This is a genomic window from Mesorhizobium sp. WSM3860 (assembly GCF_002294995.1).
In the GTDB taxonomy this organism is placed as follows: domain Bacteria; phylum Pseudomonadota; class Alphaproteobacteria; order Rhizobiales; family Rhizobiaceae; genus Mesorhizobium.
In genome coordinates, this window is record NZ_NSGF01000030.1 from 1 (window position 1) to 52,184 (window position 52,184).

The window sequence follows — 52,184 nt, forward strand, 5'->3', positions numbered from 1 at the left end:
GGCATTCAATTGAATTGACCAATTTATTTTGAAAAAACAGTGGCTTACGCGAGAAGGCAATGGTACCGTTGGCTGGGCTCGAACCAGCGACCCCCAGATCCACAATCTGGTGCTCTAACCAACTGAGCTACAACGGCACATCCGCCTGAGCAAGCCGAGGAGAAATCGTTCTCCGCGTCCGCTCCGTCATCGGCGATGCGTCCAATACGGATTATCGGAGTCTAATTCAAGGCCTTTGATTAGGCAAAAATCCGATGAACGAATCCGCCCAGTAAACGAACCCGCCCAGTCTTGATTGGGCAAAAGAAAAGGCCGGCGGGAGGAGGTGCCGGCCTTTTCCTGTTACGAGCCAGCGGGAGGAGGAGCTGGCTGGTCACCCCGGAGAGCAAAGGGAGGAGGTTGCACACTCCGGGTATTCGTCTCATCAATTCATCGCACATCTATTTGTCTGATGAAATGCGACGTTTTGATGCATCGTTGAGTTGCGCCTGAATGTCAGGCTGCCTTGATGTCCTTGAACGCCTTCTCGAAAGCGGTCTTCACCGGCTTCGAGACGTCCTCGACAGCCTTGGAAGCGACGGCCTGAAAGTCCTTGGCCTGCTCGACGGCCATCTCGGCGCGCTTGCGCAGGAAGGCGGTCTGCAGCTCGACGACTTCCGACAGCGTCTTGGCGCCAACCAGGGCTTCAAGATGGGAGAAGCTGGCCTCGGCATTGGCGCGAAGGATGGCGATGGTCTTCAGCGAGACATCGCCGGAAACGGTCTTGGCGGTCTCGTAGGTCGACTCCAGAACCTTCTGGGTCTCCTCGGCGCCATTCTTCAGTTTGGTATAGGCCTCTTTCGACTGCTCGACGCCCTTCTCGGCGAAGGCGCGGATCTGGTCGGTGGCCTTGGAAGCGTCAAAGCTCGGGAATTCAACGTTCCCGATGGTGTCAGCGGTCTTGCCAGTCTTGGACATTTTCCAACCTTTCAAGGGTAGCGGCTTTGACAGAAAGCCGTCTCGTTCATGTATGATGGCAATATAAAGGCAAATTTTGTGCATTGCAATATCTTTGTTGCACTGCACCATAAAAAATCGCGCTGCCATTAACCACGAGCCCAGAGATTTCGGCCGATACACGGCATGGCTTGTGGACCTTGGTCCCGTACGCTTTTATTAACAAAGCGTTAACTCAAAAAGCCCGCTCGGGGGTCCGCCAGCGCATGCCGCCTGAAAACTACTCCTTCCTCGACGTCGCCGTGCTCGACGCGGTGCGCCAGCGCTTCGCCGCCGGCGACGCGCTCGCCATATTGTCGGCCGATCTCGAGCAGGTGATCTGGGCCAACGGGCCAGGGGCTGCGGTATTCGGCTATCCGGATATCGAGGCAATCATCGGCGCTTCCACGCGGCTGCCGCTGATCGCCAGGCGGCAGATCATGGCGACCAGCGGCTTTCCGGATATCGGCAGCGGCCGCGCCGCCACCGTCCGGCTGGCGACCGGCATGGTCAGCCGCGCCGTCGGCTTGCTCGCCAGCGCGGTGACGATGCCGGACGGTGAAAAGGCGATCATGCTGGCGATGCCCGCGGCGCAGACCGGCTCGCGCGGCGCCGCCGAAATCGCCAGCCGCGCCATTGGCGGCTTCACCGAGGCCGGACATTTCATCGCCTTCGTCGATGCCAAAGGCCATGTCGAGGCGGCTTCGGAGGGATTTGCCGCGCTCGGCATCAGGCCCGAGACGCTCGCTGCCCTGGTCACGGACGTGGCAAGCGCTGAAGATCGCATCGTCAAGCGGCTTGTTCCCGGCGCAAGCACCTCCTACCCGGCCGGCTTTGCGCGGTTGACGGATGCGCGCCATCTCCTGGTGGTGATCGACGAAGACCAGCTCGACGGCGGGCGGAACGACCAGCTCGACGGCGGGCGGAACGATAAGTCGGCAGCGCTGGAAAGCGCGCCCGCCGTCTCCGAAGACAAAAACACCGCAGTCAGAGCCGAGCCGGCCCGAGAGCACAATACCCAGTCTCCGGCTGCGGCAACGGGCGAAAAGGCAGACACGGTCCCGGCGGCGGCCGCGGATGACGCCCAGCCAACGCAAAAGACCGCGGCCACGGCCGACCACGCGCCGGATGCTGCGCTGGCAGGCGATGCCGGCCCGGCGCAGCATGACCATTGGTATTTCAACGCCGGCGGCGACGATGTGAAGGGGCCGGAGAGGCCGCCAAAGATCGGGCCGGCGGAGGTCGCGGCCGGAAGCCGGCAGGACACCGCCGGAACGGCGGCGGCCGAGCCGACCGCTGCCCGCAACATCGACCGTTCGGCGCCGCCGCTGCGTTTCGTCTGGCGCACCGACGCCGAAGGCAAGTTCAGCGCGCTGTCGCCGGAATTCGCCGACATTGTCGGCAAGCCGGCAGCGGATGTCATCGGCCGCCGCTTCAGGGATGTCGCCACGACTTTCGGCCTCGACGCATCGGGCGAGATCGCCACCCTGCTCGAGCGGCGCGATACCTGGTCGGGACGCTCGGTGCTGTGGCCGGTAGCGGGCACGGACCTGAAGATCCCCGTCGATCTTGCGGCGCTGCCGGTCTATGGCCGCAGCCGCGCCTTCGAAGGTTTCCGCGGCTTCGGCGTCGCGCGCAGCGCCGACGCCGTTGTCGACCCGGAAGCGCTCGGCATGGCGCTGGTCCCCAATGGCGCCGCTCCGGCCGAACCCAAGCCTGCTGCCGGGCAACCCGCAGCCGAGCCGGCGAAACCTGCCGACCCGTTCCTGGGCGAAGTTCCGGCGCTGACCATCGTGCCCAAGCCGGAGCGCCGCTATGCCGACAAGGTGATCCGACTGGCCGAGCACAGGCAGCCGGCCAACGACAAGCAGCCGGGGAATGAAGGGCAGCCGGGAAATGACAGGCCGGCGAGTGAGAAAGGTCTGTCGATCCTCGAGCGCAGCGCCTTTCGCGAGATCGGCGAGCGGCTGCGGAAGGACAGCTCCGGCCCGGCCGAGCCGCCAAGCGGCGCGACCGCAGGCGCTCAAAAGCAACCTGATGCGGCTGCAACCGCCGACAAGGCTGGTCTTGCGGCCGAACAACCGACGACCGGTGAGAGGAAGACCGGCGACTCCGATCTGAACGCGATTGACGCGACCTCGCCTGAGCCGGCCACGCCGGAAGACAACGAGGCCATTGATACGGCCGAGGCGGAGACCGAGGCGGAAGATCAGAAGGATCTGGCTCGACTCGACGGCATCGATGTTCCCGAGGCAGCCGCTGGAGAAGACGAAACGCCCGCCGCCTCCGGCTCGCTGCTCAACTATGCCGGGCGCGAGAAGGCTGCCGACGAAGCGCAGGAAGCGGCAGGTTCCGACACGCGCCAAACCGCAGCGGCGGACCGAGCGGCCGAACCGACGGCCGAGCGGCCGGCAGCCGAAGCGCCTGCCCCTGAGGCAGGCGCTGGCGACGATGACGGTATGACCGCCGACGATTTTCGCGACGCGGAAGACAGCGAGGACTGGGCCGGTTCCGACAGGGACGGCGCCCTGCCCGCGGCTGAACAGCCTGGCGAAGCGAAAGCGCCGCCGCCGGAAAGGCCGCGCCTGACGGTGCCGCCGCTCAAGCTCGAGGGCTTCGTGCCCTCGGCTTTCTCCACCGGGGATGGAGGCAGGGCTCCCGATACGTCCATCCTCGCCAGGCTGCCGGTGCCGCTGCTCATCCATTCCGGCGACGTGCTGCACTATGCCAATGGGGCGTTCCTCGAACTCACCGGCTACGACGCGCTGGAAGACCTCGCCGATGCCGGCGGGCTCGGCGCGCTGTTCGCCGACCATTACGCAGATGATGGCGAGACCGACGAAAGCGATCGTTCGCTGAAGCTCACGACCCGCCAGGGCCAGGAATTCCCGATCGATGCGCTCCTGCGCTCCGTGCCGTGGCGCGGCGGCAAGGCGCTGATGCTGGTGGTGCGTCGCTCGGGCGAGGACGAGGCGCCCTCCTCGCATCTCAGCGCGGCGAATGACGAGCCGAGCCAGCAGCCGGACGTCTCCGAGTTGAAGTCGCGCATCGCCGAAATGCGCACCATCATCGACACCGCCACGGACGGCGTGGTGCTGATCGGCCGCGACGGCAACATCCGCTCGATCAGCCGCCCGGCCGAAGCCCTGTTCGGCTTCGACAGCGACGAGATCGCCGGCAAGCCCTTTGCCTCGCTGTTCGCCATCGAGAGCCAGCGCGCGGCGCGTGACTATCTCGTCGGCCTTTCCGAACCTGGCGTGGCGAGCTTGTTGAACGACGGGCGCGAGGTGATCGGCCGCGAGGCACAGGGGCGCTTCATCCCGCTGTTCATGACCATCGGCAGGCTGCCCAACGACAGCGGCTTCTGCGCCGTCGTGCGCGACATCACGCAGTGGAAGCGGGCCGAGGAAGACCTCACCCAGGCGCGCGCCGTGGCCGAGCGCGCCTCCTCGCAAAAGACGGATTTCCTCGCTCGCATCAGCCATGAGATCCGTACGCCGCTCAACGCCATCATCGGCTTTTCCGAACTGATGGTGGACGAGAAGTTCGGCCCGGTCGCCAACGACCGCTACCGCGACTATCTGCGCGACATCAACCGTTCGGGCAACCACGTGCTCGACCTCGTCAACGACTTGCTCGACATATCCAAGATCGAGGCCGGCCAGCAGGAGATGGCCTATGAGGCGGTGTCGCTCAACGACACGCTGGCGGAAACGGTGGCGATGATGCAGCCGCAGGCCAACCGCGAGCGCGTCATCATCCGCTCGAGCTTCGCCTCACGGCTGCCGGAAGTGGTGGCGGATTTGAGGAGTGTGCGCCAGATTGCGTTGAACATCCTGTCGAACGCCATCCGCTATACCCAGGCCGGCGGCCAGGTGATCGTGTCCACCGCCTACGAGACCTCCGGGGACGTCGTCATGCGCGTGCGCGATACCGGCATCGGCATGACGCCGGCCGAGATCGAGCAGGCACTGAAGCCGTTCAAGCAGATCAATGCGCTCAAACGCGGCCGCGGCGACGGCACCGGCCTCGGGCTGCCTCTGACCAAGGCGATGGTGGAGGCCAACCGTGCCCGCTTCACTATCACCTCGACACCTGGCGAAGGCACGCTGGTCGAGGTCGCCTTCCCATCGACGCGCGTGCTGGCCGAATAACGATCTGCAGGAGAAGGTTCGGCCAAAGAAAAAGGCGTCCTGGTGGACGCCTTGAGAAATGGGATGCTGTCACAACGGGGCTTGAGCTGAACCTCAGGGGACGAGGAACGGGATTTCTCCCTCAAGTTACACGCGACTATCGGCGCCGTCCCTTAACAAGTCCTTACCGGGAGCCAAAAAAATTTACGAATGTGTACCACTCGTGAAATCTAGGTAAATTGGGCCGACACTATTCCTTAACCATGCCAGGGAGACCTAGTCCGCGAGCTGCGGCAGGTTCCTGAACAGCTCCAGCGCCTCGGGATTGGCGAGCGCTTCCTTGTTCTTAATGGCGCGACCATGGACCACGTCGCGCACGGCAAGCTCGGTGATCTTGCCCGACTTGGTTCGCGGGATGTCGGTGACGGCAACGATCTTGGCCGGCACATGGCGGGGGCTGGCGCCCGAGCGGATTCTGGCGCGGATGCGTTTCTCCAGATCCTCGTCGAGCGAAACGCCGGCGGCCAGCCGCACGAATAGCACGACGCGCACGTCGTTGTCGAAATCCTGGCCGATGCAGAGCGCTTCCAGGATCTCGGGCATCTGCTCGACCTGGTTGTAGATCTCGGCCGTGCCTATCCTCACTCCGCCGGGATTGAGCGTAGCGTCGGAGCGGCCATGAATGATCATGCCGCCGTGCGCCGTCCATTCGGCGAAGTCGCCATGGCACCAGATGTTGTCGAAGCGCTCGAAATAGGCCGCGTGGTACTTCTTGCCATCCGGATCGTTCCAGAAGCCGATCGGCATCGATGGGAATGCCTTGGTGCAGACGAGTTCGCCCTTCTCCTGCCGGATCGGCTTGCCGTTGTCGTCCCACACGTCCACGGCCAGGCCGAGGCCCGGCCCCTGGATTTCGCCGGTCCAGACCGGCTCGGTCGGGACGCCCAGAACGAAGCAGGAAACGATGTCGGTGCCGCCGGATATCGAGGCGAGATGCACGTCCTTCTTAATGCCGTCATAGACGAAGCGGAAATCCTCCGGCGACAGCGGCGAGCCGGTGGAAGAGATGGTCCGAACGGTTGCAAGGTCGTGGCTGTCGATCGGCTTCAGCCCTGCCTTGCGTACGGAATCGATGAATTTCGCCGAGGTGCCGAAATAGGTCATCTTCTCCGCATCGGCGAAATCGAACAGCGCATTGCCGTCTGGATAGAACGGCGAACCGTCGTAAAGCAGAAGCGTGGCGCCCGAGGCGAGGCCCGAGACCAGCCAGTTCCACATCATCCAGCCGCAGGTGGTGAAGTAGAAAAAGCGGTCGCCGTCGAGCAGGCCGGCATGCAGCCGCTGTTCCTTGACGTGCTGGATCAGCGTGCCGCCGGCCGAGTGCACGATGCATTTCGGGATTCCGGTCGTGCCGGAGGAGAACAGAATGTAGAGCGGGTGTGAAAAAGGCAGCCGCTCGAAGGCGAGCGGCTTGGCGGCAAAGGGCGAAAGCGCTACTTCCAGCGCCTCGGCGTTGTCGATGGTAGCGGCGACATCGGTGGACGTGCCGAGATAATCGACGATCAGCACCTTGCGCACGGTTTCAAGCTTCTCGGCCACCGCGCGGACCTTGTCGGCGACCTCGATGGCCTTGCCGTTGTACCAATAGCCGTCGGGCGCGATGAAGACGACCGGCTCGATCTGGCCGAAACGGTCGAGCACGCCCTGCTCGCCGAAATCCGGTGAGCAGGAAGACCAGACCGCGCCGATCGAGGCGGCCGCCAGCATGGCAGCGACCGTCTCGGGCATGTTCGGCATCATGGCGGCGATGCGGTCGCCCTCTCTAACGCCAAGCGACAGGAAGAGCTGCTGCAGGCGCGAGGTGAGCGCATGGAGCTCGTTCCAGGACAGCCGGCGCTCGACCTTGTCTTCGCCGCGGAAGACGATAGCCAGGCTGCCGCCGGTTTTCTTCAGAAGGTTCTCGGTGAAATTGAGTTTCGCGTCGGGAAAGAAGGCGGCGCCAGGCATCTTCTCGCCATCGACCAGAGGCCGCTCGCCCTTGTCGCCGACAAGTCCGCAAAAGTCCCAGACGAGGTCCCAGAACCCCTCGCGGTCGTCGATCGACCAGCGGTGGAGCTCGGCATAGCTGGAGAAAGCCTGGCCAGACTTCGCAGCCGCAGCTTTCATGAAGGCGCTCAGGGGCGCAGAGGCGATCCGGTCCTGCGTCGGCGTCCACAAGGGGGTGTCGGCGGCCATATCGTTCCTCCCAAAGCGCGTCGCGATTGCGGCAATTAAGCCTGATGTCGCCTGCGCCGTTGTCCCAAAACCGGCGTGGCGTTGGCGGGCCGGACGGGTTTATCGCTTATGCATACCGCAGCGCAGCAGAGCAAGATTTTGTTGAAATGGTCGGCAAGGATACGGCGCAAACGCCATCGGAGGGCCATAAAGACTTGAAAAGCGTCAGCGCTCGGCTACACCCGTCGGGCGATTTGTCGGCAATGGAACTAACGGGGCGAGATGCGATCATCTTTGATCCGGCGCGGGGTATGGGTGATCGGCGTTGCGGTGCTGGTCATCGCGCTCGCCGTCGCCGCCTTGCCGCTGATTGCCTCGACCCGCATCGTACGCGACCGCATCGCTTGGGAATTGAGCGCCTGGAGCGGTTTTCGCGTGACGATCGACGGCTCGCCGCGCATCGAGGTGTGGCCTAAGTTCCGGGCAATCCTCAGCGATGTAACGCTGTCGCAATGGGCGGAGACCGACGCGCCGCCGGTGATCGAAGCCGAGCGCGTCGAAGTCGATCTCTCGGCCATGGCCGCCGTGCAGGGCGACGTCCAATTCTCGACGGCAAGGCTGGTGCGGCCGACCATCAGGGTGGAGCGCAAGCCGAGCGGCCTCTATCTGCCACCGCTGCCGACCGGCGGCCGCATCACGCGCTCGATCGACACCGCGCGCAGCGTGGTCACCGCGAACCCGCAGAAGCCCGACCTCGGCAGACTGCCTTCCGATCCGTTCGGCATCGTCGAGTTCCGTGACGGCCGCGTCGTGACCTCGGTTGGCGGCAAGGATACCGAGATCCTGAGCAGCCTCAGCGGCCAGGTGAACTGGGCGGCGATGAACAGCGACGCCACGCTCACGGCAACCGGGATATGGCGCGGCGAGAGCGTCCAGGTCGATTTTTCCTCGGCGAAGCCGCTGGTGCTGTTTGCCGGAGGGGTCGCGCCCGTCACGCTCGCCTTCAAGGCGGCGCCCGCCACCCTCTCTTTCGATGGCGTCGCCTCGATGTCGGACAACGCCTATCTGGACGGCCAGGCAAAATTCACCGCCCCTTCGCTGCGACGCCTGCTTGAATGGTCGCAGGCCGGGATGGCGCCTGGTGCTGCGATCGGCTCGGTCTCTGTCGCGAGCAAGGTGGCGGCCTCGGCGGGGCGGGCGAAATTCGAAAACACGACGGTGGCGCTGGACAACAACCCCGGCATGGGAGCGCTGGACTTTTCGTTCAGCGAGGCCCTGCCCGTCATTTCCGGCACGCTTGCGTTCGACACGCTCGATCTTCGATCGTTCCTTTCCGCTTTCACGCCGATCGCTCCCGCCGGCCAAGCAGGCCCCGGCGAGTTCGACACCGGCTTCGCCGACAAGATCAACCTCGATCTCAGGCTGTCGGCGGCGCACGCCACGGCCGGCCCGATACAGCTTGCCGATGTCGCCGCGACCGCGCAGGTCAAGAACGGGCTTGCCGTCTTCGACATTTCCGATGCGTCCGCCTTCAACGGCAACATCCAAAGCAGCCTGCGTTTCGACCGCAAGCCTGATGGCACTCAGGTCGAGTTGCGGCTTTTGGCATCGGACGTCGACACCGGCGCCTTCGCCACCGCGGCGGGGATGACGCGGCTGGTGCCGGCCGGAACAGGGACCGTCTCGGTCATCCTCAAGGGGCCGGGCAAGGCTTGGGACTCGATCTTCGAGAACGCAGACGGGTCTTTCTCGGCGACGCTCGGGCCGGGCTCGCTCAACGGCCTCAACCTGGCTGCCTTTCTCAAGCGCAACGAACAGGGCGGATTCTTCGCCCTCGACGACGTCGCCGACGGCTCGCTGCCGATCGACGGCGCCGAGATCAAGGCGAGCATCTCGAAGGGTGTGGCGCGGCTGGACAAGGCCGAGGTCAATGCACAGAAGTACAAGATCTGGCTTTCGGGCATCGCTTCCTATACCGGGCGCGGGCTGGCGCTGTCGGGCGGCATCATCCCGAACGGACAACCTGCGCAGCAACAGCCGGCCCAGCAACCGGCTACCGCCGGTCAGCCAGCGGTGCAGGCGCCGCAGGCCCCAAAGCAGTCGTTGTTCTTCGTCGGCGGCAACTGGAGCACACCGTTCATCTCGCCGATCAGCCGCGGCGTGTCAGGGCAATAGAACAAGACGCAGTTCGCCCCGCCCTTTGTTCCCTATCCGCGCTGCGCCGCCTGCTCGTCGCGCTGGCGCTGGACCTCGCGGCGCTTGTTGGCGATCGAGGCAATGATGACGCCGATCGCAACGACGGCGATCAGGATGGTGCAGGCGGCATTGATTTCCGGCGTCACGCCGAGGCGCACCTGGCTGTAGATCTTCATCGGCAGCGTCGTGGCGCCCGGGCCGGAGGTGAAGGAGGCGATGACCAGATCGTCGAGCGAGAGCGTGAAGGCCAGCATCCAGCCGGAGATGATCGCCGGCAGGATGACAGGCAAGGTGATCTGGAAGAAAGTCTTCACCGGCGGCGCGCCGAGGTCCATGGCGGCTTCCTCCAGCGAGCGGTCGAAGGAGACCAGGCGCGACTGCACGACGACGGCCACGAAGCACATGGTGAAGGTGATGTGGGCGAGCGTGACGGTGAAGAAGCCGCGATCGAGCCCGATGGCCACGAACAGCAAGAGCAGCGACAGGCCGGTGATGACCTCCGGCATGACCAGCGGCGCAAAGACCATGCCGGAAAACAGCACTCGCCCCTTGAAGCGTGTGTAGCGGGTCAAGGTGATCGCCGCCAGCGTGCCGAGCACGGTCGCAACGGTCGCCGAGATGACGCCGACGCGCGCCGTCACCCAGGTGGCGTCCATCAGGCCCTGGTTGTGGAACAGCGACACGTACCATTTGGTCGAGAAGCCGCCCCAGACGGTGACGAGCTTCGATTCGTTGAAGGAGAAGACGATGAGCAGCACGATCGGCAGGTAGAGAAAGGCAAAGCCGAGCACGATCGAGCTGATGTTGAAGCGGCTCCAGGTGGCGTTCATTTGCCTTGCTCCTGGGCTTTCGCTTGAGCCTGCTGGAAGAACATGATCGGGACGGTCAGCACCAGGAGCAAGATGACCGCCACCGCCGAGGAGACCGGCCAGTCGCGGTTGGCGAAGAATTCGTTCCACAGCGTCTTGCCGATCATCAGCGTCTGCGAGCCACCGAGAAGGTCCGGGATGACGAACTCGCCGACCGCCGGGATGAAGACCAGCAGGCAGCCGGCAATCACGCCCGGCAGCGACAGCGGGAAGGTGATCTTCCAAAAGGCGCCGATCGGCGGGCAGCCGAGATCCTGCGCCGCCTCGATCAATGAATAGTCCATCTTCTCCAGCGACGAATAAAGTGGCAGCACCATGAAGGGCAGATAGGAATAGACGATGCCGATGAAGATCGCGGTGTAGGTGTTGAGGATGACCAGCGGCTGGCTGATCAGGCCAGTGGCGAGCAGGACTTGGTTGAGCAGCCCTTCGGGTTTCAGGATGCCGATCCAGGCATAGACGCGGATCAGGAACGAGGTCCAGAACGGCAGGATCACCAGCATCAGCAAGGTCGGCCGGATCGTCGCCGGCGCGCGCGCCATGCCATAGGCGATCGGATAGCCGACGATCAGCGTCAGCACCGTCGAGATGCCCGCGATGATCAGGCTGGTCACATAGGCGTTGAAGTAAAGCGCGTCCTGGGTCAGCCAGGTGTAGTTGTCGAAGTTGAGCTCGCGGAAACCTGCGAACAATCCGGAAATGCCGTCGCCGAAATCGAGCACGGGGGTGTAGGGCGGCATCGAGATCGCCGTCTGCGACAGTGAGATCTTGAAGACGATGATGAACGGGACAAGGAAGAAGAACAGCAGCCAGAGATAGGGAATGATGATAACGAGGCGGTCGACGAAACCCTTAGCCAGCCTGGTCGGCAACTGAGCGGCGGTTTCGGCCGATGAGCAAGCGGCGGCGGCGATGTTGGTCATGGCCCGCCCCTATTACCTTGTCAGCACGACGCCGGCGTCTGGCCGGAAGGAAACCCAGGCGCGGTCGTTCCAAGTCAGCGGGTCCTCGCTGACGCGGGCAGCGTTCAACGCGCTTGCCCGCACCATCTGTCCGTCGTCGAGCTTGATGTGGTAGACGGTCATGTCGCCAAGATACGCAACGTCATAGACTTCGCCTTCAAGCGCATTGACGGCGTCGGCCGGCTTCCTCGACGACACCTTGATCTTCTCCGGCCGGATCGCGAAGACGATGTCGGCGCCCTTGGCGGTATCGGCGGCATTCTCGACGACGATCTGCGCACCGGTCGCGCCGGTGATGCGCGTCGTATTCGCTGCCCGCTCGGCAACCTTGCCCTCGAACATGTTCACATTGCCGACGAAATGCGCGACGAAGCGCGACGTCGGGGCCTCGTAGATTTCGGCCGGCGTCGCCACCTGCATCACCTCGCCCTTGTCCATGATGGCGATGCGGTCGGCCATGGTCATGGCTTCCTCCTGGTCGTGGGTGACGACGACGAAGGTAAGGCCGAGTTCCTGCTGCAGGTCCATCAGCTCGAACTGCGTCTCCTCGCGCAGCTTCTTGTCGAGCGCGCCCAGCGGCTCGTCCAAAAGAAGCACCTTCGGCCGCTTGGCGACCGAGCGGGCAAGCGCCACACGCTGGCGCTGACCGCCGGAAAGCTGGTGCGGCTTGCGCTTGGCGAACTGCTCGAGCTTGACCAGCCTCAGCATCTCGGCGACGCGCTTTTCGATATCGGGAGCGGGCATGCCTTCCTGCTTGAGGCCGAAGGCGATGTTCTTTTCCACCGTCATATGCGGAAACAGCGCGTAGGACTGGAACATCATGTTCACCGGCCGCTTGTAGGGCGGAATGCCACGCAGGTCCTGGCCGTCGAGCAGAATGCGGCCAGCCGTCGGCTCCTCGAAGCCGGCGAGCATCCTGAGCAGGGTCGACTTGCCGCAGCCCGAGGCGCCGAGCAGGGCGAAGAACTCACGTTCGAAGATGGTCAGCGACAGATTGTTGACGGCGGTGAAGTCGCCAAACTTCTTGGTCACCTTGTCGAACTGGATATACGGCTTGGCGCTTGGATCATTCCAAGGCGCGAAGTCCCTGCGGATGCTGCCAAGCGATTTCATGTCCCACTCCGGATCTGTTCGTTCCGCTGGAACGGTTCATCGTTTCGAGGAAACGCCGAACCGCTTAGCTTTTTGTTTTTGACGCAATTCCGGACGGAAAACCGTCCCACACTTTTCCTGGAATTGCTTCCAAGAAAAGCGACCCCGGCATCTGGCTGCCGGGGTCGCGTCTCGATGCCTATTGGCCGGTGACGATCTTGGTCCAGGTGCGCGTGATGATGCGCTGTGTCTTGGGATCGTACGGCTGGACGGTGTAAAGCTTCTTGGTCGTCTCCTCGTCAGGATAGACCGAGATGTCTTCCAGCAGGGCCTTGTCGACGAACTGCTGCGAGGCCTTGTTGCCGTTTGCGTAGAGCACATAATTCGAGGATTTGGCGATGACTTCCGGCGTCATCATGTAGTTGATGAACTCATGCGCTTCCGCGACATGCGGCGCGTCGGCGGGGATCGCCATCTGATCGAACCACATCTGGGCGCCTTCCTTGGGCACCGAATAGCCGATCTCGACGCCCTGCTTGGCCTCCTCGGCGCGGCTGCGCGCCTGGAACACATCGCCCGACCAGCCGATCGCCAGGCAGATGTCGCCGTTTGCCAGCGCATTGATGTATTCCGACGAATGGAACTTGCGAATATAGGGCCGGACCTTGAGCAGGGCTTCCTCGGCCTTGGCGATATCGTCGGGCGAGGTGCTGTTTGGATCGAGGCCGAGATGTTTCAATGTGGCCGGAATGATGTCGGAGGGTGAATCCAGCACATAGACGCCGCAATCCTTGAGCTTGGCAAGGCTCTCCGGATTGAAGAACACGTCCCAGCTGTCGATCTTGTCGGTGCCGAGTGCCGCCTGTACCTTCTTGACGTTGTAGCCGAGGCCGACCGTGCCCCACATGTAGTTGACCGAATACTCGTTGCCCGGATCATACTTGGCGGTGCGCTCCGAAATGACATCCCACATGTTGGAGATGTTCGGCAGCTTGGACTTGTCGAGTTTCTGGAAGACGCCGGCCTGGATCTGGCGCGCCAGGAAATTGGCGCTGGGAACCACGACATCATAGCCGCTGCCGCCGGCCAGCAGCTTCGTCTCCAGGATCTCGTTGGAATCGAAGGTGTCGTAGACGACCTTGATGCCGGTCTTCTTGGTGAAGTCCTCGATGATCGAGCTGTCGATATAATCCGACCAGTTATAGACGTTGACGACGCGGTCGTCGGCATGGCCGCTCGCGGCGAAGAGCGTCAGAAAGGCCGAAGTCGCCGAAAGCAAAAGCGCTTTGCGGATCATGATATTCTCCTTTGGTGAGTGTTCCCGTGCCGGCTCGTCGCGACATGGGCGCGGGACGGCGTTTGTTTCAGACTATTGAGCTTTCCGGGGAGCGACAGGCGCGCGCGCCTGGCGTTGCGGCGGAACGTTGAGTGGCGGGTGTGGCCCTTGCCTCCTTTCCAGGAAGCTGTTCGGGTGGCCTCAGCGGCGTTGGCCGCGGCGTAAGTAGAGATGTACCGATGCGGTCCGGCCTCGATGAGGCCGGCGGAGTCACTTGGCAAGATACGCCTGTCTTGTTGTTGCCGTAATTGCAGCCTGCCCGGCCGGCAGCGGAGTTGTCAATGGGGAAGACTCTCGAGCTTCAATTGGGAGACGGCAGCCCGGTGATGCCCGGCCGCTCGGGCCGGGTCTGCCGCTTGAACTCAAATGCGATATGAATGAGCAACGCCGTCATCACGACCGCGCCGCCGATGATGGTGCGCACCGATGGCACCTCGGAATGGACAAGCCACACCCAGATCGGACCGAGGATCGGCTCGAAAGTGCCGAGCAGCGCCGCGACGGCCGCGGGCACCAGCCGGGCGCCCATGGCGAAAAAAGCAAGACCGACCCCGAGATTGATGACGCCGAAGGCAAAGAGAAAGCCCATGTCGCGCCCGGAGACGATGAATTCCGAGGCCTGGGAAGCAGCAAAAGCACCGGCAAGCAATGCGCCGAGGCAAGTGGCCGGCACCATGCGCACATGCGCGAAGCGCCGGGTGATCACGGTCGCGCACGAAAGCATCACCGCAATCAGCAGCGCCAGGCCATCGCCGATCGGCGAGACGGCGCCCTCAAGCGATTCCGAGACCATAATGGCGACGCCGGTGATGACGGCGGCAATGGCGACCCAGGTCCCCGGGCTCACGCGTTCGCGAAACAGCACCCAGGCAAGCAGCGCCGCCAGAAGCGGGACACCGGCCTGCATCAACAAGATGTTGGCGACCGTCGTATAGGCCAGCGCGACGATGAAGCTCGTGGAGGCGGTGGCGAAGCAGAGAGCGACGCCCAGCCCAGGCAGGCCCATGTCGCGGAACAATCTCCAGGTGCCGCGCCAGCCGTCGCGCCAGAGCATGAAGGCGACGAGGAAGGCCACCGCCCAGAGCGAGCGCCAGAACACCACGGTCCAGCTGTCGCCGACATGGATGAAGCGAGCGATGGCGCCGCCAAAACTCCACATCAGCGCCGACAGGAAGACCAGCAGCATGCCGATCCGCTCCTCGCGCGGCGAGACGGCAGCCAAGGCAACGCGAGACGAGGCGTTATCGGTCATGGGCGAGACTGTCAGCGATTTGCGGGCGGCACGATCCACCACGGACGACCAGACTATATCCATTCGCGTAGCGCAAATGCAGCCAGGCGTGATCCAGCATCCTCTGAAATGTAGGACAAAGCCAGCTTACGCCCGCCGAACCGCTGCGGCTCGGCGGGGGTGTGCTATCCCTGGAAATCGAAGGCGCTGAGACCCGTCACCATCTCGTCGAGGCCGAGCGGCCGGGTCACCGGCGGCTCGGCGCGCGCCAAGCAGCCGACGCGCTCGCAGAGCCTGCAGGCCGGGCCGACCGGCGTTGCGAATGCCGTGCTCTGCGCGGGCTTGCCGGCGGACGGTCCGGGCAGCGCCGCGCTGTAGACGATCTCGTCGCGAAAGCCGATGTCGCAGCCGAGCAGAAGCGCCGTGCGCCGCGGCCGCTCGGAGAAGGCGCCTTGCGGCCCTTCGAGCGTGCGGGCTATGCAGAGGAACTCGGCGCCGTCCGGCATTTCCACCGCCTCGACCAGGATCCGGCCCGGCTGCGAAAAGGCCGCATGGACAGGAAGCTTCGGACAGGCGCCGCCGAAACGGCTTTGCGGATAGCCCAAGCTGCCCGCCTTGCGGAAGCGGTTGCCGGCATTGTCGACCTCCAGCATGAAGAACGGCACGCCGGAGGCGCTCGGCCGCTGCAGCATGGTCAAGCGGTTTGCCGCCTGCTCGAAGGAGACGCCGAAGCGCGAACGCAAGACGTCGATGTCGTAGCGGGCGCGGACGGCCGCTGCATGAAAGGCGTGATAGGGCATCATCAGCGCGTGCGCCGCATAGCGGCCGAGCTCGAAACGGGCTAAGCGGCGCGCTTCGTCCGTGCCGAGCTTCAACGTCTGGATCTCGCTCGCCACGGCCACCGTCATGCGCATCAGGCTCGCCTCCATGGCGACTTCGCGCAACTGATCGAAGGGGGAGAGCCGCTCTGACAGGAACAGGCGTTGCGAATGGCGATCGTAGCGCCTGCGCCAGTTCGGCATGGTGGCCACCGGCAGCACCTTGACCACGATGCCGTGCTCGCGCCTTAGCCACGCCTTCAGCGCGCCGAACAGGTCGTCGCCCGGATCGAGCAGCGAAATGAAGGCCTCGGCTTCCTCCTCCAGCGCGGCGAAATGGTTCGGCCGGCGCTCGAAAGTCTCGTGCACTTCGTCGACAGGCAGGCGCGTGCCGGACAATGCGGTCGCCCTGCCCTCCCGTGCCAGGAGTTCATTGAGATCCGACAGCCGATCGGCCTGCTCGCGATAGGCGCGAAACAGTTTCACCATCGCGGCGGAAGCGTTCGGCGCGATCTCGGCAAGGTCGATCAGTTCCTGGTCGCCCGGCAGTTCGCCGGCCAGCAGCGGATCGCCGAACACTTCCTTCAGCGCCGCGATCGATCCTTTGGTCTCGCCCTGCAATTCGTGCGGGTCGACCTTGTAGACCGACGCCAGCTTGAGGATCAGCTGCACCGTCAGCGGCCGCTGGTTGCGCTCGATGAGATTGAGGTAGGACGGCGAGATGCCCAGGCCTTCGGCCATCGCCGTCTGGGTCAGGCCCTTGGCGTTGCGAAGCCGGCGGATGCGCGGCCCGGCGAAGATCTTCTGCTCGGCCAATCGGCTACCTTGACAAGAGTTTACATCATGGCGCGCCCTCGCGGGCTCATCCAGCTTTTTACAATCATGACAAATTTACAGCGCCGACCTGTCAAACGCAACACCGGTTTTCCCGTATTTTAGCTGGCAAGCTCCGGTTTTTCTGGCGATTTTTGCGTCGCAATGTAAACACTGTAACACGTGAAAGGCGCAGAGATACGTCCCTCAAACGCGCCATCTAAACAAGCAAGACTGACCTGGAGCAATCGATGACCGATTTTTACAACCTCGTCCCGTCCGCGCCGGAAGGTCGTTTCGACGACATCGAACGGCTCTACTCGCCGGAGGACGTGAAGCGGCTGCGCGGCTCGGTCCAGATTCGGCACACGCTTGCCGAGATGGGCGCGAGCAGGCTGTGGAAGCTCATCCACGAGGAAGATTTCGTCAATGCGCTCGGCGCCATGTCCGGCAACCAGGCCATGCAGCAGGTCAGGGCGGGCTTGAAGGCGATCTATCTGTCAGGCTGGCAGGTGGCGGCCGACGCCAACACCGCGTCGGCCATGTATCCGGACCAGTCGCTTTATCCGGCCAATGCGGCGCCGGAGCTGGTCAAGCGCATCAACCGCACACTGCAGCGCGCCGACCAGATAGAAACATCCGAAGGCAAGGGTCTTTCGGTCGAGACCTGGTTCGCGCCGATCGTCGCCGACGCCGAAGCCGGCTTTGGCGGGCCGCTCAACGCGTTCGAGATCATGAAGGCCTTCATCGAGGCCGGTGCCGCTGGGGTCCACTATGAGGACCAGCTGGCGTCGGAGAAGAAGTGCGGCCATCTCGGCGGCAAGGTGCTGATCCCGACCGCAGCGCATATCCGCAACCTCAATGCGGCCCGGCTTGCAGCGGACGTGATGGGCACGCCGACGCTGGTGGTGGCGCGCACCGACGCGGAAGCCGCCAAGCTGCTCACCTCCGACATCGACGAGCGCGACCGGCCTTTCGTCGACTATGACGCCGGCCGCACGGTCGAGGGCTTCTACCATGTCAGGAACGGCATCGAGCCCTGCATCGCGCGCGCCGTTGCCTACGCGCCGCATGCGGACCTGATCTGGTGCGAAACCTCGAAGCCGGATCTTCAGCAGGCAAGGAAGTTCGCCGAAGGGGTGCGCAAGCATCACCCGGGCAAGCTGCTCGCCTACAATTGCTCGCCATCGTTCAATTGGAAGAAGAACCTGGACGACGCGACCATCGCGAAGTTCCAGAAGGAACTCGGCGCCATGGGCTACAAATTCCAGTTCATCACGCTGGCGGGGTTCCACCAGCTGAACTTCGGCATGTTCGAACTGGCCCGCGGCTACAAGGACCGCCAGATGGCGGCTTATTCGGAGCTGCAAGAGGCGGAGTTCGCGGCGGAGGTCCACGGCTATACCGCGACCAAGCATCAGCGCGAAGTCGGCACCGGCTATTTCGATGCCGTGTCGATGGCGATCTCCGGCGGCCAGTCGTCGACCACCGCCATGCATGAATCGACCGAGCACGCCCAGTTCAGGCCGGCGGCCGAGTAATGACAACACCAGAGGAAACGCCCGAAGGGCACTAACGTCGGAGGAGAACAGCAATGGCATCGATAAGCCGCGTCAAGGAAAGGGCCGAAGAACAGTCGAGCGCGATGAGCGTCGATCAGCAGGCGACGATCCGCATGCTTGCCAACGACCTGCACAGGCTCAACCAGTCTGTGATGAAGGCGGTCGAAGCAGGTGTGTCCGTCGAGCTGGTGCGCTCGGCCAGGCACCATGGCGGAGACGGCAACTGGGGTGATCTTTTGATCCCAGTGATCGTCACTCACCAGAACCAAGGCTGACGTAGCGTCAACAATCACTCGCGAGTGTCTCCCGTGCACTATACGCTCCGGGAGACTTTCGTTTTTTCGAATTGCGACTGAGGCGGCGGGGAGAACTTGCGCCGGATTTTAGCAATTCTTGCTATATTATCATTTTCCACTATTTCTGCTTGACACCGTCGGCGATCTCGCGCCAATTGCGCGCTCAAGGTTTCAACCCAGCATTGAACCAGAGCCTCCGCCAGACATGTGTCCCGCCAATCGTGACGACTCTGAAAAACCAATGAAACCGGCGGACCGCGGCGCGGCGGCCCGGCTGCCGGCGGATTTCTCCAAGGTGCTGGTGGTCGGCAAATCATCGATCAACCGGGTCGTCGTATCGAAGATCGTGGAAAAGTCCGGGCTGAAGCCGATTTCGGAGCCACCGGAGGCGGCCGAAAAAGCTTTGGCCGCCCTGGTTCCCGGCGCAATCATACTCGACGGCGGACCCGACGACAGGGATTGCGACAGGCTGCTGTCCGGCATCGACGCGCTGCGGCGCGCTTCCGGCAAGGCGCGGCCCGCCGTGATCCTGCTTTCAACCAGGAATGGCACGCCGGACAGCCTCGGTCTATCAAGTGTGGTTGACGCGGTGGTCGCCAAGCCGATCACGCCTGAAAGGCTGCAACCAGTAATCGATCGCCTGGTCGGCCGCGGCTAAGCAGACGTGACCGCTTAGCCGGGCCTCGCTATTGCCTGGACCAATGCCGGCAACTCGCCGAGATCTGCGATCTCACGAAAACGCGGCGCCTCGACAGGCGCCTCGGCGTGTTCGACCGCCCAAGTCAATTCGTGCGGCACATGGATGCCCCAGCCACCGGCCTCGATGGCGGGAACCACGTCGGACTTGAGCGAGTTGCCAACCATCATGCTGTTCTGCGGGCCGTCGCCATGGCGGCTGAAGATGCGGGCATAGGTTGCGGCGCTCTTGTCGCTGACGATCTCGACGGCATCGAAGAGATCACCCATTCCCGATTGCGCGAGCTTGCGCTCCTGATCGAAGAGGTCGCCCTTGGTGATCAGCACCAGATGGTAGGAGCCAGCCAGCTTTTCGACCGTCTCGCGGGCATGCGGCAGCGGCTCGATCGGGTGGCTGAGCATCTCGCGGCCGGCAGCCAGGATTTCGCCGATGACCGAACCGGGCACCTCGCCGTTTGTGATCGCGACGGCCGTCTCGATCATCGACAGGGTAAAGCCCTTGATGCCGAAGCCATAGAGGGCGAGGTTGCGCCTTTCCGCTTCGAGCAGCCTTGCCGCGATATGCTCATGGTCGCCATGCTCGGCCAGCAAAGCAGCAAAACGCTTCTCGGTCATGCGGAAGAACTGCTCGTTCTGCCATAGCGTGTCGTCGGCATCGAACCCGATGGTGGTCAAACGTGGAGCGGACATGTGCGACCCTTTGCTTACAGGCTCATCTAGACCCTGTCGCGCTGCGCCGCCAGCAAGAAGAGACCGACACGCCGGTTCCATGGGCCGCGTCTCGGCTTGCCTGTGGCGACTCGGGCGCCTCCCCTTTCCTTCCGCCACGGCGCCCGGCTATACTTTGAAATCCGCAACACAATCTGGTGAATGATGCCGCCTGAAAAAAAGGAAGTCCGTCCGTCGAGCCGGGGGGGACGCGCCCGCACGCCTGCCTTCTTGAAAAACGAACGCGGTGTGAAGAACTGGAAGGAAGCCAGCGCCTGGCTGGAATGGCGCGGCATCGAGGACATCGAGTGCATCACGCCGGACCAGGCCGGCGTCGCCCGCGGCAAGATGATGCCGTCGAAGAAATTCACCTCCAACACATCGCTGGCGCTGCCCTCGGCGGTGTTCATGACGACGATATCCGGCGGCTATCCGGAAGACGGCAACGGCTTCCACTATCCGGAGGACGACGGCGACCTGAAGCTCTTGCCCGATCTCTCGACACTGACCGTCGTGCCCTGGGAGGAAGATCCGACCGCCGCGGTGATCTGCGACCTCGTCCACCAGGATGGCCGCTCCGTCGAATTCACGCCGCGCAACGTGCTCAAGCGCGTGCTGGCCGCCTATGACGACCGCGGGCTGAGGCCGGTGGTGGCGCCCGAGATCGAATTCTATCTGGTGCGCAAGAATCCCGATCCGGACTACCCGCTGACGCCACCCGTCGGGCGCTCCGGGCGGCCGATCGGCGGCGGCGCCGGCTATTCGATCGCCGGCGTCAACGAGTTCGACGAACTGATCGACGACATCTACCATTTCTCGGAGCGGCAAGGCCTGGAGATCGATACGCTGATCCACGAGGAGGGCGCCGGCCAGCTCGAGATCAACCTGCGCCACGGCAATCCGATCGAGCTTGCCGACCAGGTGTTCATGTTCAAGCGCACAATCCGCGAGGCGGCGCTGAAGCATGAGATCTACGCAACCTTCATGGCCAAGCCCATCCAGGGGCAGCCTGGCTCGGCCATGCATATCCACCAGTCGGTGGTCGACAAGAAGACGGGCAAAAACATCTTCTCGGCCGAGGACGGCGCCGAGACGGATGCGTTCTTCCATTTCATCGGCGGCATGCAGAAACACGTGCCGAACGCGCTGGTGATGCTTGCGCCTTACGTCAATTCCTATCGTCGGCTCACGCAGGCTGCGTCGGCGCCGGTCAACAACAAATGGGGCTACGACAACCGCACGACGGCTTTCCGCGTGCCGCGTTCCGATCCCGCGGCGCGGCGCGTCGAAAACCGGATTCCGTCCTCGGACGCCAATCCCTATCTGGCACTGGCCGCCTCGCTTGCCTGCGGGCTAATCGGCATGAACAACAAGGTCAAGGCCGAGCCGCCGGTGCTGACGACCGCCAACGAGGACGAAATCGACCTGCCGCGCAGCTTGCTCGAGGCCGTGGACCTCTTCGAAGCCGACAAGGAGCTTGGCGCCATTGTCGGCAGATCCTTCGCGGCCACTTATGCGGCCATCAAACGCGCCGAGTTCGAGACCTTTATGGAAGTGATCAGCCCGTGGGAGCGGGAGTATCTGTTGCTGAATGTGTAAGGAAAGGCAGTAGGGGAGTAGGGCACCGCTCGGCGGGGGGTAATCGTCGAAAAAAGCGTCGTACAAAGACTTGGTCGTCTGGCAGCAACCGATGGATCTTGCAGTGGCGGTTTATGCCGCGACGAAATCCTGGCCAAAGGAAGAGCTTTATGGATAGACCAGCCAGGTGCGTCGCGCCGCAAGCTCGGTGCCCTCAAACATTGCGGAAGGCTATGGCAGAGAAATCCGAGGCTCCTAGCATCAATTTCTTGGCATCGCCCAAGGGTCACTGAAGCGCGCTCAACTGGTTCGCGCTGCGACAGGATCTGAAGCCGGAACATGTGCAGAAGCTGTTAATTCGACAGGTCAGCTTCCCCAACGGCACGTTGCAGAATCCTTAACAAACGCGCAAAATTTCGCAAAAAGGCGCACTGATGCCATAATCGGCGGTAAAAGATGCCGGTTCTGGGCGATAAGACGGGGATTTGCGCGGGCTTGCCCGCTGGAAATTTCGGGACCGATGCCGATCAGCCGCGAACGGTTTGCGGCAAGATCGAAAGAACGTCGGCCCGGTTGTTGGAGGTGGTTTAGGTGAACGAGCCCTTCAGTTTCGGTGCGCCGGAACGACGGCACTTTGCTGTGCGGTTCGGCTATGACATGCGGCCCTCGTTCTGGCAGGGCCTGCAATCGAACGCGCATCTGGTGATCGCGGCCGTCGGCACCGCGGCGCTGCTTGGCGTGGCGGCGGTGGCGCTTTGGCTGGCCTTGCCGGCCAATGAGCGGCAGGCGATCGCGAAAACGGAGCAGACCGTCCCCGCGATCCCGGTCAAGACGAAGAAAATCGCCCCGGCCGCGGCGAGCGCTGTCAGTGTCGCCGCCGCGCCGCAAGCCGCGCGCAAGGCCGATGCGGTTTCGTCCATGACTGCAGCCCGAGAAGCTGCCATTCCGGCACTGGCTTCCAACAATCCGCGCTGGAACGCCACGGTTGGTGAGCCTGCGCCCGCGGCGGATGCTCCGCCGGCCTCATCCGCTCAGGCCGCGGAGAAGCCGGCGACGCAGAACGACAAACCGGCCGTTGCCGCCTTCGCCGAATCCGTGTCCGGAAACGATGCTTCGGCCGCCCTGGCTGAGGTCGCGTCGCCTGCGGCGGCGGCGGCCCGATCGGCAGACGCAAAAAAGCCTGAGGACAAAATGGATGCGGCCCAGACCGCCGCCATCCCGGACGCGAAGCCCCAGGTTGCCGAGGCTCAGCCGGCGGCACCCGAGGATGCGGCCCAGGACGAGCCGAAGCCTGAAAACGCCAGCACTGGCACCAATGGACGCGTCCTGAGGGCTGTCACCATGCGTTCCGGCCCGAAGAACGGCGCCGCCGCGATCGTCACTGTGCCTGCCAAGTCAGCTGTGCAGGTGATGAGCTGCAAAAAGTGGTGCGAGATCGTCTATAACGGCAAACGCGGCTGGATCTACAAGAGCTTCGTAAAGACCGGCGCCTGATCTGGACGCCGTTGGCGGCCTGCAGCCGCCGCGACGTCGGTTCAGATGCAGCGCCCGCCGTCGACCTCCAGCGCCACGCCGGTGATGAAGGCCGCCTCGTCCGAAGCCAGCCAGAGCGCCGCGTTGGCGATGTCGAGCGGCGTCGACAGCCGGCCGAGCGGGATAGAGGCGCGGAATTTTTCACGGATCTCCGGCGTGTCGGCGCCCATGAACTTCTCCAGCATGCCGGTCTCGCCGGCGACCGGGCAGAGGCAATTGACGCGGATGCTCTTCGGGGCGAGTTCGACCGCCATCGACTTGGTGGCGGTGATCGCCCATCCCTTGGAGGCGTTGTACCAGGTGAGGCCCGGCCGCGGCCTGATGCCGGCTGTCGAAGCCGTGGTCAGTATGACGCCGCCGCCCTGCCGGTCCATGATCGGCACCACGGCAAGCGCGGCATGATAGATCGCCTTCATGTTGACAGCGGTGATCAGGTCGAAGGTTTGCTCGTCGACGCCGAGCATATCGCCGTTGCGATGGGTGTAGCCGGCATTGTTGACCATGACGTCGACGCGGCCGAAGGCGCTTTTGGCGGCGTAAACCATCTCGTCGAATTCGGAGCGCTGCGAGACGTCGGTCTGGGTCCAGATCGCGTTGTCGCCGATTTCCTTCGCCACGCGCGCGGCGCCCTTGGCGTTGAGGTCGGCAACCACGACGCGCGCGCCTTCCTCGGCGAAGCGCTTCGCCATGCCCTCGCCGAAGCCCGACGCCGCGCCGGTTATGATGGCAACCTTATTTTGCAGACGCATGGTTTTCCCCATCATTGAAGGGCCGGCTTTCGCCATTCTCCCTTAGCTTTCGTCACATTCAGGTTCTATGTTGCAGGCGCGAACGCTTCCGGAAAGCCGTTGCTCGCCGACAAGCCTGCCGGTAGCGCCAGTGTCAAGGCCACATATGGGCCCAATCGACTGTCCAGCGATTGGTCCTGGATGTGACACCATGGCACTGGACGATTTAAATCGATTAGAATATATCAGCCCCGCTACCGGCTAGCGGCATCAAACCGGACTGACCATGACCAGCCAGATCATCCCCGTCGATCCATTCGACTTCATCATCTTCGGCGGCACCGGCGACCTGTCGGAACGCAAGCTCCTGCCATCGCTCTATTACCGCCAGTGCGGCCATCAATTCTCCGAACCGACGCGCATCATTGGCACCTCGCGCGCAAAGATGACCGATGCCGAGTTCCAGGCCTTCGCCAAGCAGGCGATATCCCGGCATGTGAAGCCGGCCGATATCGACGACAAGGAGCTGGAGAGCTTCCTAGCCAGGCTTTCCTACGTCTCGGCGGACGCGACGACGGGCGCCGGGTTCGACAAGCTCAAGAAGGCGATCGGCGACAGCGAGCGCATCCGCGCCTTCTACCTGGCGGTGGCGCCGGCGCTGTTCGGCGACATCTCGCACCAGCTCAAGGAACACAAGCTGATCACCCCGAACTCGCGCATCGTGCTGGAGAAGCCGATCGGCCGCGACCTCGCCTCGGCGCGGGCGCTCAACGACGCCGTGGGTGACGATTTCCAAGAAAGCCAGATCTTCCGCATCGATCACTATCTCGGCAAGGAAACGGTGCAGAACCTGATGGCGCTGCGCTTTGCCAACGCGCTTTATGAGCCGCTGTGGAACTCCGCCCATATCGATCATGTGCAGATCACCGTGGCCGAGACCGTGGGTCTCGAAGACCGCGTCACCTACTACGACAAAGCCGGCGCGCTTCGCGACATGGTACAGAACCACATCCTGCAGCTGCTTTGCCTGGTAGCGATGGAGACACCTTCGTCGATGGACGCGGACGCCGTGCGCGACGAGAAGCTGAAGGTGCTGCGGGCGCTGAAGCGCATCAACGGCAACGAGGCGCCGAAACACACTGTGCGCGGGCAGTATCGCGCCGGCGCCTCCGCCGGCGGGCCGGTCAAGGGTTATGTCGAGGAGCTCGGCAAGGACAGCAACACCGAGACCTTCGTCGCCCTCAAAGCCGAGATCGGCAACTGGCGCTGGGCCGGCGTTCCTTTCTATCTCAGGACCGGCAAGCGGCTGGCGACCCGCGTTTCGGAAATCGTCATCGAATTCAAGCCGATCCCCTATTCCATCTTCGGCGACAGCGCCGGGCCGATCTTCGCCAACCAGCTGGTGATCAGGCTGCAGCCGGACGAAGGCGTCAAGCAGTACATCATGATCAAGGATCCGGGGCCGGGCGGCATGCGGCTGCGCCAGATCTCTCTCGACATGAGCTTCGCGCAATCCTTCCACAGCCGCGCGCCGGACGCCTACGAGCGGCTGATTATGGATGTGGTGCGCGGCAACCAGACGCTGTTCATGCGTCGCGACGAGGTCGAGGCGGCCTGGAAGTGGATCGATCCGATCCAGAACGCCTGGGAAAGCGCCAGGCAGGAAGCGCAGGGCTATACGGCCGGCACCTGGGGTCCGTCGGCCTCCATCGCGCTCATCGAACGTGACGGACGGACATGGCACGAGAGCAATTGAGCGGGGCCGCTTACGCCTGGAACGGCTTTGCCGACCGCCAGCAGCTGGCGGCGGCCCTTGCCGGCCACGTCGCCGCCCGGCTGACCAAGGCGATCACCGAGCGCGGCACGGCGCTGCTCGCCGTATCCGGCGGCACGACGCCGGCAAAATTCTTCGCCGCGCTTTCTTTAATCCCGATCGCCTGGGACAAGGTCACGGTGACGCTGGTCGACGAACGTTTCGTGCCGCCCTCCTCGCCGCGCTCGAATGCCGGGCTGGTGGCGGCCAACCTGCTCCAGAACAAGGCAGCCGCAGCGCGCTTCGTGCCGCTCTACCATGAGGCGGCGACCATCGAGGACGCAGCCGCGTCGGACAGCGAGGCCCTGCAATCATTGCCGTGGCCGCTGGATGTGGTGGTGCTTGGCATGGGTGCCGACGGTCACACGGCCTCCTTCTTCCCCGATGCCGGCAGCCTTTCGGAGTTGCTCGACCCGTCCACGCGGCGGATCGTGCTGCCGGTGCATGCGCAAAGCGCCGGCGAACCGCGGCTGACGCTGTCGATGGCGCGGATCGTTGCCGCCGGCTTCATCGGGCTCCACATCGAGGGAGAGGACAAGCGCATTGCCTTCGACGGTGCGATGGGAGCGGACGTGAACAAGCCCATCCGCAAGGTGCTCGAGGCGGCGCCGATACCGGTAGAGGTGTTCTGGGCACCCTGATTTTATCAAAGGAACAGCCCCGGAGATGTGGGAGGACGTTTTCCGGGGTGCGAAAGGACCAGCCATGACAGCCAGACGCGACATCGAAGCCATCACGGAACGCATCCGCCAACGCTCGAAAGCCGGCCGCGAAGCCTATCTCGGCCGCATCGCGCAGGCGTCGGGAAGCGCCGCCAACCGCGCGGTGCTCTCCTGCGGCAACCTCGCCCACGGTTTTGCGGTCTGCAGTCCCTCCGAGAAGATCGCGCTCGGCGGCGATCTCGTGCCGAACCTCGGCATCATCACCTCCTACAACGACATGCTTTCGGCGCATCAGCCGTTCGAGACGTTTCCGGCGCTGATCAAGGAAGCGGCACGCGAGGCCGGCGGCATCGCCCAGGTCGCCGGCGGCGTGCCGGCGATGTGCGACGGCGTTACGCAAGGCCAGCCAGGCATGGAACTGTCGCTGTTCTCGCGCGACGTGATCGCCATGGCGGCGGCGATCGGCCTTTCGCACAACATGTTCGACGCCGCCGTCTTCCTCGGCGTCTGCGACAAGATCGTGCCAGGGCTGGTGATCGCGGCGCTCACCTTCGGGCACCTGCCGGCTGTCTTCATCCCCGCCGGACCGATGACATCGGGGCTGCCGAACGACGAGAAGGCCAAGGTCCGGCAGCTCTATGCCGAGGGCAAGGCGGGCCGCGCCGAGCTGCTCGAGGCGGAGGCCAAATCCTATCACGGGCCGGGCACCTGCACCTTTTACGGCACCGCCAATTCCAATCAGATGCTGATGGAGATCATGGGCCTGCACACGCCCGGCGCCTCCTTCGTCAATCCGGGCACGCCGCTGCGCGACGCGCTGACCAGGGAGGCGGCGAAGCGCGCGCTGGCGATCACCGCGCTCGGCAACGCCTATACGCCGGTCGGGCGCATGATCGACGAGCGCTCGATCGTCAACGGCGTGGTCGGCCTGCACGCGACCGGCGGGTCGACCAACCACACCATCCACCTCATCGCCATGGCCGCGACAGCCGGAATTTCGCTTACCTGGCAGGACATTTCCGACCTGTCGGAGGCCGTGCCGCTGCTCGCCCGCGTCTACCCGAACGGACTCGCCGATGTGAACCATTTCCACGCAGCCGGCGGGCTCGGCTTCCTGATCCGCGAGCTGCTCGACGAAGGCATATTGCATGAGGACGTGCAGACGGTCTGGGGCGAAGGGCTGCGGCCCTATGCTGTCGAGGCGAAGCTCGGCGCCGACGGCAGCGTCGTGCGTGAAGCGGCGCCGCTCGAGAGCGGCGACGAGAAGGTGCTGGCGCCGTTCAAGAAGGCGTTCCAGCCGACCGGCGGACTGAAGGTGCTTGCGGGCAATCTCGGCCATGCCGTGATCAAGACCTCCGCGGTCAAGCCCGAACGGCGCGTCATCGAGGCGCCGGCCAAGGTGTTCGACAGCCAGCAGGGCCTGAACGAAGCCTTCAAGGCGGGGACGCTGACCGGCGACTTCGTCGCCGTGATCCGCTTCCAGGGGCCGAAGGCCAACGGCATGCCGGAACTGCACAAGCTGACCACGGTGCTTGGCATCCTGCAGGATCGCGGTCAGCGCGTTGCGCTGGTGACGGACGGGCGCATGTCGGGTGCTTCCGGCAAGGTGCCGGCGGCGATCCATGTGACGCCGGAAGCGGTCGAGGACGGGCCGATCGCCAGGATCCATGACGGCGACATCATCCGCCTCGACGCCGATGCCGGCACGCTGGAGGTGATGGTGCCGGGAACGGAGTTCGCGCTGCGCCGCACGGCGGATGCCGACCTCATCGGCAACGAGTTCGGCTTCGGCCGCGAGCTGTTCGCCGGCTTCCGGCAACTGGTCGGCCGCGCCGACCACGGCGCCGCAGCGTTCGCAAATGCCTGATTGCCCGTAGCGCTTCACGGAAAAGGGCGGCTCGGAGCCGCCCTTTTTGTCTGCCTGGCTGCGGCGCCTACTGAACGGTGATCTCGCTGCGCTCACCGGCCTTGATGGTCACCGGCAATTCCTTGTCCTGGCCCTGGTCGGACATGTGGCGCACGACGACATAGTCGCCGGCCGGAATCGTCTGCTGCCAGCTGTCGCCATAGGTCAGGCCGAGCGACTTGCGCTTGCCCTCAATATCCTTCTTTGACGAGAACACCTCGATCGAATAGGCGCCGGGCGCCGACATTGCCAGCACGCCGGCGCCGAGAGCCACCTTCACATCCTGGTTGTCGCCGGCCTTGATGCTGAAGGGCTGTTCGACAACGGCGAGATCGAGCGTGGTGAGCGCGACATAGTCGTCCGGCGGCAGCCAGAACTTGCTGTCCGGACCGTAGGAGTGCTCCACGCTTTCACGCGAGCCGTCGATCTTCTTCTTCGCCTTGACGATCTCGAAGCCGATGCCGGAGTTGCCGGCCTTGTCGCCGCCGGCGGTGTAGTAGGCGTTGAGCACGGCATGGCCGACGCCGACCACGATATCCTTCTCGACCGTCTGCCCGGGGGCAAGCTGGATGGTTTCGGTCACCGTGCCGGCGCCGATCTGCACCGTTACCTTCTGCTCGCCGGCGGGCACGGTGGCCTTGGTGTCGCCATAGTGGGTCGTGCTGCCGCCCGGATAGGCGAAGTCGACACGCGCTTCGCCGCTGATCTCCGAGCCCTGGCTCGCATGCGGGTGGATGACCAAGGTTCCGGCGTTCAGCGTGAACAACGGGCTGTAGGTCTGGCCGGCTTCGATCTTGATCTTCTGCTCGCTCCTTGCCTCGTCGGCGCGACCGACGACAATGTAATCGCCCGGCTCGAGATTGGTCTTGAGCTCGCCATACTCGGTCATGACCTGATCGCCGCGCGAGCCGTCGGACTTGGCCTTGTAGATCTCCCAGGCATTGCCGTCGGTGATGGGATCGCCGCCTTCAGCCATGACGACGCTCGGCGTGAAGTTGAATTGAGGCTTGGCGGGTTCGGGTGCAGGCACTGGCGCCGGGGCCGGACCAGGCTCTGGCGCGGGCGCGGGCGCCGCGACGGTCTCGACCAGCGCTTGCTGCAATGCCTTCTCGTCGGAGGCCTGGATGTATTTTCCGCCGGTGTTCTCGGCGAGGCAGGCGATCTGCCTGCCTTCGTCGGCGGTCAGGCCGAAGCCGACCACGTCGGCGGTGAAGTCGACGCCGGTCTCCTTCAACTCCTTGCCGAGCGCGCACGGATCGCCGCCGCAGGTCTCAAGACCATCGGTGATGAGGACGACCGTGGCCTTGTCCTCGGTGTATCTCAGCGCTTCGGCGGCCTGCTTGACGGCCGCCGTCAGCGGCGTCTTGCCGAGGAATTTCATGCTGTCGGCGGCCGCCGAGATCGCGCTCGCCGAACCCGCCTGCGGCGGCACGATCAGCTCGATGTCCGCGCAGCTGCCTTTCTGGCGATGGCCGTAGGCCATGAATCCGATCTCCTCGTCGCCCGGCACCGACTGCAGCACCGTGCGCAGCGATTCGCGCGCGATCTCGAGCTTCGGCTTGCCGTCTATCTGGGCCCACATGGAGCCGGATGCATCGAGGATGATGATGACCTTGTTGGCGGCAAAGCCAAAGGTGGTCATCGACAAAAGGAAGATCGCCGCAGCGACGCTCCGTGCCAGTCCCGCCATGAAACTCTCCTGAGTGAACCCCCGTCCGCGCGGGGAAGCTATTTGAGGCGGGTCTTCGAGACAAGTCCGGCGGCCTGCAAAGTCGCTCAATAGGTGGTTCGACGCTCTTCCGATGGCGGACGGCCGAACTGCAGGCGGTAGCTTTGCGCGAAATAGGAGTGCGAGGTGAAGCCGGTGGCGATCGCGACGTCGAGGATCGGCATGTTGGTCTGGCGCAGCAATTCGCGCGCCCGCTCGAGCCTGAGCCGCATATAGTAGCGGCCCGGCGTCACGTTGAGATGGCGCAGGAACAGGCGCTCGACCTGGCGCACCGAAAGCCCCGCCGACTTGGCAAGTTGCACCGCCGACAGCGGCTCATCGAGATGGTCGGCCATCAGCTCGACGATACGCCTGAGCTTCTCCGACTTGCCGGTGAGGTCGCGCTCCGGCCCGACGCGCTGGCGGTCGCCGGCGGAGCGGATGCGCTCGTGCTGGAACTGATTGGCGACGCCATTAGCGAGGTTGGAGCCGAAATCGCCGCGCACGATCTCCAGCATCAGGTCGATCGAGGTGGTGCCGCCGGCGCAGGTATAGCGCTTGCGGTCGATCTCGAAGACGTTGCCGGTGCAGTTGATGTCCGGAAAGCGCTCCATGAAGCCGGCGCGGTTTTCCCAGTGGATGGTGCAGCGGTAGCCGTCGAGCTGGCCGGCCTCGGCGAGCAGATAGGAGCCGACCGAGAGCGCGCCGAGCGCGTTGCCGCGCCGGCCCCAGCTGCGCAGCGCCGCCAGCACCTTGCTCTTGCCGGGGAATTCGGTGGTGAGCCCGACCGAGACGAACAGGATGTCGACCGGCGGCATATCGGCGACTGAATAGTCAATCTTGAGCGGCAGGCCGTTGGAAGCCATGACCGCGTCGCCATCCGCCGATATCGTCGTCCAGCCGTAAAAATCGCGGCCTAGCAGGCGGTTTGCAGAGCGGAAGCAATCGATCGCCGCCGCCAGCGAAAACATCGAAAACTTGTCGACCAGAAGAAAGCCGAACTGCCGGCCCCCCTGAACGGGATCGCCCATGACCGGCCGTTCAACAGGAGCAGTGAGATTCGGCAAGGATGCTGCTTTCCGATCAGAAGGACGGCCGCTTCAATCCGGCCGCGCGGTAGGCGGAAGCTACAGTGTTGGCCATCAGCATGGCAATGGTCATCGGTCCGACGCCGCCGGGGACCGGCGTGATGGCGCCGGCGACCCCGGCCGCTTCGGCATAGACGACGTCGCCGACCAGCCGCGACTTGCCTTCGCCCTTCTCCGGCGCCGGAATGCGGTTGATGCCGACATCGATAACGGTGGCGCCGGGCTTCACCCAATCACCCTTGATCATTTCCGGACGGCCGACGGCGGCGACCAGGATATCGGCGGTGCGGGCCAGCGCCGGCAGGTCTTTCGTGCGGCTATGCGCGATGGTGACCGTGCAGTTGGCGGCGAGCAGCAGGTTGGCCATCGGCTTGCCGACGATGTTGGAGCGGCCGACGACGACGGCGTTGAGGCCGGAAAGGTCCTTGCCGCGCACGCGCTGGATCAACAGCATTGAGCCGGCGGGCGTGCAGGGCACGAACGCCGACTCGAGCTCGCCGGTGCCGAGCTTGCCGACATTGATGAAGTGGAAGCCGTCGACATCCTTTTCCGGCGCGATCGTCTGGATGACCTTGCCGGCATCGATATGGCCGGGCAGCGGCAGCTGCACGAGGATGCCGTGGATCGACGGGTCGGCGTTGAGATCGCCGATGATCTTCAGCAACTGCTCTTCAGACGTTTCAGCCGGCAGCGTGTGCTGGAGCGAATGGAAGCCGCACTCCTTGGCCGTGCGCGACTTCGAGGCGACATAGACCTGACTTGCCGGATCCTCCCCTACGATCACCACCGCCAGACCGGGCCTGGTCGCGCCCTTGGCCGAAAGCTCGGCGGTCAGCGCCTTGACCTTCGATACCACGTCTTCGGCGACACTCTTCCCGTCGATCACTTCGGCCATCATTCACCTTCAACACTGTTCCGCGGCCACGCTTCGCACGCAGCCCTGATGATCTTCAATCCCAGCAGTCGGCACGCGAACGCGGCGCGCAAGCGGTCAAATGCCGCGCGGCATTTTCACGAAAATTCGACGTTGCAATCCCGTCAAAACGTCGTCGGATGCCGTAAACCCGAAACCGGCTGCTTTTATCGAAGGCCGCTTTTATCGAAGACGGGGTGTTTTAGAAATAGCGGCGGCGCGAGCGGCTTTCGGTCAGATCGCGCACCGCCTCGCGGAATTCTCGCAGGCTGGTCCTGATCTCGTCGATCTGGTCCTGCTGATCGTCTGGCGGCTGGCGCGCTTCGGCTGTCGGCGGTTGCGAATGGGAAGGCGCGGACGAAGCGTACGCACCCCCGGGGGGTTCCGGAAGCTCCGAACCATAGGAATAGGTACGGCTTTGAGCGGACGGCGTCTCGAAGCCATGGTCCGATACCGGCGTGAATCGGCCGCTTGCAGACCGTTCCGAGCCGACATCGGCCGGCTCGTCGGACCTGCGCAGCATGAAGTTGCGTAGCGAGGAAGCCAGGGACCTGAAGAAGCCCGGCCCACCCGCATCATTGGGAAAGGCAGGCGGCGGATTGAACGCCCCGACCGGCGGCGGTGGCGGAGGGCTCGGCGGCGCCGCCCGATAGAGCCTGTCCTCGAAGGCTGGCGCGCGCTCCTCGGGCCGGCGGCGGGAGCGGTTGTCTGCCGTTTCGCGCAGGCTTGCGTAGGCGCCACGCAATGCACCAAGGCCGACGCCGGCGAACAAGCCGGCCAGCAGGCCGGCCAGCGCGGTCACGGCGCGCGACGGGCCCTTGGCTTCGAGCGGCGGATAGGCCTCAGAAATCAGGCTGATGTTGGCGGTGTTGATGTCCTTCTGCTCGCCGGTTTCCTTGGCGCGCAGCAGGAACTGCTCGTAGACCGAGCGCTTGGCGGCCGCCTCGCGCTCGAGCTCGCGCAGCGAAACCAGATCGTTGTTGACGTCGCCGCTATGGACCTTGGCCTGCGCCAGACGCGACGCAAGGTCCTGCTCGAGCTGGACGGAGCGCTTCAGATCGACCTGCAGCGAGGACGCGATGCGCTGCAATTCGGCGCCGATGCGCTCGCGGGCGCCGGCAAGCTGGGCGTTGAGCGCCTGCAGCTCCGGATGGCGCGGCCCGAACTTGATTGCGGCCCGGTCCGCCTCCTGTTTCAGCGCCGCATATTGCGAGCGCAGCTCGCCCATCGTGTTAGAGTTGATCTCTTCCGGCAAGGTACCGTTGAGAACCGCGTTGACGTTCAGCGCGCGCGCCGAGGCGGCGCGGGCGTTGAGCTCGAGCGTGCGGGCACGGGCGACGGAGAGCTGCTCGTTGAGCTTCAGCATCTGGTCGTCGCTGATCAGATGACCCTGCGCGTCGACAAGGTCATGCGTTGCCCTGAAGTCCTCCACCTTGCGCTCGGCCGTCTCGACACCTTTGCGCAACTCGTCGAGTCGCGCCGTGAGTTCGTCGGTGGCGCGGCCCGCCGTGTTGGACTGGAGTTCGCTGGAGATCTGCTGGAACGCCGTCCGCATCGTATTGGCGATCAGGGCCGACTTGTCCGGATTCTGGGTCGTGGCGGTGATCGAGACGACGAAGGTCTTGCCGCTACGCTCGACGTCCAGGCTCTCCGCCAGATTGCCGACCGCCAATGCGCGCCGGCGCGCCTCGCCGGCGGGGCCGCCTTGCGCATCCTGCCGCGACAGGATCGAGCGGAACATCGACATCAGGCCGAGACCGCCCTTTCCCTGGCCGTTGAATTCGGGGTCGTTGGTAAGGTTGAGGTCCGTGACAACCTTATTGAGCACCGTTCCCGAAGTGAGAATGCGGACCTGGTTCTCGACGATGGCGAGCGTCGCATCCGAGGCGATGACGTTCTGCGTCAGGTCGCGATCCGTGAGCTTGAGCTCACGCGGGTCGACAATGACCTCGGTGGTGGCCTCATATTTCTTCGGCGTTGACAGCGCGACGGCAATGCCGAGCGCTGCGCCCAGGATCGTTGTCGAGAGGATCAGCGCCTTGGAGCGAGTGATGCCGCGAACGACCTGCATCGGGTCGATCAGCGGCTTCCATTCCTGTGCGTCGGGATCGTTGCCGGCATGCGGCCGGCCTGCGTAGCGAGGTTCGCCAAGGCGCGGTTCGAACATGGCCGGCGAGGAATAGTCTTGGGAACGGCTTTCTTCGCGGCGTCCGATTTGCGGATGCGCTTCCCGCTCGGCCCGGTCCTCCTCCGCCTGGATGATTTGCGAAGGCGGGGCGCTCTGGGATTGACCGAGTTCGTCCGTGTTCGCGGGCTGCTGATACAACCGCCCTTCGCGCTCGAAGCGCGCAGCGCGGTGGCGCGCGGCGGCATCCTCGCGCCATGGCGGGCCAGCCTTGTCGCCGATGGAAACCAGCGAAGGGTCCGGGCTGTCCTCGCCACGCACGGCCTGGCCGAGCGCAAGCAAAGAGCGCTCGCGCCTCCAATCGTCACGGTTTTCCCTGTCGACCATGTGCTGGAACTTACTCTCTGGCGGCTTGGGAGCGGCGGTCGGCCAATCGTTAAGTCACGCTAAACAGGCATGGAAAACAAAAGGTTAATTTTTGAAACCCGGAACCGCGGTTTCTCGCCTCGGTTGCAACCCTTTAACGGCCATCAGGGCGCCGCCAGAACGGCACGTTAAGCTTTCCATCTTAAGCTTTGACGGAGACATGACCCAGACCAGCGACATACCGCAAAGGCGGACGCTCGCGCGGATCGGCTCCTTTGTGGCCGCGCGCCGGAAGCTGGTTTTCGACTATTTCTCGGCCATCAGCGGCGCCGGCGGACGGCTGGTGTTCTCGCTCGCCTATTTCGTGGCTCTGGCCAACACGCTATCGATCGCCGAATTCGGCATGTTCGCCACGGCGTCGGCAGCAGGCGTGATGCTGTCGCGCGTGCTCGCCTTCGGCTTCATCTCGGCGCTCTACCGCACCGCCACGATCCGCCCCAATCTGATCGGCACCTTCACCGCGGGCTTCCTGTTGCTCGGTACGATCTCGGTGCCGGTCCTCGCCGCCGCGTCCTATGTCGTCTACCTGATCTTCTTCGCCAGCACGGTGCCGCTGTCGGTCTTCGCCGCGGTCGTCTTCGCCGAAGCGCTGCTGTGGCGGCCCGTCGAGGTGGTGCTGATCGTCAACAACGGCCTCGGCAAGTTCGGCCGTGCGGCAGTGCTCGCGATCCTGGCGACGGCGCTCCGCGCGATGGGCGCGGTGCTGTTCATGCTCGCCGCGCAACGCAGCATCGGCGTCTGGTCGTGGTTCTACATCGGCGCCAACGCCGCTTCGCTGATCGTCGCCTTCGTCTTCTTCTATCCGCGCCAACGGCTGAGGCTCCGCACCGAGCTTTATGTCAGGCGGCTCGCCGATTCCATCTATGTCGCCGGATCCGAGATCTTGTTCTATCTGCAGATGGAGTTCGACAAGCTCCTGGTGCTGTCGATCGGCGGACCACATCTTGCCGGCATCTACGCCATCATCATGCGGCTCGTCGATCTCACCGCAATCCCGATCCGCACCTTCTCGATGATGCTGGTGCAGCGCATGATGCGCACGCCCGAACTGCTTTCGCGGCTGGCGGTCAAGAGCGGCATCGAGGGCGGCGTGTTCCTGGTCTCGACGCTGGCGCTCTTGTCGCTCGGCATCATGCTGCATTTCTTCCCCAATGCACTAGGCAAGAATGTCGCCGAGGCCGCGCCGCTGGTGGCGCTTGCGGTCTGCGTGCCGGGCCTGCGCAATCTCGTCGAGTACCAGGCCGAGCTTCTGTTCGCGCGCGGCCAGACCGCGGTGCGGGCGATCAATCTCGGGCTGCTCGCCGGCTTGAAGGCAGTGCTGCTCACCTATGTGCTGACGACGATCCCCGACACGCCGAACCTGGTGCTGTCGCTCAACATCGTCTTCCTGCTGCTCTACCTCGCCTCGATGCTGCTGACCTACTCGGCGATGCGCCGCCCGGCCAAGGCAATCTAGGTGATGCCGGCCTGGAAACAGCGGCTTCCTCCGCTTTCGGTGCCCAGGTACTCAAGTACCCTCCGCCCGGTTCTCGGCATCGTTTTCGACTCGGCGTGACTTGAATCTCGACGCGGCTAATCGAGCTCGATCAAGCGGCGGATGCGGCCGACATCGGTGCCGATGAAGGACTGCATGCCGATCGCGACCTGCTCGGGCGCCATGGCGCCTACGAAGCGGCGGAATTCGTCGTCCGACAGCGCCTCGCCTTTCCAGTGGATGCGGCAAAATCCCGCCGAGTCATGGAAGTGACCGGCGCCCTCGAGCACGTCGTCGACATAGCGACCATAGATGATGCATTCGGAGAATTTGCGGGCCGAACCGACGACGCTGACCCAGTCGCGGTCGTGCATCTTTTCGATCTGCCCGCACATCGCGTTGACGGTCTCGCGGCGCCAGGCAATCAGCGTCGAGATGTAGTCGTGAGGTGAGACTTTCACCGGATCGATGCCGAGCGCCCAGCCGGCATTGCGCGACCAGATGCGGTGCTCGTCATGGCCGTCATTGGCCAGTACGCCGTCGCGCCGGAACAGTCGCACCTTGCCGTCGCGCCAGAAGGCGCTCGCGTCGAACGGCTTCAGGAAGGCAACGTCGGAATCGCAAAAGACGAGCACGTCCTCCCCAACACGCGCGGCAATGGCGATGCGCCGCAGCTGCTGCACGTGCCAGCCGCGCAGCGGCTGGGTCCTGAGGCTCAGCCAGACGCGGCGGCGAAACAGGCTAAGCGGATCCTTGAAAGCCCGCAGCCAGCGCGGCAAAAGATCCCGCTCGTCGACGATGGTGCGGCGGCTGTCCTCGAGCTGGCGAAACAGCGCCATGTCGCGGTGCTCGACGAGGATGTAGTGCCGCGCGACGCCGGTCACATGGCGGTCCATCGTTTCGCAGAGCAGTCGGCAGCGCTCGAAATCCGGCGCGTAGCTCGCCGTCACGATCGCCGCCGACGGCTTGCGCGGCAGCGGCTCGATCCTGGTGGCGACATCCGGCACGAAACGGCTGTTCAACGGCGCGCCTCCGCCGGCCCCGGCCGGTGCGCCAATTTCTGCTTGAAGACGCGCCACAGGAACAGCGGGTTGCCGACCACGTAGCGGCGCCACAGGCGGCCGGGCTCGATGCACAGCCGAAACAGCCATTCGAGCCTGAGGCGGCGCATCCACATCGGGGCGCGCGGCACCGTGCCGCTCAGGAAATCGAGCAGCGCCCCGACCGCGATCGGCAGCGTGCAATGACGGGCATCGATATGCCGCGCGATCCACAATTCCTGGCGCGGCACACCCATGGCGACGAGCAATATATCCGGCCGAAGCTTCGCGATGCGCTCGACGATGGCGGGCTCCTCGGCGGGCGAAAAATAGCCGTCATGGACGACCACGAATTTGTGCTGCGCGGCGAGCGCGGAGAGCTTGACGGATGCTGCCTCGGCATTGACCCGCGTCGCGCCGAGCAACGCCACCGTCAGCGGCCGCGTCGATGCCTGCAGGAAAGCCGGGATGAAATCGGTGCCATTGAGATTGTCGGGGAAAGGCGCGCCGTAGAGCAGCTTTGCGGCGATGTCGACTCCGACACCGTCCGGCAGCACAAGAAACTCGTCGAGCGCTTCGGCAAACACCGGATCGCCATATGCGAGGTTGGCGTTGTGGGCGTTGAGGAAGCTCACCCTGGTGAAGCGCTGCTCGGCGATCAGCCGCGAAAGCAGCGCTACCGCCTCGTCCCAGCGGATGGCGATCACGGAGATGCCGAGGATCGCCTTCAGCGTGTCGAAGCCGAAGGCGGAGCGGGCGGCATGCATGTTCATGCGGCGACCCCCCGCCTGACGGCGCCGAGTTTCTCCAGCCCGAGCCCGATCGCGACATCGAGCGCCCTCACCTGCCGGCGATGGAAGGCGCTGCCGTCGACATCGCGGACATCGGCTGCCGCCGCTTCAAGCGCCGCGGCGAAGGCAACAGGATCGTCGGTCACGACACAGTTTTGTGGGCGATGGCCAATGCCGCGCAACGAACGGCTGGTGGCGACGGAAGGCAGGCCAAGCTCGAAGGTCTCGATGGTCTTCAACTGCACGCCGCTGCCGGCGGTGCTGATCAACGGAACGACTGCGCCGCCGCACACGAAGGCCTGGGCGTCCGGAACCCTGCCGACGAATTGGACGCCGGGATGCGCCGACGTCATCCCCGACGGCATGCTGCCGGCGATCCTGATGCGGAAATCCGGCCTAAGATGCGGAACGACCTTGGTCAAGAACCAGTCGAGGCCGATGCGGTTGGGCTGCCAGGTCCAGGTGCCGATCAGCGCGGCGTCGCAGTCGATGTGGCGCGGATCCTGCTTCGTCGGCGCCTCGACGCGGGTCACCAGCGGCAGCACGGCCGAGCGATCGCCGGAGGCAACGCCGAGTGCCGCGCGGTCCTCCTCGGCCAGCGTGAAGACGAAGCGGGCCGTGCGGCAGAGACGCTCTTCCATGCCCTCGAGCAGCCTGGCCTCGCGGCGAAACAGCCAGCGTTGCAGGGCACCGCCCGCCGCGGCAGCGTTCTCCGCGGCCGAGCGGTGCTCGACATTGTGCGCGACGAAGATCGAAGGGCGGTCGCCGAAGAGGCCGTCAAAAGCGCCGGCAAATTGCACGGAATTCAAGACATAGCCGTCGAACGGACCGGCGCGCTCGATCGCGGCGCGCACGTCCGCATCGGAAACGACGCGCAGCTTGACGGAGGCAAAGGTGAGACCCGAGAAGATCGCCTTGGCCACCCAGGCCAGCTTCTGCCGTCGCGAGGCGCTTTCGGTGCGCACATCGATCGCGCCGAGGACAATGGTGTTTTCCGGATCGACGGCAGGCTTTCCCGGCCAGCTGAAGCCGATCACCGTCACGCGCGCGCCAGCACGCCGCAGCGCATCGATGATCGCGGCGTTGGCAATCTCGTATCCCGAAGCGAGAGCGCCGTCGGGCACGATCGATGTGGCGAACAGCAGATGCATTTCACCTATCCATTGGTGCAGCCGGTAGCAAAGCGCGGTGAAGCCTTGATTAAATGACACCGTCAAAGGCCAAAAGCCTCGGTTTTGCGGAGCCTGCGCCTGAAGGTGATTAACGAAACGTTGTCATCGGGCTGCTATCGAGGGCCGAACCCACACGGCTGGACACGGATGCTCCCTTTGCCATCGGACGCTTCGGAATCGATTGCGGGGATATCGATCGCGCGGGTATCGACAGCCGGGCGGTCTGCGGGGCTTGCCGCCGAAACCGTCGAGGCGGTCGTCACGCTGCCGACCTTCAAGCGGCCTGAGCTGCTCCTGGAAACGCTGGCATCGCTTCAGGCGCAGAAAACCGCGCGCCGCTTTGCCGTCATCGTAATGGAAAACGAAGCCGAGGCGCGCGAGGGCGCCAGGGCGGCATTGCCGCTGTTCGAGCGCGGCGCGATGTCGGGCCTGGTGATCATCGCGCATGAGCGCGGCAATTGCAGCGCCTACAATGCCGGCTGGCAGACGGCGATGCTGCACTTCCCCAACTTCAAGCATCTGCTGGTGATCGACGACGACGAGATCGCGGAGCCCGACTGGCTGGAACGCATGTGCAAGGCAGCCGAGACGATTCGAGCCGACATTGTCGGCGGGCCGCAGGTGCCGGTTTTTGCCGATCCCGCGCATGCGAAATGGGCCGACCATCCCGTTTTCGCGCCGCCATACCGGCAAACGGGCCGCGTGCCGGCGCTCTATTCCTCCGGCAATCTGCTGGTCGGGCGCAACGTGCTTGCGGCCATGGGGCCGCCCTTCCTCGATCTGAAGTTCAACTTCATGGGCGGCGGCGATTCCGATTTTCTCAGCCGCGCCGCCCAGAAGGGTTTCGTGCTCGGCTGGTGCGCGGAGGCAAGGGTCAAGGAAACGGTTCCGGCCCGTCGCGTCGAAGCCGACTGGATCCGCGCCCGCAGCCTGCGCAACGGCGTCATCTCCACCTTGGTGGAAAAGAAGAAGCGGGCGGGCACGCCTTTCGCCGGAGCCAGGGTCCTGCTGAAGAGCCTGGCGCTGCTTGCCGCCTCGCCGCTGCGCGGCGCCATAAGGCTGGCGCGCACGGGATCGCCGGCGACCGGGCTCTATCCCGTCTATGTCGCGCTCGGCCGGGTGCTTGCCGAATTCGGATATGCCAATGAGCAGTACCGGCAGCCTGAGAAGAACTGAGCGCGCGCCGCTCACGGCCGCTTTCACGCGCCAGGGCGTCGCGACGGCGATCGCCGCGCTGCTCTTTGCCACCATCATCGTCTCCTTCCGGCCCTTCCAACCTGCCGGGGCGGAGCTCACCGGCGATGGCGGCGACATCGTCAACCAGCTCGGCTTCGGCTCGCTCGGCGCCATCTCGATCTTCTCGCTGCTCGCCTTCGCCGATCCGCGCGTGGTGCGTTCCCTCATCAGCCCGTCCTGGGCGCTGATGCTGGGCTTCTTCTTCCTGTCGGTAATCCTTGCGACCGATCCACCGTCGGCGATGCGCGCCGCTTCCTTCACCATGATCGGCATCATCACCATGGCAACGATCCTGGTGCTGCCGCGCGATGCGGACTCCTTCGCCAGGGTCATCATCTTCACCGCCGTCGTGGTGATCGGCCTCTCTTATATCGGCCTCATCGTCTTTCCGCACGAGGCGCTGCACACCGCCGACTCGCAGGAGCCCGAGCATGCCGGCCTGTGGCGCGGCGTCTTCACCCACAAGAACATCGCTGGCCCGGTGATGGCCTGCTTCAGCTTTGCCGGGCTCTACCTCTGGCGGCGCGGGCAACGCTGGTGGGGCATCGGCATCTTCTCAGCGGCAATGATCTTCATGCTGCATACCGGCTCGAAGACGACCGTCGGACTGGTGCCGTTCTCGATCCTGATCGTGGTGCTGCCCAGTCTGATCGGCATGCGGCTCGGCACGCCGGTCCTGTTCCTGTCGGCGATCGTCGCGACGGCGGTCGGGACGCTGGGTATCGTCTTCATTCCGCCGGTGAAACATCTGGCGGCGGTCTATTTCCCTGATCTCACCTATACCGGGCGCACCACGCTATGGGAGTTTGCCGGCGAGATGCTGGCCAAGAAGCCCTGGACCGGCTACGGGTATGAAAGCTTCTGGGGCACGCCGCTGCTGCTCAACCAGGACCAGCCTTTCGACCGTCCCTGGGACATCCGCACCATCGTCCATGGTCATGACGGCTACCTCGACATCGCGGTGCTGATGGGCCTCCCCGCGCTCTGCGTCGCGGTCTATACTTTTCTCATCGCGCCGTTGCGCGACTATATGCGCATCCCACCGCGCAAGGAGAACGTCTATCTCGGCGACTTCTTCATGATGGTGGTGCTCTTCGCGGCACTGAACGGATTTCTCGAAAGCTTCTTCTTCCGCCGTGCCGACCCAGTCTGGCTGCTCTTCGTGCTCAGCGTGCTTGGCCTACGACAAGTGTCGCTGCGACCTCTCCCGGCGCGCCGTCCCGACTGATCTGGGCGGTCAATCTCCTCGAGACTGGACTTTTCCGCAACCGCGCAAGCGGCTAAGGAGAGCCCTCTTTGCGGAGGTTTCGATGACCATCAGGCTCGTTCTCGCCGGTTGCGGCAATATGGGTTACGCGATGCTCTCGGGCTGGCTGAAATCCGGCAAGCTCGAGCCATCGGCGGTGTTCGTGGTCGAACCCAATGCCGAGCTGCGCAGGCGAGCCGAACATCTTGGTTGCGGCGCCGCCGCCGACGCATCCACCATTCCCGCCGATGCCATGCCCGATCTCCTCGTCATCGCCGTGAAGCCGCAGGTCATTCGCGATGTGACGGCGAGCTACAAGCGCTTCGGCGACGGCAGGACCACCTTCGTCAGCATCGCCGCAGGCACGCCGGTCGCGACCTTCGAGGAGATCCTGGGCGAGCTCGCGCCGATCGTGCGCTGCATGCCGAACACGCCGGCGGCGATCGGCAAGGGCATGATGGTGGTGTTTTCCAACCCGCTCGTCTCCGACAACGTCAGGCGTTTCGTCGCCGAGTTGCTCTCGGCGAGCGGTGTCGTGACGACGATCGACGACGAGAGCCTGATGGACGCGGTGACCGCGGTCTCCGGCTCCGGCCCGGCCTATATTTTCCATTTCATCGAGGCGCTGACGGTTGCCGCCGAGAATGCTGGCTTGCCGGCCGAGACAGCCAAGCTGCTCGCCCTGCAGACGGTCTATGGTGCGGCCTCGCTTGCCGCCGAAAGCGATGAGGAGCCGGGCGTGCTGCGCCGGCAGGTCACCAGCCCCAACGGCACGACCGCCGCCGCACTTGCCGTGCTGATGGGCGAAGACCGGCTGACGCAGCTTTTGACCGACGCGGTGGAAGCGGCGCGGCTCAGATCGATAGAGCTGGGGAAGTAGTCCTCACGCCATACAGCATCTCGTCCTGCAGTTGGCGCAGGGCAAATAGCTTGGTCGTCTTGTCGGGCGCGGCGTTGTCGGCGGTCAGGAGTTCGCCCTTCCTGACCGGCTTCAGCACCTTGCCGCCTTCGAGCAGTCCGACCGGCACGGCACGGCTGGCGCGCGCCTCGGCGACCGTCATGGTCCAGGAGCGGTAACAGGTCTCGCCAATGGCGTCGAAGATCTCGCCTGCGGCGAGGTCGCGCTTGGCGACCGCGCAGACCTCGGCCACCGGTTTAGGCAGCGGCACCATGTCGGGTTTGCCGTAGAGCATGATGCGGGCGGCGGTCAGCGGCACCTCAAGCGAGGTCAGGTGGTATGGCCTGAAGAAGCTGTAATAAGGGCCGTGGCCGACATGCAGATCGTCCATGCGCTCAACGACGCGGGGATGCGTCGCCTCGACGATGACGAAGACGCCTGGCGCCACGCCTTTGCCGATCGTGTAGTCGACGACACCCTTCTTCGACAGGATGCCGCCGTCCTCGCGCGGGATGAGCACCTTGGCCAGTTGGTCGCGGTCGGCCTTCGGGCCGTGCATGCCCGGAACATCGGGCACCAGGCCGGTGGCGTTGGCGATGGCGCACATCTCGACCATGGTCTTGGAACCGTCGACGAATTCAACCAGCATGCGCGGGTTCATGTTCCGGCGCAGCGCCTCTTCCCGATAATCGTCGGGAAGGGCGTCGTGGTTGAGCGGGTTGTTCTTGCCCTTGCCGGCCGAGACGATTGTATAACCGAGCGCCGAGGCGAACTCGATCAGTTCCATGCAGCTCGATGGCTCGTCGCCGGCGCCGACCGAATAGACGACGCCGAGCCGATCCGCCTGCTGCTTGAGGTAGCAGCCGATGGTCACGTCGGCCTCGACATTCATCATCACCAGATGCTTGCCATGCTGCATGGCCATCAGGTCGAAATCGGCGGCGACGCCGGGTTTGCCGGTGGCATCGATGACGACGTCGATCAAAGGATTGGTGACCAGCATCTCGTTCGAGGTGATGGCGATCCTGCCGCTTTCTATCGCCTGGCTGACCTTGGAGGCGGTCTCGGCTTCGGCAGCCAGCGCATCGTCACCATAGGCGATGCGGATCGCGTCGCGAGCCGTGTGCGGGCGGCGGGTGGAGATGGCAACAACCGAAATGCCCGGCATCAGCATGCCCTGCGTCACCAGATCGGTGCCCATCTCGCCGGAACCGATGACGCCCATGCGCACGGGGCGGCCGTCGGCGGCGCGCCGGGCGAGATCGCGGGCAAGCCCGGTCAGGGCGACATTTGTCATACAAGAACGTCCATGCTTTGCTTCAGCCCGCAATACAGGGAACGATCCCCGTTTGCCAACAAAACTAGCCACCCATGGCGATTTCGTGCGCACGTCTTGCAGAACCGGCGCAGATTTCCCGCAGCGATCGGCAACATTCAGCTGTTCGCAGCCTGGCCATGTCCGCAGAAAGGGCGGGTGCCGCAGTTCACGCCGAGAATCGATCTGACCGCATCGATCTGACCGCCAAGTTGGCATCGGTGAGCCACGCCTCGGTCGATCCTTTGTGCGGACTTGCTGTTTATTTAAGGAAATAATGTTCGCGGTCGGTTTCAAGTGAATGGCGCCCCCCGCGGGAATCCTTTTCTGTGCCATTTTTGCTACATCCGCCGGGACTAATGGCTGGAATCCGTGCTTTTGGAGCGCTCTAAATCAATAAGTGCTCACATCCGCGAAAAATCTGCTAGATACTCGTTGCAAGCTCCGGTGGCAGGCTCGGGCGAAATAAGCGCTGAAAAAAACAAAAAGGCGCGGGGATAGTTACGGGGTAGAAATGACCAGGACGGGTAAAGTGACCGTCGGCTGGCGCCTTGCGCTTGCCATGACGGTGTCGATGCTGGCTTGCGGAAGCGCCAGCGCACTCACGCTTAAGGAAGCTGTAGCAGTCGCCGTCGAATCCAATCCTGAGATTGGACAGGCGATCGAAAACCGCGAAGCCATCGAATTCGAGCTGCGCCAGGCGAAAGGGCTCTATCTTCCCAGCGTCGATCTCGAAGCGTCGACCGGCGTCCGCCGTCTGGATAACGACTCCCGGCGAGCGCTCGACGAGGACCATGACGCGCTTTATCCAAACGAAGCGGACCTCACCGTCTCACAGACGCTCTATGACAGCGGCGCAAGACGGGCCGAACTGAACCGCCAGGCCTCGCGCGTCGATGGAGCTTCGTTCAGGGTGCTGGAACGGTCCGAATTCATAGGGCTTGCCGTCGTCCAGGACTATCTCGAATACATGCTGCAGGCGTCGATCGTCGCCGAAGCGAAGAAGAACCTCGCCTTCCATCAGTCTATACTCGGCGACATCAAGCAAGGCATCGCGGGCGGCGCACTCAACGATGCCGACCGGCAGCAGGCCGAGGAGCGGCTTTACGCCGCCAAGGCGCGGATGCAGGAGGCGACCGAGGAACTGGAGGCGGCCAAGATCCGCTTCTTCAAGAATGTCGGCAAGCCGCTGACCAATCCGTCGCGGCCGGCTGATGTGGCCGGCGCGCTGCCGCGCTCGCTCGATGACGCGATCGGGCTTGCCAGACAGAACAATCCGCGCGTCCACATGGCCAACAGCGATATCGATGCCGCCGCGTCGCTGGTCGACGCCGCGCGGGCGAAATACGGCCCCACGATTACCGCCGAGGGTGTCGCCCGGGGCGGCTATGACATCGACGGCGACGACGGCGACACCAGCGACCTGCAGGCTCGGGTCGTGCTGCGCTGGAATCTCTATCGGGGCGGCATCGACAAAGCCAACGAGCAGGAGCAGATCCGCCGCACCAGCGAGCAGCGCCTTGCGCTGCATCAGGTGCTGCGCGAGATCGAGGAAGCCGTCCGCACATCGTGGGACCGCCGCTTCCGCCAGGCAGAACTTGCGCAGACGCTGCGGCTGCAGGCAGCAACCAACGAAAGGCTGGTTGCCTCCTACCGCGAGCAGTTCAAGGTCGGACAGCGCTCGCTGCTCGATGTGCTCGATGCGCAGAACACGCGCTTCAACACCGCGACGCTCGCCGACACCTCGTCCTACGCGTCGCTGTTTGCCCAATACCGGCTGCTGGCCGCGACCGGGGAGTTGCTGAAGACGCTGAACATCCAGCCGGCCAAGCAGGCAGCCGCCTACGCGCGCACCGAATTCGGCGCGCCGGCCACAGCCGATACCGAAACCTATGCGCGCACACCATCGGAGCAGAAGAACGATCTGCCCTTCGACATCCTCGCGCCGGTCAGGAAGAAGTAGCCGATGTAAGCATCGATCTCTGGTCCTTCGGGGCGGATCGTGAACCAGCAACCTAATATCGTCTCGCCCAAGGAGGCTTTCAAAGCCTGCTTCTCGGCGATTGCAGCCTATCTCGGCCGGCCGAGCGCCGAGACCGTGCTGTTTGCCGGAGTGCCGATTTCGGACACGCGCATCGAGCCGGACGACATCAGGCATCTGGCCGAAAGAATCGGTCTCGAGGTCCAGGCGTTCGACCATCGCGATTTCGTGCGCGGCCGGGTCGATCTTCCGGCCATCGTCTTCCGCGCCAGCCAGTTGCCGGTTGCGCTGCTCGCCGAAACGGAAACCGGGCAATTTCTGACGGCGCCGCAGGAAAACGGCCGCACCACGATCGGCAAATCGGAGCTTGCCGAGAGCTACATCAGCGGTGGCGCCTCATTCTCGATCACGTATGCCAACACCGCCGAGGAGATGACGGTCGGCACGGCGCCGAGGATCGAAAGACGCCATTGGCTGACCGGAACGATGGGGGCGTTCTGGCGCACCTACTCGAAAGTCGTGCTGTCGGCGGTCTTCATCAACCTCTTGGCGATCGCCTCGCCGATCTTCACCATGAACGTCTACGACCGCATCCTGCCGAACAAGGCGATCTCGACGCTCTGGGTGCTGGCGCTCGGGATCGGAGCGGCCATCCTGTTCGACCTGTTGCTGAAGACGGCCCGCGCCTCGCTCATCGACTATGCCGGGCGCAAGGCGGATCTCAGGATTTCCTATCTGCTGTTCGAGAAGGTGCTCAACTCGTCACTTTCGGCGCGGCCGGGATCGACCGGCGAATACGCGAACCGCGTCACACAATATGAGTTCGTGCGCGAGTTCTTCACCTCGAATACCATAAGCGTCTTCATCGACACGGTTTTCGTCTTCGTCTTCCTGCTGGTCATCTACGCCATTGGCGGCTGGCTGGTGATCATACCCGCGCTCGCCTTCGTCATCGCCGTCATTGTCGGTCTGGTGACACAGAGGCGCATCGGCAAGCGGGTCGCCGCCTCGATGAACGAATCTGCCCAGCGCCAGGCCCTCCTGGTCGAGTCCATCTCGACGCTGGAGACGATCAAGTCGCTGCGTGCCGAGGCCTATCTGCTGCGCAAATGGGGCGAGCACTCGAAGAACGCCGCCAACACCTCGGAGAAGATCAAGGAGCTTTCCGCCGCCGCCGGCAACATCACCGGCGCCATCCAGCAATTCGTGACCGTCGCCCTGGTGGTTGCCGGCGCCTATGCCTTCTCGGAAGGCCAGGTCTCGACGGGCGCGATCATCGGCACCGTCATGCTGGCGGGCCGCGCGGTGGCGCCGCTCGGCCAGATCGCCATCACGCTCTCCCGCTTCCGGCAGGCCATGCTGTCGCTCAGGATCGTCAATACGATCATGTCGCAGCCGGAGGACCGACCCGACACGGTCGGCTTCGTCAACCGGCCGATCCGCAGCGGCGCGATGCTGTTCAAGAATGTCGGCTTCGCCTATCCGGGCACCGAAAACGAGGTTCTGAACGGGCTCAACATCGCAATCCGGCCCGGCGAGCGTATCGGCGTCATCGGCCGCATCGGCTCCGGCAAGACCACGATGGGCCGCCTGATCGGCCGGCTGTTCCTGCCGACGTCTGGAGAGCTGCTGCTCGACGGCATCGACATCCGCCAGTACCACCCGTCTGAAGTTCGTGCCGCCGTCGGTATCGTCGCGCAGGCCGGCGATCTGTTTTCGGGCACCATCAAGGAAAACCTTCTGATGGCCGCTCCGGAAGCGAGCGACGAGGAGATCATCGATGCGGCGAAGGCCGCGGGCGTCGACGATTTCGTCTCTCGCCATCCGCGCGGCTACGACATGAATGTCGGCGAGCGTGGCACCAATCTGTCGGGCGGCCAGAGGCAGGCTGTGGCGATCGCACGCCTGCTGCTGACCAAGCCGAAAATCGTGTTTCTGGACGAGCCGTCGGGTTCGATGGACCTTGCCTCGGAACGGCAGTTGATCAGGCAGCTCAAGGTGGCGTTCGACCGCAACACGACACTGATCGTGTCGACCCATCGCTACAGCATGCTGGAGCTGGTCGACCGCCTTATCGTCATCGAGCAGGGGCGCGTGGTCGCTGACGGAGCAAAGGAACAAGTCATCCAGGCATTGCAAAAAGCGAATGCCTGACCGGGACGTTGGGGAATGTTAGCAAAAGACGACCGGCCGCCGCTTTTCGCATCGGCGTCCGTCTACATCATAGGGGCGCTGTTTGTGGCCTTCACTGCCTGGGCATCCTTTGCCGAGGTCGATGAGATCGCGCGCGGCGACGGCAAGGTCATTCCCGCTTCCAAGACGCAGATCATCCAGGCGAGCGAAGCCGGCGTCGTCCAGGAAATCGCCGTCAAGATCGGCCAGACCGTCAGGAAGAACGATCTGATCATCCGTCTCGACAACACAGGCAACACCTCGAGCCTTGGTGAGGAGCAGGCCAAGGCGCGGGCGTTGCAGGCGCGCATCGCCAGGCTCAAATTCGAGCAGAGCGGCAATCTTGAGGGCGCGTTCCCCTGCCCGTCCGACATCCAGAAGACTGCCCCGGAGATCTGCGACAACGAGCAGAAGCTGCTCGTTGCGCGCCGGGACAACTTCCAAGTCAAGTTGTCGGTGCTGAAGTCGCGTCTCGATCAGCGCGAGAAGGAGCTGGACGAAGCGACCGCCAATTCCGACCGCCTGTCCAAGAGCCTCGCCGTCAGCGACCAGGAAACGGCGCTCGTCGAATCGATGGTCAAGAAGGGCCTGATGGCCAGGACCGAACAGATTCGCGTCGAGCGGGAGCAGACCGATCTCCGCGGGCAGCTCAACCTTGCCGGAGAGACGATCAAGAAGGGCAAGGCGGCCATCACCGAGGCGCAGCTTCAAGTCGACGAGCTCGGCCTGCAATTGCAGCAGGAAGCATTGAGCGACTTGACGCAGGCGCTGGCGGACCTCTCGGTGGTGGACGAAACCATTCGCGGCGCCACCGACAAGGTGGCGCGGACCGATATCCGCTCGCCTGTCGACGGCATCGTCAACACGCTCGATGTCAACACGCTCGGCGCTTTCGTCCAGCCGGGCGCGGTCGTGGCCGGCATCGTGCCGACCTCGGAGACGCTGCTGGTCGAGGCGCGGGTCTCGCCGCGCGACGTCGCTTTCATCCAGCCGGACCAGGACGCGCTGATCAAGGTCACGGCCTACGACTTCTCGATCTTCGGCGGCATCGAAGGCAAGGTCTCCAACATCACCGCCGACAGCCTGGTCGACCAGAAGACGGGCGAGCCCTACTATCAAGTGCGCGTCGCGACGGAGAAATCCACGCTGCAAAGGAACGGCAAGACTTATTCGATTATCCCCGGCATGATCTGCTCGGTCGATATCAAGACCGGGCGCAAGACGATCCTCAACTATCTTTTGAAGCCCATCAACAAGGCGCGCCAGGAGGCGATGAGTGAACGATAGCGCTGCACGCCCCGACACTCCGCGCGACCGGCTGCTGCCGCCGCTCGCAGCCGAAGATTTCGGCCCGGAGTTCCGCGTCGTGGCGCGTGGCGGCGTACGCCGCGGCATCCGGCTGGAGCGCGCTTTCTGGGCATCGCTGAAGCAGATGGCCGAAAGCCGCAAATGCACGATCGGCATGCTGGTCGAGGAGATCGCCGAAAATCATCCGGACCAAGGCAATCTCACATCGGCGATCCGGGTCGCATGCATGCGCGGCCTTGCCGCGGAAAGCATGGAACTGCGTAAGCTTGCCTCGATCCGAACCATCAACGCGATCCTGGTCGCCTGCCCCTCGCCCGCCTTCGCGCTGTCTTCGTCGAAGAAGATTCTAACGTTCAATGCCCCGTTCCAGCAATTGGTCAGGCGCCAGCTGCCGAACGCGCCGGGCGACGAGGGCAGGCAGGACCTCAAGCTGGCGCTGGACCTCAATGTCGTCGACGTTTTTGCCCGGCTCGACGCCAATGGCGAGACACCCGTCACCACCGGCTTCGTCATCGGCGCCGGCGAGCGCCGCTACCGGGGCCAGCTCAGCGCCGTGCGCGCCCCGGTCACAGAGCCGGAACTGTTGATGGCGTTCGTCTTCAACGGTTGAAAGAGGCGAGCCGCCTATTTCGCGGCGGAACCTGAGCCCGCCGACGTGATCGTCACATCGGGCGAAGAACCTTCGCCGGGCGCGACTGTCGCGAAACCGCCGGCGATGTCGGCGATCTGTGCCCCGGCTTTGGTGCCGTGGATCCAGGCGCGATCGGTGCTGAAGGAATAGAGCGGGACATAATCGGGAAGATCGCTGTCCATCGCCACAATGTTGCTGAGGCTGTCCAGGATGAAGGTGCCGCTTGCCGTGCTCACCGACAGCACCGCGTGGAAGAATTTCCGGCGGCGATCCTGCAGCACGACCAGCGACATGCTCTGCGCCGGGATCCCGGCGCGCAACAGCGCCGCCATCTTCAGGATCGCGAAATCCTCGCAATCGCCGGCGCGATGCTCGAGGATCTCCGAGGGCTTGGCCCAATAGTCGAGCTTGCCGTAGACGACGCTGTCCTTGCGATAGGCGATCAGCCGGTTGATGCTGCTGTTGACGAAGGCCAGCTTGTCGCGAAAACCCTTGTTGGCTGCAATGCCGACGATCTCGCCAAACGCAGCGTTCTCACGATCGCAGGGACTTCCGGCCGTGCAGTCGATGATGGCCTTGTAGACGGGGGTCCAGCGCGCGGCGACGGGGAAGTTGCGCATGGACAAGGCGACCGACCCGAACACGCCATGAATGATCGCCCCAGTCTGGATCGGATCGACCTGGATCGGGTCAACCTGGATCGCATCGGTGCCGGGGGCAGTCTCTCCACTCGCAGAACCTGCCGCCGGGTGGACTTCAAGCGGCGCATAGGCACTGGCGGCACCGCCGACCCGGTAGGCGGCGACAGGCTGCCAGGGCTGTAATCTGGCCAGCGAAACGCCGCCGAGATCGGCCGGCGCAGGCACCGTTTGTGAGGCGGGATTTGCGACGGAGATCGCGCTGGCGGACGACGCATTCGGCAGAGCGGCGAAGCCGATTGCCAGCAGCAGAACCTTGACCCTCGACGCCGACCAGGCAGCTTTTTGTATTTTCATGACGCCCACCTTTGACTGTGGACGCTACCGATCTTGTCTCAAATTATCGGAAAGGAAGGTGGATAAATTTCCGCGAATCAATCTATTCTGCTTTGTTTCAAATTTTATTCAAATTTATACTTGAATTTGCCGAGCTGCCGCCGTGCTCCCCAGCCGGGTCGCCGGCGCCTCTGCGAATACATATCTCGTTATGTCGTAGCGATTTACCAAGTGTAAAAAATGCGAATCCATACATATCCAAGTATATCAAAAAGATTGAGGGTGTGTTGCAAAATTCGAGCCTCGCATGTCTCTTGCCGGGAAATGCCGAAGGGGGCTTGAGCTATGACGACCAGTATCGAATTCGACGCCGTTTCAAATTTCTCGGACGAGCATGCGACTGTCGGCGAACAGCCGATTTCGACGGGTGTCCAAGTCGCCCAGGCCTCCGGCGGCCAGACGGCGCCCGCGGCAGGCGAACCTGTGCCGGTCGATGTGGGAAGCGGCGCCGCGACGCAGGGCGCAGCCAACGGGCAGAACGCACAAAGCGCAGGCAAGCCGGCGGCTGACGCCAACGCCCCTGCCGGAAACGCGCCAGCAACGAACACGGCGGCCTCGAACGTTGCGCATGAATATCATGCCGAGGCCGGCAATGTCGTGAAGCTTCCGGCCAATGTCTCGATCGACAACATCAAGGTCGACGGGCACAATCTGGTGCTGGTGCAGCCGGACGGCGCCGAGATCGTCATCAAGGACGGCGCGCTCAACGTACCGACCTTCGTCATCGGCGATGTCGAGGTGCCGCGCGTCGCGCTGATCGCCGCGCTCGAAGCCAGCCATGTCGATGTCGCCTTCGGCGCCGACGGCTCGATCTCGGCCGGTGGCAACGGTTCGCCAAGCAGCGCCGGCGGAGACTTCTCGGTGCCTCCGGGCGGGATCGGCGACGGCTTCGGCCTGACGGCGCTTTTGCCGCCGACGGCCTTGCAATTCGGGCAGCCGGAACATCGCGAGCTGTTCCCGAGCCTGCTGGCTCCTGATTCCACCCCGACGATCCTCGACCTCACGCCATCGGCCTCAGGCGGCGACACCACAGTCAATGAGAAGGGCCTGCCGGCAAGCTCGGGCTCGGAAGGCTCGGGCGAGGCGCAGAATCCCGCGCCCGGCACCGATCAGTCCGAGATCAACACCGGCAGCTTCACCATCAACTCGCCCGACGGCGTCGGCTCGCTAACCGTTGCCGGCCAGGTTATTACCGGCGCTGAGCTTGCCAACAGCGCGTCGACGCCGATCAACATCACCACGCCGCTCGGCAACACGCTGACCATCAATGGCTACGATGCCGCCACCGGCCAGGTGAGCTACACCTACACTCTGGTCCACAGCGAGCCCCATCCCGGCGCAGGCACGGATTCCATCTTCGACAACATGACGGTGACGGTCACCGACACCGACGGCGACGTCTCTCTTCCGGCCACGCTGTCGGTCCAGATCGTCGACGACGTGCCGACGGCGCATAACGACACCAACAGCGCGCAGTCGGGCCAGACGGTGACCGGCAATGTCGA

38 protein-coding genes, 1 tRNA gene and 1 pseudogene are annotated in these 52,184 nt (G+C 64.0%); 20 read left to right on the forward strand and 20 right to left on the reverse strand.

The window, feature by feature from the left end; genetic code table 11:
* Positions 1-60: 60 nt before the first annotated feature.
* Together CK220_RS28915 and CK220_RS28920 are read right to left on the reverse strand one after the other, a co-directional pair.
* A tRNA-His gene (locus tag CK220_RS28915) sits at positions 61-137 on the reverse strand.
* A 358-nt stretch (positions 138-495) separates the two neighbouring features.
* Complete coding sequence (locus CK220_RS28920; protein ID WP_095814789.1) at positions 496-957, reverse strand: phasin; 462 nt, start codon at positions 955-957, stop codon at positions 496-498.
* Between the two features lie 245 nt (positions 958-1,202).
* On the opposite strand from CK220_RS28920, the gene CK220_RS28925 reads away from it, so the two are divergent.
* Complete coding sequence (locus CK220_RS28925) at positions 1,203-5,129, forward strand: PAS domain S-box protein (RefSeq protein WP_095814790.1); 3,927 nt, start codon at positions 1,203-1,205, stop codon at positions 5,127-5,129.
* 255 nt (positions 5,130-5,384) lie between these two features.
* Here the strand turns inward: CK220_RS28925 and CK220_RS28930 are convergent, their stop codons facing one another.
* A complete protein-coding gene (locus CK220_RS28930; protein WP_095814791.1) occupies positions 5,385-7,343 on the reverse strand; it encodes an acetoacetate--CoA ligase in 1,959 nt (652 codons plus the stop codon).
* 261 nt (positions 7,344-7,604) lie between these two features.
* On the opposite strand from CK220_RS28930, the gene CK220_RS28935 reads away from it, so the two are divergent.
* Complete coding sequence (locus CK220_RS28935) at positions 7,605-9,497, forward strand: AsmA family protein (protein WP_095814792.1); 1,893 nt, start codon at positions 7,605-7,607, stop codon at positions 9,495-9,497.
* 32 nt (positions 9,498-9,529) lie between these two features.
* Here the strand turns inward: CK220_RS28935 and CK220_RS28940 are convergent, their stop codons facing one another.
* The 6 genes from CK220_RS28940 to CK220_RS28965 all read right to left on the reverse strand — a co-directional run bounded on the left by CK220_RS28940 (position 9,530) and on the right by CK220_RS28965 (position 16,642).
* The gene (locus tag CK220_RS28940; RefSeq protein ID WP_095814793.1) at positions 9,530-10,348 is read right to left on the reverse strand and encodes an ABC transporter permease subunit; all 819 of its coding nucleotides are present in this window, start codon (positions 10,346-10,348) and stop codon (positions 9,530-9,532) included.
* Positions 10,345-11,310, reverse strand: a complete 966-nt coding sequence (locus tag CK220_RS28945) for an ABC transporter permease subunit (protein WP_095814794.1) — start codon at positions 11,308-11,310, stop codon at positions 10,345-10,347. Before CK220_RS28945 ends, CK220_RS28940 begins: the two co-directional genes overlap by 4 nt.
* Positions 11,311-11,322: 12 nt before the next feature.
* Complete coding sequence (locus CK220_RS28950) at positions 11,323-12,462, reverse strand: ABC transporter ATP-binding protein (RefSeq protein ID WP_095814795.1); 1,140 nt, start codon at positions 12,460-12,462, stop codon at positions 11,323-11,325.
* A gap of 178 nt (positions 12,463-12,640) precedes the next feature.
* Positions 12,641-13,738, reverse strand: coding sequence for a polyamine ABC transporter substrate-binding protein (locus CK220_RS28955; RefSeq protein ID WP_095814796.1), 1,098 nt, complete (start codon positions 13,736-13,738; stop codon positions 12,641-12,643).
* A gap of 340 nt (positions 13,739-14,078) precedes the next feature.
* Entirely contained in the window at positions 14,079-15,029 is a 951-nt protein-coding gene (locus CK220_RS28960; protein WP_095814822.1) for a DMT family transporter, read from the reverse strand.
* A 164-nt stretch (positions 15,030-15,193) separates the two neighbouring features.
* Positions 15,194-16,642 carry an XRE family transcriptional regulator gene (locus CK220_RS28965; protein ID WP_095814797.1) on the reverse strand — a complete coding sequence of 483 codons (1,449 nt, stop codon included), beginning with the start codon at positions 16,640-16,642 and terminating at the stop codon, positions 15,194-15,196.
* 248 nt (positions 16,643-16,890) lie between these two features.
* Between CK220_RS28965 and aceA the strand changes: the two genes are divergently transcribed.
* The 3 genes from aceA to CK220_RS28980 all read left to right on the forward strand — a co-directional run bounded on the left by aceA (position 16,891) and on the right by CK220_RS28980 (position 19,155).
* A complete protein-coding gene (aceA, locus tag CK220_RS28970) occupies positions 16,891-18,180 on the forward strand; it encodes an isocitrate lyase (RefSeq protein WP_095814798.1) in 1,290 nt (429 codons plus the stop codon).
* Between the two features lie 53 nt (positions 18,181-18,233).
* Positions 18,234-18,476 carry a hypothetical protein gene (locus tag CK220_RS28975; protein WP_066989302.1) on the forward strand — a complete coding sequence of 81 codons (243 nt, stop codon included), beginning with the start codon at positions 18,234-18,236 and terminating at the stop codon, positions 18,474-18,476.
* A 262-nt stretch (positions 18,477-18,738) separates the two neighbouring features.
* Positions 18,739-19,155 (forward strand): response regulator transcription factor, encoded by a 417-nt coding sequence (locus CK220_RS28980; RefSeq protein ID WP_176479246.1) that lies wholly within the window; start codon positions 18,739-18,741, stop codon positions 19,153-19,155.
* A gap of 14 nt (positions 19,156-19,169) precedes the next feature.
* Here the strand turns inward: CK220_RS28980 and CK220_RS28985 are convergent, their stop codons facing one another.
* The gene (locus CK220_RS28985) at positions 19,170-19,883 is read right to left on the reverse strand and encodes an HAD family hydrolase (RefSeq protein ID WP_095814800.1); all 714 of its coding nucleotides are present in this window, start codon (positions 19,881-19,883) and stop codon (positions 19,170-19,172) included.
* A gap of 183 nt (positions 19,884-20,066) precedes the next feature.
* Between CK220_RS28985 and CK220_RS28990 the strand changes: the two genes are divergently transcribed.
* The 3 genes and pseudogenes from CK220_RS28990 to CK220_RS29005 all read left to right on the forward strand — a co-directional run bounded on the left by CK220_RS28990 (position 20,067) and on the right by CK220_RS29005 (position 22,973).
* Positions 20,067-21,500, forward strand: a complete 1,434-nt coding sequence (locus CK220_RS28990; protein ID WP_095814823.1) for a glutamine synthetase family protein — start codon at positions 20,067-20,069, stop codon at positions 21,498-21,500.
* Positions 21,501-21,570: 70 nt separating this feature from the next.
* Positions 21,571-21,735 (forward strand): annotated as a pseudogene (locus tag CK220_RS32675) (four helix bundle protein); the annotation flags it as partial.
* A 335-nt stretch (positions 21,736-22,070) separates the two neighbouring features.
* Positions 22,071-22,973, forward strand: a complete 903-nt coding sequence (locus tag CK220_RS29005; protein ID WP_095814802.1) for an SH3 domain-containing protein — start codon at positions 22,071-22,073, stop codon at positions 22,971-22,973.
* Positions 22,974-23,014: 41 nt separating this feature from the next.
* Here CK220_RS29005 and CK220_RS29010 read toward each other — a convergent pair whose 3' ends face one another.
* Positions 23,015-23,761 (reverse strand): SDR family oxidoreductase, encoded by a 747-nt coding sequence (locus tag CK220_RS29010; protein WP_095814803.1) that lies wholly within the window; start codon positions 23,759-23,761, stop codon positions 23,015-23,017.
* Between the two features lie 265 nt (positions 23,762-24,026).
* Between CK220_RS29010 and zwf the strand changes: the two genes are divergently transcribed.
* The 3 genes from zwf (at position 24,027) to edd (ending at position 28,082) form a co-directional block, all read left to right on the forward strand.
* Entirely contained in the window at positions 24,027-25,496 is a 1,470-nt protein-coding gene (gene zwf, locus CK220_RS29015) for a glucose-6-phosphate dehydrogenase (protein WP_095814804.1), read from the forward strand.
* The gene (gene pgl / locus CK220_RS29020) at positions 25,478-26,194 is read left to right on the forward strand and encodes a 6-phosphogluconolactonase (protein ID WP_095814805.1); all 717 of its coding nucleotides are present in this window, start codon (positions 25,478-25,480) and stop codon (positions 26,192-26,194) included. The genes zwf and pgl overlap by 19 nt, the downstream gene beginning before the upstream one ends.
* 64 nt (positions 26,195-26,258) lie before the next feature.
* The gene (gene edd, locus CK220_RS29025; protein ID WP_095814806.1) at positions 26,259-28,082 is read left to right on the forward strand and encodes a phosphogluconate dehydratase; all 1,824 of its coding nucleotides are present in this window, start codon (positions 26,259-26,261) and stop codon (positions 28,080-28,082) included.
* 67 nt (positions 28,083-28,149) lie between these two features.
* Here the strand turns inward: edd and CK220_RS29030 are convergent, their stop codons facing one another.
* The 4 genes from CK220_RS29030 to CK220_RS29045 form a co-directional block, all read right to left on the reverse strand.
* Positions 28,150-29,811, reverse strand: a complete 1,662-nt coding sequence (locus CK220_RS29030) for a VWA domain-containing protein (protein ID WP_095814807.1) — start codon at positions 29,809-29,811, stop codon at positions 28,150-28,152.
* 86 nt (positions 29,812-29,897) lie between these two features.
* Entirely contained in the window at positions 29,898-30,860 is a 963-nt protein-coding gene (locus tag CK220_RS29035) for a GlxA family transcriptional regulator (protein WP_095814808.1), read from the reverse strand.
* Positions 30,861-30,912: 52 nt separating this feature from the next.
* On the reverse strand, positions 30,913-31,812 hold the full coding sequence (gene folD, locus CK220_RS29040; protein ID WP_095814825.1) for a bifunctional methylenetetrahydrofolate dehydrogenase/methenyltetrahydrofolate cyclohydrolase FolD: 900 nt from the start codon (positions 31,810-31,812) through the stop codon (positions 30,913-30,915).
* Positions 31,813-32,032: 220 nt separating this feature from the next.
* Positions 32,033-34,342: a GumC family protein gene (locus tag CK220_RS29045; protein WP_095814809.1), complete on the reverse strand. Its 2,310-nt coding sequence runs from the start codon at positions 34,340-34,342 to the stop codon at positions 32,033-32,035.
* Between the two features lie 199 nt (positions 34,343-34,541).
* On the opposite strand from CK220_RS29045, the gene CK220_RS29050 reads away from it, so the two are divergent.
* Positions 34,542-35,837 (forward strand): lipopolysaccharide biosynthesis protein, encoded by a 1,296-nt coding sequence (locus CK220_RS29050; protein ID WP_095814810.1) that lies wholly within the window; start codon positions 34,542-34,544, stop codon positions 35,835-35,837.
* Positions 35,838-35,953: 116 nt separating this feature from the next.
* Here CK220_RS29050 and CK220_RS29055 read toward each other — a convergent pair whose 3' ends face one another.
* Genes CK220_RS29055 through CK220_RS29065 form a run of 3 tightly spaced genes read right to left on the reverse strand, consistent with a single transcriptional unit; the run spans position 35,954 to position 38,837 of the window.
* A complete protein-coding gene (locus CK220_RS29055) occupies positions 35,954-36,877 on the reverse strand; it encodes a DUF6492 family protein (protein ID WP_095814811.1) in 924 nt (307 codons plus the stop codon).
* Positions 36,874-37,668: a WecB/TagA/CpsF family glycosyltransferase gene (locus tag CK220_RS29060; protein WP_095814812.1), complete on the reverse strand. Its 795-nt coding sequence runs from the start codon at positions 37,666-37,668 to the stop codon at positions 36,874-36,876. The genes CK220_RS29055 and CK220_RS29060 overlap by 4 nt, the downstream gene beginning before the upstream one ends.
* The gene (locus tag CK220_RS29065) at positions 37,665-38,837 is read right to left on the reverse strand and encodes a glycosyltransferase family 4 protein (protein ID WP_095814813.1); all 1,173 of its coding nucleotides are present in this window, start codon (positions 38,835-38,837) and stop codon (positions 37,665-37,667) included. Before CK220_RS29065 ends, CK220_RS29060 begins: the two co-directional genes overlap by 4 nt.
* A gap of 168 nt (positions 38,838-39,005) precedes the next feature.
* Here CK220_RS29065 and CK220_RS29070 point away from each other — a divergent pair, with 168 nt between their 5' ends.
* The 3 genes from CK220_RS29070 to proC all read left to right on the forward strand — a co-directional run bounded on the left by CK220_RS29070 (position 39,006) and on the right by proC (position 42,220).
* Positions 39,006-40,034: a glycosyltransferase gene (locus CK220_RS29070; protein WP_095814814.1), complete on the forward strand. Its 1,029-nt coding sequence runs from the start codon at positions 39,006-39,008 to the stop codon at positions 40,032-40,034.
* Positions 40,003-41,322, forward strand: coding sequence for an O-antigen ligase (locus CK220_RS29075; protein ID WP_095814815.1), 1,320 nt, complete (start codon positions 40,003-40,005; stop codon positions 41,320-41,322). Before CK220_RS29070 ends, CK220_RS29075 begins: the two co-directional genes overlap by 32 nt.
* An 82-nt stretch (positions 41,323-41,404) precedes the next feature.
* On the forward strand, positions 41,405-42,220 hold the full coding sequence (gene proC / locus CK220_RS29080; protein ID WP_095814816.1) for a pyrroline-5-carboxylate reductase: 816 nt from the start codon (positions 41,405-41,407) through the stop codon (positions 42,218-42,220).
* Here proC and CK220_RS29085 read toward each other — a convergent pair.
* On the reverse strand, positions 42,195-43,535 hold the full coding sequence (locus tag CK220_RS29085; protein ID WP_095814817.1) for an NAD(P)H-dependent oxidoreductase: 1,341 nt from the start codon (positions 43,533-43,535) through the stop codon (positions 42,195-42,197). The two genes, proC and CK220_RS29085, sit on opposite strands and share 26 nt — an antisense overlap.
* 532 nt (positions 43,536-44,067) lie before the next feature.
* Between CK220_RS29085 and CK220_RS29090 the strand changes: the two genes are divergently transcribed.
* Genes CK220_RS29090 through CK220_RS29105 form a run of 4 tightly spaced genes read left to right on the forward strand, consistent with a single transcriptional unit; the run spans position 44,068 to position 49,624 of the window.
* On the forward strand, positions 44,068-45,516 hold the full coding sequence (locus tag CK220_RS29090; RefSeq protein WP_095814818.1) for a TolC family protein: 1,449 nt from the start codon (positions 44,068-44,070) through the stop codon (positions 45,514-45,516).
* 39 nt (positions 45,517-45,555) lie between these two features.
* On the forward strand, positions 45,556-47,688 hold the full coding sequence (locus tag CK220_RS29095; protein WP_095814819.1) for a type I secretion system permease/ATPase: 2,133 nt from the start codon (positions 45,556-45,558) through the stop codon (positions 47,686-47,688).
* A gap of 15 nt (positions 47,689-47,703) precedes the next feature.
* On the forward strand, positions 47,704-48,993 hold the full coding sequence (locus CK220_RS29100) for an HlyD family type I secretion periplasmic adaptor subunit (protein WP_095814820.1): 1,290 nt from the start codon (positions 47,704-47,706) through the stop codon (positions 48,991-48,993).
* The gene (locus CK220_RS29105) at positions 48,983-49,624 is read left to right on the forward strand and encodes a ribbon-helix-helix domain-containing protein (protein WP_095814821.1); all 642 of its coding nucleotides are present in this window, start codon (positions 48,983-48,985) and stop codon (positions 49,622-49,624) included. The genes CK220_RS29100 and CK220_RS29105 overlap by 11 nt, the downstream gene beginning before the upstream one ends.
* A 14-nt stretch (positions 49,625-49,638) precedes the next feature.
* On the opposite strand, the gene CK220_RS29110 is transcribed toward CK220_RS29105, so the two are convergent.
* Positions 49,639-50,640 (reverse strand): transglutaminase-like cysteine peptidase, encoded by a 1,002-nt coding sequence (locus CK220_RS29110; RefSeq protein ID WP_095814826.1) that lies wholly within the window; start codon positions 50,638-50,640, stop codon positions 49,639-49,641.
* 324 nt (positions 50,641-50,964) lie between these two features.
* Here CK220_RS29110 and CK220_RS29115 point away from each other — a divergent pair.
* A partial coding sequence (locus CK220_RS29115; protein ID WP_210201456.1) for a hypothetical protein occupies positions 50,965-52,184 on the forward strand: 1,220 nt, incomplete at its 3' end.

What these genes read in the sequence shown, in the direction of transcription:
- CK220_RS28945 (WP_095814794.1), bottom strand. Translation starts at nt 11,310, where the DNA reads ATGACCAACATCGCCGCCGCCGCTTGCTCATCGGCCGAAACCGCCGCT.
- CK220_RS28990 (WP_095814823.1), top strand. Translation starts at nt 20,067, where the DNA reads ATGCCGCCTGAAAAAAAGGAAGTCCGTCCGTCGAGCCGGGGGGGACGC.
- CK220_RS28940 (WP_095814793.1), bottom strand. Translation starts at nt 10,348, where the DNA reads ATGAACGCCACCTGGAGCCGCTTCAACATCAGCTCGATCGTGCTCGGC.
- CK220_RS28950 (WP_095814795.1), bottom strand. Translation starts at nt 12,462, where the DNA reads ATGAAATCGCTTGGCAGCATCCGCAGGGACTTCGCGCCTTGGAATGAT.
- CK220_RS29060 (WP_095814812.1), bottom strand. Translation starts at nt 37,668, where the DNA reads ATGAACATGCATGCCGCCCGCTCCGCCTTCGGCTTCGACACGCTGAAG.
- zwf (WP_095814804.1), top strand. Translation starts at nt 24,027, where the DNA reads ATGACCAGCCAGATCATCCCCGTCGATCCATTCGACTTCATCATCTTC.
- CK220_RS28985 (WP_095814800.1), bottom strand. Translation starts at nt 19,883, where the DNA reads ATGTCCGCTCCACGTTTGACCACCATCGGGTTCGATGCCGACGACACG.
- edd (WP_095814806.1), top strand. Translation starts at nt 26,259, where the DNA reads ATGACAGCCAGACGCGACATCGAAGCCATCACGGAACGCATCCGCCAA.
- pgl (WP_095814805.1), top strand. Translation starts at nt 25,478, where the DNA reads ATGGCACGAGAGCAATTGAGCGGGGCCGCTTACGCCTGGAACGGCTTT.
- CK220_RS28935 (WP_095814792.1), top strand. Translation starts at nt 7,605, where the DNA reads ATGCGATCATCTTTGATCCGGCGCGGGGTATGGGTGATCGGCGTTGCG.
- CK220_RS28955 (WP_095814796.1), bottom strand. Translation starts at nt 13,738, where the DNA reads ATGATCCGCAAAGCGCTTTTGCTTTCGGCGACTTCGGCCTTTCTGACG.
- CK220_RS29100 (WP_095814820.1), top strand. Translation starts at nt 47,704, where the DNA reads ATGTTAGCAAAAGACGACCGGCCGCCGCTTTTCGCATCGGCGTCCGTC.
- CK220_RS28930 (WP_095814791.1), bottom strand. Translation starts at nt 7,343, where the DNA reads ATGGCCGCCGACACCCCCTTGTGGACGCCGACGCAGGACCGGATCGCC.
- CK220_RS28920 (WP_095814789.1), bottom strand. Translation starts at nt 957, where the DNA reads ATGTCCAAGACTGGCAAGACCGCTGACACCATCGGGAACGTTGAATTC.
- CK220_RS28925 (WP_095814790.1), top strand. Translation starts at nt 1,203, where the DNA reads ATGCCGCCTGAAAACTACTCCTTCCTCGACGTCGCCGTGCTCGACGCG.
- CK220_RS29030 (WP_095814807.1), bottom strand. Translation starts at nt 29,811, where the DNA reads ATGGCGGGACTGGCACGGAGCGTCGCTGCGGCGATCTTCCTTTTGTCG.
- CK220_RS29010 (WP_095814803.1), bottom strand. Translation starts at nt 23,761, where the DNA reads ATGCGTCTGCAAAATAAGGTTGCCATCATAACCGGCGCGGCGTCGGGC.
- aceA (WP_095814798.1), top strand. Translation starts at nt 16,891, where the DNA reads ATGACCGATTTTTACAACCTCGTCCCGTCCGCGCCGGAAGGTCGTTTC.
- CK220_RS29065 (WP_095814813.1), bottom strand. Translation starts at nt 38,837, where the DNA reads ATGCATCTGCTGTTCGCCACATCGATCGTGCCCGACGGCGCTCTCGCT.
- CK220_RS29090 (WP_095814818.1), top strand. Translation starts at nt 44,068, where the DNA reads ATGACCAGGACGGGTAAAGTGACCGTCGGCTGGCGCCTTGCGCTTGCC.
- CK220_RS29045 (WP_095814809.1), bottom strand. Translation starts at nt 34,342, where the DNA reads ATGGTCGACAGGGAAAACCGTGACGATTGGAGGCGCGAGCGCTCTTTG.
- folD (WP_095814825.1), bottom strand. Translation starts at nt 31,812, where the DNA reads ATGGCCGAAGTGATCGACGGGAAGAGTGTCGCCGAAGACGTGGTATCG.
- proC (WP_095814816.1), top strand. Translation starts at nt 41,405, where the DNA reads ATGACCATCAGGCTCGTTCTCGCCGGTTGCGGCAATATGGGTTACGCG.
- CK220_RS29085 (WP_095814817.1), bottom strand. Translation starts at nt 43,535, where the DNA reads ATGACAAATGTCGCCCTGACCGGGCTTGCCCGCGATCTCGCCCGGCGC.
- CK220_RS28960 (WP_095814822.1), bottom strand. Translation starts at nt 15,029, where the DNA reads ATGACCGATAACGCCTCGTCTCGCGTTGCCTTGGCTGCCGTCTCGCCG.
- CK220_RS29035 (WP_095814808.1), bottom strand. Translation starts at nt 30,860, where the DNA reads ATGGGCGATCCCGTTCAGGGGGGCCGGCAGTTCGGCTTTCTTCTGGTC.
- CK220_RS28975 (WP_066989302.1), top strand. Translation starts at nt 18,234, where the DNA reads ATGGCATCGATAAGCCGCGTCAAGGAAAGGGCCGAAGAACAGTCGAGC.
- CK220_RS29075 (WP_095814815.1), top strand. Translation starts at nt 40,003, where the DNA reads ATGAGCAGTACCGGCAGCCTGAGAAGAACTGAGCGCGCGCCGCTCACG.
- CK220_RS28980 (WP_176479246.1), top strand. Translation starts at nt 18,739, where the DNA reads ATGAAACCGGCGGACCGCGGCGCGGCGGCCCGGCTGCCGGCGGATTTC.
- CK220_RS29050 (WP_095814810.1), top strand. Translation starts at nt 34,542, where the DNA reads ATGACCCAGACCAGCGACATACCGCAAAGGCGGACGCTCGCGCGGATC.
- CK220_RS29070 (WP_095814814.1), top strand. Translation starts at nt 39,006, where the DNA reads ATGCTCCCTTTGCCATCGGACGCTTCGGAATCGATTGCGGGGATATCG.
- CK220_RS29110 (WP_095814826.1), bottom strand. Translation starts at nt 50,640, where the DNA reads ATGAAAATACAAAAAGCTGCCTGGTCGGCGTCGAGGGTCAAGGTTCTG.